The organism is Streptomyces sp. CA-251387 (genome assembly GCF_050936625.1).
Taxonomy (GTDB): Bacteria; Actinomycetota; Actinomycetes; order Streptomycetales; family Streptomycetaceae; genus Streptomyces.
Genome location: NZ_JBNJMJ010000001.1, coordinates 2,109,425 through 2,165,674, shown reverse-complemented (window position 1 = coordinate 2,165,674; position 56,250 = coordinate 2,109,425). Strand labels below are relative to the sequence as shown.

At 70.4% G+C, this 56,250-nt stretch carries 51 protein-coding genes and 7 pseudogenes (2 of these 58 only partly in view); 35 read left to right on the top strand and 23 right to left on the bottom strand.

Annotated features, from left to right (window positions below; all coding sequences use genetic code 11):
- On the bottom strand, positions 1-946 hold the 5' portion of the coding sequence (locus ACQEV2_RS09610; protein ID WP_433038615.1) for an MFS transporter. Its footprint begins 290 nt before the window's first position; 946 of the gene's 1,236 nt are visible here — the first part of the coding sequence; its start codon is at positions 944-946; its stop codon lies off the left edge, out of view.
- A 61-nt stretch (positions 947-1,007) separates the two neighbouring features.
- Between ACQEV2_RS09610 and ACQEV2_RS09605 the strand changes: the two genes are divergently transcribed.
- The 20 genes and pseudogenes from ACQEV2_RS09605 (at position 1,008) to ACQEV2_RS09510 (ending at position 19,290) form a co-directional block, all read left to right on the top strand.
- Entirely contained in the window at positions 1,008-1,265 is a 258-nt protein-coding gene (locus ACQEV2_RS09605; RefSeq protein WP_433038611.1) for a VOC family protein, read from the top strand.
- 97 nt (positions 1,266-1,362) lie between these two features.
- On the top strand, positions 1,363-1,824 hold the full coding sequence (locus tag ACQEV2_RS09600; RefSeq protein WP_433038609.1) for a DUF6010 family protein: 462 nt from the start codon (positions 1,363-1,365) through the stop codon (positions 1,822-1,824).
- 58 nt (positions 1,825-1,882) lie between these two features.
- On the top strand, positions 1,883-2,482 hold the full coding sequence (locus ACQEV2_RS09595) for a TIGR03086 family metal-binding protein (protein WP_433038607.1): 600 nt from the start codon (positions 1,883-1,885) through the stop codon (positions 2,480-2,482).
- Between the two features lie 48 nt (positions 2,483-2,530).
- The gene (locus ACQEV2_RS09590) at positions 2,531-3,178 is read left to right on the top strand and encodes a dihydrofolate reductase family protein (RefSeq protein ID WP_433038605.1); all 648 of its coding nucleotides are present in this window, start codon (positions 2,531-2,533) and stop codon (positions 3,176-3,178) included.
- A 54-nt stretch (positions 3,179-3,232) separates the two neighbouring features.
- A pseudogene (locus tag ACQEV2_RS09585) lies at positions 3,233-3,860 on the top strand (MBL fold metallo-hydrolase).
- A 190-nt stretch (positions 3,861-4,050) separates the two neighbouring features.
- Positions 4,051-4,719, top strand: a complete 669-nt coding sequence (locus ACQEV2_RS09580) for a GntR family transcriptional regulator (RefSeq protein ID WP_433038602.1) — start codon at positions 4,051-4,053, stop codon at positions 4,717-4,719.
- The gene (locus ACQEV2_RS09575) at positions 4,716-5,624 is read left to right on the top strand and encodes a dihydrodipicolinate synthase family protein (protein WP_433038600.1); all 909 of its coding nucleotides are present in this window, start codon (positions 4,716-4,718) and stop codon (positions 5,622-5,624) included. Before ACQEV2_RS09580 ends, ACQEV2_RS09575 begins: the two co-directional genes overlap by 4 nt.
- Positions 5,625-5,755: 131 nt before the next feature.
- Positions 5,756-7,395, top strand: a pseudogene (gene araD, locus ACQEV2_RS09570) (L-arabinonate dehydratase).
- Positions 7,396-7,552: 157 nt separating this feature from the next.
- A complete protein-coding gene (locus tag ACQEV2_RS09565; protein WP_433038597.1) occupies positions 7,553-8,488 on the top strand; it encodes a carbohydrate ABC transporter permease in 936 nt (311 codons plus the stop codon).
- Complete coding sequence (locus tag ACQEV2_RS09560) at positions 8,485-9,381, top strand: carbohydrate ABC transporter permease (RefSeq protein ID WP_433038595.1); 897 nt, start codon at positions 8,485-8,487, stop codon at positions 9,379-9,381. The genes ACQEV2_RS09565 and ACQEV2_RS09560 overlap by 4 nt, the downstream gene beginning before the upstream one ends.
- An 11-nt stretch (positions 9,382-9,392) precedes the next feature.
- Complete coding sequence (locus ACQEV2_RS09555; RefSeq protein WP_433054309.1) at positions 9,393-10,682, top strand: pectate lyase family protein; 1,290 nt, start codon at positions 9,393-9,395, stop codon at positions 10,680-10,682.
- Positions 10,679-11,848: a Gfo/Idh/MocA family protein gene (locus tag ACQEV2_RS09550; protein ID WP_433038592.1), complete on the top strand. Its 1,170-nt coding sequence runs from the start codon at positions 10,679-10,681 to the stop codon at positions 11,846-11,848. The genes ACQEV2_RS09555 and ACQEV2_RS09550 overlap by 4 nt, the downstream gene beginning before the upstream one ends.
- Positions 11,848-12,693, top strand: a complete 846-nt coding sequence (locus ACQEV2_RS09545) for a PmoA family protein (protein ID WP_433038590.1) — start codon at positions 11,848-11,850, stop codon at positions 12,691-12,693. The genes ACQEV2_RS09550 and ACQEV2_RS09545 overlap by 1 nt, the downstream gene beginning before the upstream one ends.
- A pseudogene (locus tag ACQEV2_RS09540) lies at positions 12,690-12,983 on the top strand (family 43 glycosylhydrolase); the annotation flags it as partial. The gene ACQEV2_RS09545 and the pseudogene ACQEV2_RS09540, both read left to right, overlap by 4 nt.
- Positions 12,973-13,335, top strand: a pseudogene (locus ACQEV2_RS09535) (pectinesterase family protein); the annotation flags it as partial. The pseudogenes ACQEV2_RS09540 and ACQEV2_RS09535, both read left to right, overlap by 11 nt.
- Positions 13,336-13,395: 60 nt before the next feature.
- Positions 13,396-14,754, top strand: a complete 1,359-nt coding sequence (locus ACQEV2_RS09530; protein ID WP_433038587.1) for an ABC transporter substrate-binding protein — start codon at positions 13,396-13,398, stop codon at positions 14,752-14,754.
- Positions 14,755-14,862: 108 nt separating this feature from the next.
- Positions 14,863-15,657: a rhamnogalacturonan acetylesterase gene (locus ACQEV2_RS09525; RefSeq protein ID WP_433054306.1), complete on the top strand. Its 795-nt coding sequence runs from the start codon at positions 14,863-14,865 to the stop codon at positions 15,655-15,657.
- A 38-nt stretch (positions 15,658-15,695) separates the two neighbouring features.
- On the top strand, positions 15,696-17,006 hold the full coding sequence (locus ACQEV2_RS09520) for a pectate lyase family protein (RefSeq protein ID WP_433038585.1): 1,311 nt from the start codon (positions 15,696-15,698) through the stop codon (positions 17,004-17,006).
- A 103-nt stretch (positions 17,007-17,109) separates the two neighbouring features.
- Positions 17,110-18,247, top strand: a pseudogene (locus ACQEV2_RS09515) (pectinesterase family protein).
- 2 nt (positions 18,248-18,249) lie between these two features.
- Positions 18,250-19,290: a pectinesterase family protein gene (locus ACQEV2_RS09510; RefSeq protein ID WP_433038582.1), complete on the top strand. Its 1,041-nt coding sequence runs from the start codon at positions 18,250-18,252 to the stop codon at positions 19,288-19,290.
- Between the two features lie 87 nt (positions 19,291-19,377).
- Here the strand turns inward: ACQEV2_RS09510 and ACQEV2_RS09505 are convergent, their stop codons facing one another.
- Positions 19,378-19,590, bottom strand: coding sequence for a hypothetical protein (locus ACQEV2_RS09505; RefSeq protein WP_433055234.1), 213 nt, complete (start codon positions 19,588-19,590; stop codon positions 19,378-19,380).
- Between the two features lie 6 nt (positions 19,591-19,596).
- Here ACQEV2_RS09505 and ACQEV2_RS09500 point away from each other — a divergent pair, with 6 nt between their 5' ends.
- The gene (locus ACQEV2_RS09500; RefSeq protein WP_433054303.1) at positions 19,597-20,382 is read left to right on the top strand and encodes an HAD family acid phosphatase; all 786 of its coding nucleotides are present in this window, start codon (positions 19,597-19,599) and stop codon (positions 20,380-20,382) included.
- Between the two features lie 7 nt (positions 20,383-20,389).
- On the opposite strand, the gene ACQEV2_RS09495 is transcribed toward ACQEV2_RS09500, so the two are convergent.
- Positions 20,390-22,588 (bottom strand): family 43 glycosylhydrolase, encoded by a 2,199-nt coding sequence (locus ACQEV2_RS09495; RefSeq protein ID WP_433038580.1) that lies wholly within the window; start codon positions 22,586-22,588, stop codon positions 20,390-20,392.
- 237 nt (positions 22,589-22,825) lie between these two features.
- Here ACQEV2_RS09495 and ACQEV2_RS09490 point away from each other — a divergent pair, with 237 nt between their 5' ends.
- Positions 22,826-23,980, top strand: coding sequence for a right-handed parallel beta-helix repeat-containing protein (locus tag ACQEV2_RS09490; RefSeq protein ID WP_433038578.1), 1,155 nt, complete (start codon positions 22,826-22,828; stop codon positions 23,978-23,980).
- Between the two features lie 293 nt (positions 23,981-24,273).
- Here ACQEV2_RS09490 and ACQEV2_RS09485 read toward each other — a convergent pair.
- From ACQEV2_RS09485 to ACQEV2_RS09475, 3 genes and pseudogenes are all read right to left on the bottom strand, one after another.
- Positions 24,274-24,965: pseudogene (locus ACQEV2_RS09485) on the bottom strand (pectate lyase).
- A gap of 86 nt (positions 24,966-25,051) precedes the next feature.
- The gene (locus ACQEV2_RS09480; RefSeq protein ID WP_433038575.1) at positions 25,052-25,897 is read right to left on the bottom strand and encodes a hypothetical protein; all 846 of its coding nucleotides are present in this window, start codon (positions 25,895-25,897) and stop codon (positions 25,052-25,054) included.
- Complete coding sequence (locus tag ACQEV2_RS09475) at positions 25,894-26,463, bottom strand: SigE family RNA polymerase sigma factor (protein WP_433038573.1); 570 nt, start codon at positions 26,461-26,463, stop codon at positions 25,894-25,896. Before ACQEV2_RS09475 ends, ACQEV2_RS09480 begins: the two co-directional genes overlap by 4 nt.
- A gap of 249 nt (positions 26,464-26,712) precedes the next feature.
- Here ACQEV2_RS09475 and ACQEV2_RS09470 point away from each other — a divergent pair, with 249 nt between their 5' ends.
- The gene (locus ACQEV2_RS09470) at positions 26,713-28,164 is read left to right on the top strand and encodes an NCS2 family permease (protein WP_433038571.1); all 1,452 of its coding nucleotides are present in this window, start codon (positions 26,713-26,715) and stop codon (positions 28,162-28,164) included.
- Between the two features lie 2 nt (positions 28,165-28,166).
- Here the strand turns inward: ACQEV2_RS09470 and ACQEV2_RS09465 are convergent, their stop codons facing one another.
- The 5 genes from ACQEV2_RS09465 to ACQEV2_RS09445 form a co-directional block, all read right to left on the bottom strand.
- Complete coding sequence (locus ACQEV2_RS09465) at positions 28,167-29,612, bottom strand: peptidoglycan D,D-transpeptidase FtsI family protein (RefSeq protein ID WP_433038569.1); 1,446 nt, start codon at positions 29,610-29,612, stop codon at positions 28,167-28,169.
- A gap of 55 nt (positions 29,613-29,667) precedes the next feature.
- Entirely contained in the window at positions 29,668-30,318 is a 651-nt protein-coding gene (locus ACQEV2_RS09460) for a response regulator transcription factor (protein WP_433038567.1), read from the bottom strand.
- A complete protein-coding gene (locus ACQEV2_RS09455) occupies positions 30,315-31,589 on the bottom strand; it encodes a sensor histidine kinase (protein ID WP_433038565.1) in 1,275 nt (424 codons plus the stop codon). Before ACQEV2_RS09455 ends, ACQEV2_RS09460 begins: the two co-directional genes overlap by 4 nt.
- A complete protein-coding gene (locus ACQEV2_RS09450) occupies positions 31,565-32,569 on the bottom strand; it encodes a hypothetical protein (protein WP_433038562.1) in 1,005 nt (334 codons plus the stop codon). The genes ACQEV2_RS09455 and ACQEV2_RS09450 overlap by 25 nt, the downstream gene beginning before the upstream one ends.
- Positions 32,570-32,672: 103 nt before the next feature.
- Positions 32,673-33,446 carry an IclR family transcriptional regulator gene (locus tag ACQEV2_RS09445; protein ID WP_004002235.1) on the bottom strand — a complete coding sequence of 258 codons (774 nt, stop codon included), beginning with the start codon at positions 33,444-33,446 and terminating at the stop codon, positions 32,673-32,675.
- 133 nt (positions 33,447-33,579) lie between these two features.
- Between ACQEV2_RS09445 and ACQEV2_RS09440 the strand changes: the two genes are divergently transcribed.
- Positions 33,580-35,109 carry an aldehyde dehydrogenase (NADP(+)) gene (locus tag ACQEV2_RS09440; RefSeq protein ID WP_433038559.1) on the top strand — a complete coding sequence of 510 codons (1,530 nt, stop codon included), beginning with the start codon at positions 33,580-33,582 and terminating at the stop codon, positions 35,107-35,109.
- Between the two features lie 46 nt (positions 35,110-35,155).
- Positions 35,156-35,764 (top strand): DUF1349 domain-containing protein, encoded by a 609-nt coding sequence (locus tag ACQEV2_RS09435; protein WP_433038556.1) that lies wholly within the window; start codon positions 35,156-35,158, stop codon positions 35,762-35,764.
- On the opposite strand, the gene ACQEV2_RS09430 is transcribed toward ACQEV2_RS09435, so the two are convergent.
- The gene (locus tag ACQEV2_RS09430) at positions 35,724-37,130 is read right to left on the bottom strand and encodes an MFS transporter (RefSeq protein WP_433038554.1); all 1,407 of its coding nucleotides are present in this window, start codon (positions 37,128-37,130) and stop codon (positions 35,724-35,726) included. The two genes, ACQEV2_RS09435 and ACQEV2_RS09430, sit on opposite strands and share 41 nt — an antisense overlap.
- A 70-nt stretch (positions 37,131-37,200) precedes the next feature.
- Here ACQEV2_RS09430 and ACQEV2_RS09425 point away from each other — a divergent pair, with 70 nt between their 5' ends.
- The 6 genes from ACQEV2_RS09425 (at position 37,201) to ACQEV2_RS09400 (ending at position 42,430) form a co-directional block, all read left to right on the top strand.
- Positions 37,201-38,196 carry a GlxA family transcriptional regulator gene (locus ACQEV2_RS09425; RefSeq protein ID WP_433038552.1) on the top strand — a complete coding sequence of 332 codons (996 nt, stop codon included), beginning with the start codon at positions 37,201-37,203 and terminating at the stop codon, positions 38,194-38,196.
- Positions 38,193-38,696: an N-acetyltransferase family protein gene (locus tag ACQEV2_RS09420; RefSeq protein WP_433038549.1), complete on the top strand. Its 504-nt coding sequence runs from the start codon at positions 38,193-38,195 to the stop codon at positions 38,694-38,696. Before ACQEV2_RS09425 ends, ACQEV2_RS09420 begins: the two co-directional genes overlap by 4 nt.
- A 76-nt stretch (positions 38,697-38,772) precedes the next feature.
- Positions 38,773-39,507: a DsbA family oxidoreductase gene (locus ACQEV2_RS09415; RefSeq protein WP_433038546.1), complete on the top strand. Its 735-nt coding sequence runs from the start codon at positions 38,773-38,775 to the stop codon at positions 39,505-39,507.
- Between the two features lie 115 nt (positions 39,508-39,622).
- Entirely contained in the window at positions 39,623-40,675 is a 1,053-nt protein-coding gene (locus ACQEV2_RS09410; RefSeq protein ID WP_433038543.1) for an aminotransferase class V-fold PLP-dependent enzyme, read from the top strand.
- A 62-nt stretch (positions 40,676-40,737) separates the two neighbouring features.
- The gene (locus ACQEV2_RS09405; RefSeq protein ID WP_433038541.1) at positions 40,738-41,355 is read left to right on the top strand and encodes an RNA polymerase sigma factor; all 618 of its coding nucleotides are present in this window, start codon (positions 40,738-40,740) and stop codon (positions 41,353-41,355) included.
- A 55-nt stretch (positions 41,356-41,410) separates the two neighbouring features.
- Positions 41,411-42,430, top strand: coding sequence for a maleylpyruvate isomerase family mycothiol-dependent enzyme (locus tag ACQEV2_RS09400; protein WP_433038538.1), 1,020 nt, complete (start codon positions 41,411-41,413; stop codon positions 42,428-42,430).
- A 19-nt stretch (positions 42,431-42,449) separates the two neighbouring features.
- On the opposite strand, the gene thpD is transcribed toward ACQEV2_RS09400, so the two are convergent.
- The 6 genes and pseudogenes from thpD to ACQEV2_RS09370 all read right to left on the bottom strand — a co-directional run bounded on the left by thpD (position 42,450) and on the right by ACQEV2_RS09370 (position 47,447).
- Positions 42,450-43,352, bottom strand: coding sequence for an ectoine hydroxylase (gene thpD / locus ACQEV2_RS09395; RefSeq protein WP_433038536.1), 903 nt, complete (start codon positions 43,350-43,352; stop codon positions 42,450-42,452).
- A gap of 7 nt (positions 43,353-43,359) precedes the next feature.
- Positions 43,360-43,764, bottom strand: a complete 405-nt coding sequence (locus ACQEV2_RS09390; protein ID WP_433038534.1) for an ectoine synthase — start codon at positions 43,762-43,764, stop codon at positions 43,360-43,362.
- 66 nt (positions 43,765-43,830) lie between these two features.
- On the bottom strand, positions 43,831-45,102 hold the full coding sequence (gene ectB, locus ACQEV2_RS09385) for a diaminobutyrate--2-oxoglutarate transaminase (protein WP_433038531.1): 1,272 nt from the start codon (positions 45,100-45,102) through the stop codon (positions 43,831-43,833).
- 53 nt (positions 45,103-45,155) lie between these two features.
- Positions 45,156-45,662 (bottom strand): diaminobutyrate acetyltransferase, encoded by a 507-nt coding sequence (ectA, locus tag ACQEV2_RS09380; RefSeq protein WP_433038529.1) that lies wholly within the window; start codon positions 45,660-45,662, stop codon positions 45,156-45,158.
- A 306-nt stretch (positions 45,663-45,968) separates the two neighbouring features.
- Positions 45,969-46,109 (bottom strand): annotated as a pseudogene (locus tag ACQEV2_RS09375) (DUF664 domain-containing protein); the annotation flags it as partial.
- A gap of 237 nt (positions 46,110-46,346) precedes the next feature.
- Complete coding sequence (locus tag ACQEV2_RS09370) at positions 46,347-47,447, bottom strand: pyridoxal-phosphate-dependent aminotransferase family protein (protein ID WP_433038527.1); 1,101 nt, start codon at positions 47,445-47,447, stop codon at positions 46,347-46,349.
- 197 nt (positions 47,448-47,644) lie between these two features.
- On the opposite strand from ACQEV2_RS09370, the gene ACQEV2_RS09365 reads away from it, so the two are divergent.
- From ACQEV2_RS09365 to ACQEV2_RS09350, 4 genes are read left to right on the top strand one after another with little or no spacing between them, the layout of a single operon-like run.
- Complete coding sequence (locus ACQEV2_RS09365; RefSeq protein ID WP_433038525.1) at positions 47,645-48,493, top strand: transporter substrate-binding domain-containing protein; 849 nt, start codon at positions 47,645-47,647, stop codon at positions 48,491-48,493.
- The gene (locus tag ACQEV2_RS09360) at positions 48,490-49,323 is read left to right on the top strand and encodes an amino acid ABC transporter permease (protein ID WP_433038523.1); all 834 of its coding nucleotides are present in this window, start codon (positions 48,490-48,492) and stop codon (positions 49,321-49,323) included. The genes ACQEV2_RS09365 and ACQEV2_RS09360 overlap by 4 nt, the downstream gene beginning before the upstream one ends.
- The gene (locus ACQEV2_RS09355) at positions 49,320-50,123 is read left to right on the top strand and encodes an amino acid ABC transporter ATP-binding protein (RefSeq protein WP_433038521.1); all 804 of its coding nucleotides are present in this window, start codon (positions 49,320-49,322) and stop codon (positions 50,121-50,123) included. Before ACQEV2_RS09360 ends, ACQEV2_RS09355 begins: the two co-directional genes overlap by 4 nt.
- A gap of 21 nt (positions 50,124-50,144) precedes the next feature.
- Entirely contained in the window at positions 50,145-51,236 is a 1,092-nt protein-coding gene (locus ACQEV2_RS09350) for an amidohydrolase family protein (RefSeq protein ID WP_433038519.1), read from the top strand.
- A 155-nt stretch (positions 51,237-51,391) separates the two neighbouring features.
- Here the strand turns inward: ACQEV2_RS09350 and cobC are convergent, their stop codons facing one another.
- The 5 genes in view from cobC to cbiE are tightly spaced (each overlapping or abutting the next) and all read right to left on the bottom strand, a layout consistent with a single transcriptional unit that may run on beyond the window.
- Positions 51,392-52,453, bottom strand: coding sequence for an Rv2231c family pyridoxal phosphate-dependent protein CobC (cobC, locus tag ACQEV2_RS09345; protein ID WP_433038517.1), 1,062 nt, complete (start codon positions 52,451-52,453; stop codon positions 51,392-51,394).
- Complete coding sequence (locus ACQEV2_RS09340; RefSeq protein WP_433038515.1) at positions 52,443-53,378, bottom strand: sirohydrochlorin chelatase; 936 nt, start codon at positions 53,376-53,378, stop codon at positions 52,443-52,445. Before ACQEV2_RS09340 ends, cobC begins: the two co-directional genes overlap by 11 nt.
- Entirely contained in the window at positions 53,375-53,965 is a 591-nt protein-coding gene (locus tag ACQEV2_RS09335) for a precorrin-8X methylmutase (protein ID WP_433038513.1), read from the bottom strand. Before ACQEV2_RS09335 ends, ACQEV2_RS09340 begins: the two co-directional genes overlap by 4 nt.
- The gene (gene cobJ / locus ACQEV2_RS09330) at positions 53,962-55,662 is read right to left on the bottom strand and encodes a precorrin-3B C(17)-methyltransferase (protein WP_433038510.1); all 1,701 of its coding nucleotides are present in this window, start codon (positions 55,660-55,662) and stop codon (positions 53,962-53,964) included. The genes ACQEV2_RS09335 and cobJ overlap by 4 nt, the downstream gene beginning before the upstream one ends.
- Positions 55,659-56,250, bottom strand: the final stretch of a protein-coding gene (gene cbiE / locus ACQEV2_RS09325; protein ID WP_433038508.1) for a precorrin-6y C5,15-methyltransferase (decarboxylating) subunit CbiE. Its footprint extends 662 nt past the window's final position; only the last 592 of its 1,254 coding nucleotides appear in the window; the start codon falls outside the window, past its right edge; the stop codon is at positions 55,659-55,661. Before cbiE ends, cobJ begins: the two co-directional genes overlap by 4 nt.

Sequence of the window (56,250 nt, the reverse complement as noted above, 5' to 3'; positions counted from 1 at the left end):
CCGCGCTGCAGGCCAGGGCCACCGGGTCCGACGGGATCGCCCGCAGGCCCGCCGCGGCCGCCGTCAGGGCGATGCCGTACGCGGCGAAACGGCGTTCGCCGAGGCGGCGCAGGGCCGGCCCGGACAGCAGCCCGATCGCCACGGACCCCGCGCCCTGGACGGCGTACAGCACACCGGCGTACGCGGGCGTGTGCCCGAGGCCGTCGATGACGGCGTACGCCATCGCCCCGTTGAGACCGGCGAACAGCATGGTGGTGCCGCCGGCCAGGACGAGCGGGCGCAGCCGCGGGTGCGACCACAGATGGCGGGCTCCCTCGGCGGTCTGCGCCCGCCAACCGCCGCCCCGCACCTCGGGTTTGCTCTCGCAGACCCGGAGGCAGGCGTACAGGCCGGTCGCGACCACGAACGTCACGGCGTCGAGCAGGGCGACGCCCGCACCGCCGTACGCCGCGTAGACGCCCGCGCCGGCCAGTGGGGCGAGGAGCTTCATGCCCTCGGTGGCCGTCATGCGCAGCCCGTTGAAGTCCCCGAGCAGGGACGGCTGGACGGCGGTGGCGACGAGGGCGGACTCGGCGGCGTCGTGCACCACGCCTGCCGCGCCGTAGACGAACAGGACGGCGAAGAGGAGCCAGACGCCGTCCGGGGAATCGACGGTGACGAGGGTGAGCAGGAGGGCGGCCAGCAGGAGGTTCGCGCCGATCAGCAGTGGTTTGCGGCGCGTGCGGTCGGCGAGCGTGCCGAGGAGGGGGCCGGCCAGGGTGGGCGCCCACATGGCGAGCATGCACAGCGCGGCCAGGCCGTCGGAGCCGGTGAGGTCCTTGACCCAGACGCCGGATGCCAGCCACAACGCCGACGTGCCGAAGCCGGAGACCACGACTCCGGTGAGGTAGAGGCGGGCGTTGCGGTCGCGCAGGAGGGGCCATGCCGCGGTCCATGTCGTCGTCATGCCTGGCCATCGTGGAGCTAAGGAGGGCGGGCGCGGATCGGGAAGGTGCTCTAGGAATGAGATGCGGCTGCACTCGGGGCGGGGCGGGACCGACGCCGGCGGCGTCCTCAGTCACTTCGTCATCAAGGTGGAGTCGATGGACGCCACCCTCGCGGAGCTCGCCGCCCGGGGTATCGACGCCGAGGCGCCCGTCTCGCCGTACGGTTCGGACGACTTCCGGACTGCGTGGATCACGGATCCGGACGGCAACCGGATCGAACTCGTCCAGTGGCCGGCCGGCCATCCCGACGGCCTCAGTGCGGCCGACTGGCAGGACTGAGGCGGGTCAACGGCGGCAAGCGGCTCGGCGGGAATCCGTCGGAAGCTGTCGGCAATGCCTCTGGGGCGGCTGAGGTGCCGGTCCTAGCGTCGGGATCATGACTTACGCGCTTCCCGTACTCGTCGGGCTTGTCTACGTCCTCCTCATGTGCCTCGTGCGTGAACCGCACCGGCGCCGCCTCAACGCCCTCATGGTGGGCGGAGCGGGCGCCGCCTACCTGAGTGGTGGGGGGCTCGGCGGGTGGGAGTTCGCGTTCACCGCGCTCGCCACCTATGTCGCCTACCGGGGCCTGGACTCGTGGGCCTTCATCGGCGTCGGCTGGCTGCTGCACACCGGCTGGGACGTCGTGCACCACCTCAAGGGCAACCCGATCATCCCGTTCGCCCGTGACTCCTCCCTGGGGTGCGCGATCTGCGACCCGGTGATTGCCTTGTGGTGCCTGGCCGGCGGCAGGACGCCGCGCGAACTGGTCCGGGTGGTGCGCGCCGGGCGGCTCGGGAGTGCCGGGCGCGGCGCGAGTGCCGCGCGGGTCGAGGTCGTGCAGACCGGCGCGCGATGAGTTTCCGGGCCGGGGGCAGTCCACCCTCCATGACCCCGGGAACCGCAAGGAGCACCCGATGACCGACACGACCACCCTCGACCTCCGACCGCAGGCCCGCATCGTGGCCCACCTCGCGGAAGGCGTGACCGACGACCAGCTCTCGGCGCCGACGCCCTGCCCGGGCATGGCGGTGCGCAACCTGCTGGGGCACCTGCTCGGTCTGGCCGTCGCCTTCCGTGATGCCGGCCGCAAGGACCTGGGCCCCACGACCGACACCGACCCCGACGCCGTCCTCCCGGACATCGGCCCCGGCTGGCGCGAGGAGCTGCCCAAGGTCCTGGCGGAACTGGCCGAGGCATGGCGCGACCCGGCCGCCTGGACCGGCGAGACCCGCGCGGGCGGCGTGCCACTGACGGGTGCGGAGGCGGGCGTCGTCGCGGTGGACGAGCTGGTGATCCACGGCTGGGACCTGGCCCGCTCGACCGGCCAGGGCTACGAGCCCGACCCGCCTGCCCTGCAGCTGTCGTACGGCATGCTCCTCGCAGCCGCCGACGACCCGAGCAGGGGAGGCGGCATCTTCGGCCCGGTCGTCCCCGTCCCGGACGACGCTCCGCTGCTCGACCGGGCGGTGGGGTTGAGCGGGCGGGATCCGCAGTGGCGCCCGTCGGCCGTATAGGCCCACCTTCACAAGCCGCAACCAACGCGAAGAAGGGAAACACCAGCCATGTCACTAGCCCGCGTCCACAACTTCTCCATCTCGCTCGACGGCTTCGGCACCGGTGAGGGTCTGAGCCATGACGCGCCGTTCGGCCACGCCGGCGAAAGGCTGCACGAGTGGATGTTCGCCACCCGGTGGTGGCACGAGATGGTCGGCAAGTCAGGCGGGACCGGCGGCCTCGACGACGCCTTCGCGCGACAGTTCGCGCCCGGGATCGGCGCCGAGATCATGGGCGCAGGGAAGTTCGGCTTCCCCGGTTGGCACGAGGACCCGGAGTGGAAGGGGTGGTGGGGGCCCAACCCGCCGTTCCACACACCGACCTTCGTCCTCACCCATCGTGTGCGCCCGTCGATCGAGATGGAGGGCGGCACGACGTTCCACTTCCTCGACACCTCGCCCGCCAAGGCGCTGGAGACGGCCCGCGAGGCCGCGGGCGGCCAGGACGTGCGCATCGGCGGGGGTGTCACCGTGCTCCGCGACTTCCTTGCCGCCGGGCTCATCGACCACCTGCACGTGGTGGTGGTCCCGATCCTGCTGGGCCGAGGCGTACGCCTCTGGGACGGACTGGAGGACGTCCAGAAGGATTACGAGGTCGAGGCGACCTCCTCGCCCAGCGGAGTCACGCACGTGACGTTCACCCGTGCGGGGCTCTGAGGGCGCCGAGGTCGAGGAACGCCCGAGGGCCGGACAGTACGTACGCTTCCCTCCATGCCCCTCACCCTCACCGTCCTCGGCACGGCCTCCCCGCACCCTGCCCCCGGCCGCCCCTGCTCCGGCTATCTGGTGCGCGGCGGCGGGGCCGAGGTGTGGGTGGACGCCGGGACCGGGACTTTCGCGGAGTTGCAGCGGCATACGGATCCGGCGCTTGTAGCTCCGCTGGGTGACCGGGGGTAACCGCCGTAGGACTGCTGGCCGTCCCCGAGTGCGGGCCCGTCGTGGCTGGTCGCGCAGTTCCCCGCGCCCCTAGGTGAGCTGCAGCGACCGCACCCACATTGCACCGCCACCCACGACACTGAGACCTGCGAACAGTGCACCGACCGCCAGAGCCCGTCCTCGCGTACCCGGGGACCGAAGGCCCTGTCCCGCCCTCACCGAACTCGCCCGCGACGCCGACCTGTTCCTGTGCGAGGCCGACATCCATGAGCATCGCGATGGCGAACAGGTGCACCTGACGCCCGAGGACGCCGGAACCGCCGCCCGCGAGGCGGGCGTACGGGAGCTCGTCGTCACGCATGCCGGGCCCACGCTCACCCCGGAGGCGGCGGCCTCCCGCGCCGCCGCGGTCTTCGGCGGGCCCACCGTCGCCGCGCGCGAAGGTCACCTCCTGCGTTTCTGAGGCAACCTCAAGTTCCTTTGTCAGAAGCATTGACGAAACATGCGCCCCCTCCTACCTTCATCGCGTCGTACTTCGTACGTCATATATGAGACGCGATACGCGAGATCCCCTACCTGAGATCCCCTACCTGAGATCCCCTACGCGAGATCCCCTACGCGAGATCCATCTCGCGAAGATCCGAGAGGCGCGCATGACCTCTGTGCCCACGCCGATCCCCTCCCGCACGCAGTACGTGCTGGAGGAGATCAAACGCCGCATCCTCACCGGGCAGTTGACGCCCGGTCAGGCCCTGGTCGAGACCGAGCTCGCCGCACAGTTCGGGGTGTCGAAGACCCCGGTGCGCGAGGCGCTCAAGACGCTGGCCGGGACCGGGCTGGTCATGATGAGCCAGTACAAGGGCGTCACGGTGCGCATGGTGGACGCGGACATGGCGCGCGAGGTGTACGACGTACGGCTGCTGCTGGAACCCGAGGCGCTGAAGCGGGCCGTGCGGCGTGGGGCCTCGCTCGATGCGGCGCGGGACGCCCTGACCCGCGCCGACGCCGCCACCGACACCGCCGAACGGTCGCTCGCCAACCGGGAGTTCCACCGCGCCCTCTACCTGCCCTGCGGCAACCCGCTGCTCGGCCGGATGCTCGACGAGGTCCGCGACCAGGCCGCCCTCGTCTCCGCCGTCGCCTGGGCCGCCTCGCCCTCCTGGGAGCGGGAGGCCGGCGAGCACCGGGAGATCCTGCGGCTCGCGCTCGAAGGGGACGCCGACGGCGCCGCGCGTGCCCTGCACGCCCACATCGCGTCGTTCGTCGAGCGGGCCTTCCCCGAGGCGGGTTCCGAGGTCCAGGGAGAGGACGGTCCGGCATGACAACGACGTTCGAGACCCAGCGGACGGCCCTGGCCGACGTGGTGGCGATCCCGGTGACCCCGTTCGCCGAGGACGGCACCGTCGACCAGGCCGCCCACCGGGCCCTGCTGCGTCGTCTCCTCGACGGGGGCATCACCACCCTCACCCCCAACGGCAACACCGGTGAGTTCTACGCCCTCACACCCGAAGAGCGTCGCCTCGTCACCGAGTTGACCATCGACGAGGCCAGGGAGCGCGCTGTCATCCTCGTCGGCGTCGGGCATGACATTCCCACCGCCATCGCCACCGCCCGGCACGCCCGCGAGCTCGGCGCCGAGATGGTGATGGTCCACCAGCCCGTCCACCCGTACGTCTCCCAGAGCGGCTGGGTCGACTACCACCGCGCCATCGCCGAGGCCGTGCCCGAGCTCGGCGTCGTCCCGTACATCCGCAACGCCCAGCTCAGCGGCGCACGCCTCGCCGAACTCGCCGACGACTGCCCGAACGTCATCGGCGTGAAGTACGCCGTGCCGGACGCCGCCAAGTTCGCCGCCTTCGCCCGTGACGCCGGCCTGGAGCGCTTCGTGTGGGTCGCCGGGCTCGCCGAGCCGTACGCCCCCTCATACTTCTCCGCGGGCGCCACCGGCTTCACCTCCGGACTCGTGAACGTCGCCCCGTCCGTTTCGCTGAACATGATCGAAGCGCTTCGATCCGGGGACTACCCGGGCGCAATGAAGGTCTGGGAGCAGATCCGCCGCTTCGAGGAGCTGCGCGCCGCGAACGGCTCCGCCAACAACGTCACCGTCGTCAAGGAGGCCCTAGCCTCTCTCGGCCTGTGCCGCCGCGACGTCCGCCCGCCGAGCCGGCACCTGCCCGAGGCCGAGCGCGCCGAGGTCGCCGCGATAGCCGCCGGGTGGTCGATATGACCGACAGGATCGACAGAATCGACAGGGGCGACAGGGGCGACAGGGCTGCACGAAAGCGTCCCGAGGAACTCAGAAGCCATCAGTGGTACGGCACCGAGGGTCAGCTGCGCACCTGGTCGCACAACGCCCGCATGCGCCAGCTGGGATACGAGGCGGAGGAGTACCGGGGCCGCCCGGTGATCGCCGTCCTCAACACCTGGTCCGACATCAACCCCTGCCACGTCCATCTGCGTGAGCGTGCCGAGGCGGTCAAGCGGGGGGTGTGGCAGGCCGGGGCTTCCCGCTCGAGTTTCCGGTCTCCACCCTCTCGGAGACGTACCAGAAGCCGACCCCGATGCTCTACCGCAACCTCCTCGCGATGGAGACGGAGGAGCTGCTGCGGTCGTATCCGATCGACGCGGCGGTGCTGCTCGGCGGCTGCGACAAGTCGACGCCCGCGCTGCTGATGGGCGCGGCCTCGGCCGACGTACCGTCGGTCTTCGTGCCCGCGGGGCCGATGCTGCCGGGGCACTGGCGCGGTGAGACCCTCGGGTCCGGCACCGACATGTGGAAGTACTGGGACGAGCACCGCGCGGGCAACCTGACGGACTGCGAACTGCGGGAGCTGCAGGGCGGGTTGGCGCGTTCCCCCGGCCACTGCATGACCATGGGGACCGCGTCCACGATGACCGCGGCGGCGGAAGCCCTCGGTATGACACTGCCGGGCGCCTCCTCGATCCCGGCCGTCGACTCCGGGCACGAGCGGATGGCCGCCGCCTCCGGGCGCCGGGTCGTGGAGCTCGCCTGGACGGGGCTTGAGCCGTCCATGATCCTCACCCGCGAGGCCTTCGAGGACGCCGTCACCACGGTGCTCGGGCTCGGCGGCTCCACCAACGCGGTCATCCATCTGATCGCGATGGCCGGCCGCGCGGGCATCAAGCTCACCCTCGACGACTTCGACCGCATCGCCCGTACCGTGCCGGTGCTCGCGAACGTCCGGCCCGGCGGTCGGACGTACCTCATGGAGGACTTCTACTTCGCCGGCGGCCTGCCCGCCTTCCTCTCGCGGATCACCGACCTGCTGCACCTGGACCGGCCGACGGTCAACGGCACCTTGGCCGAGCAGATCGAGGGCGCCGTCGTCCACAACGACGACGTCATCCGCCCCCGCGACAACCCGGTCGCCGGCGAGGGCGGGGTCGCCGTGCTGCGCGGCAACCTCTGCCCGGACGGCGCCGTCATCAAGCACATCGCCGCCGAGCGGCACCTGCTCAAGCACACGGGACCGGCCGTCGTCTTCGACGACTACAAGACCATGCAGCGCACCATCAACGACCCGTCGCTGAACATCACCGCGGACAGCGTGCTGGTGCTGCGCAACGCCGGGCCCAAGGGCGGCCCGGGCATGCCCGAGTACGGCATGCTGCCGCTGCCCGACCATCTGCTGAAACAGGGCGTACGGGACATGGTGCGGATCTCCGACGCCCGGATGAGCGGCACGAGTTACGGCACGTGCGTGCTGCACATCGCGCCCGAGTCGTACGTCGGCGGCCCGCTGGCCCTCGTACGCACCGGGGACACGATCACCCTGGACGTCGAGGCGCGCATCCTCCAACTCAACGTGGCCGACGACGAGTTGGAGCGCCGCCGAGCCGAGTGGACCGCACCGCCCACCCGCTACGAGCGCGGCTACGGCGCCCTCTACAACGAACAGATCACCCAGGCCGACACCGGCTGCGACTTCGAGTTCCTGGCCCGCCCGGGCAAGTCCCCAGCCCCCTACGCAGGCTGACACCAACGCCGCAAAGGGGCGCGGGGAACTGCGCGACAAGCCACACGCACCCGCAGCCGCCACAAGACCGCAAGAGGCACCCACGCACAGCGAGAAAGCGCTTCCCGCACCACAAAAGCAAGCCTCACGCACGACGTACCAAGAACGGAGACCAGTCATGGCCCAAGCCGCAGCCGTGGCGAAACCGCCCGCGCCACCCCGGCGGCGCCGTGCCTCCGCCACGCCGCGCAGGCTCCCGTATCTGCTGATCGCCCCGGCGGCCCTGCTCATGCTGGGCTTCATCGCCTACCCGGTCATCAGCGTCTTCTACTACAGCCTGCAGGAGTACAACCCCACCAAGCCGTGGCGCAACGGCTTCGCGGGCTTCGACAACTTCGTCCACGCCTTCACCGAGGACCCGCTGTTCTGGGACACGCTGGTCTTCAGCGCCAAGTGGGTGTTCGTCGAGGTCGGGCTGCAGCTGCTGTTCGGGCTCGCGCTCGCGCTGATCGTCAACCAGACCTTCGTGGGCCGGGCACTGGGCCGCGCCCTGGTGTTCTCGCCGTGGGCCGTCTCCGGCGTGCTGACCTCGGCGATCTGGGTGCTGCTCTACAACTCCCAGACCGGCATCACCCGTTACCTCGCGGACGTGGGCATCGGCTCCTACGGCACCAGCTGGCTGTCGGACACCTCCACCGTGTTCCCGGCGGCGATCGTCGCCGACCTGTGGCGGGGCGTGCCGTTCTTCGCGATCCTCATCCTCGCCGACCTCCAGTCCGCCTCGAAGGACCTGTACGAGGCCGCCGAGGTCGACGGGGCCAGCTGTATCAAGCAGTTCTGGCACATCACCCTGCCCCATCTGAAGGACGCCATCGTCCTGTCCACGCTGCTGCGCGCGGTGTGGGAGTTCAACAACGTCGACCTGCTCTACACCCTCACCGGTGGCGGGCCGGCCGGCGAGACCACGACGCTCCCGCTCTACATCGCCACCATCAGCGTCGACGCACACAACTTCGGCTACGCGTCCGCCCTGACCACGGTCGCGTTCGTGATCCTGCTCTTCTGCTCGATGGTCTATCTGCGGCTGAGCAAGTTCGGAGGTGAGGACAAGTGAGCGTCAAGGAAGCCACCAAGGCCGCGCCCGCCCCTGTGCGTGCCGCCCCCGAACCGCCGCGTCCGTCGAAGAAGAACCGTTCCTGGGACGAGGTTCCGCGCTGGCAGATCTACCTCCCGCTGTCGATCTACCTGGTCTTCACCCTCATCCCCTTCTACTGGATCCTGCTCTTCTCGCTCCGCCCGGCCGGTTCGATCTCGCTCGTGCCCTGGCCGATCACCTTCGACCATTTCGAGAAGGTCTGGACGGAGCGGAGCTTCGGCACCTACTTCCAGAACAGCGTGCTGGTCGGTGTCGTCACCCTGCTGATGACGACCCTCGTCGCCCTGGCCGGCGGATACGCCCTCGCCCGCTTCAACTTCAAGATCAAGCGCGCGTTCATGCTCGCCCTGCTCTGCTCCCAGTTCGTGCCGGGCGCGCTGCTCCTGGTGCCGCTGTTCGAGATCTTCGCCGAACTCCGGATGATCAACTCGCTGGGCAGCGTCATCATCGCGGAGACGGTCTTCCAGTTGCCGCTGTCGATGATCCTGATCAGCAACTTCATCAAGAACGTGCCGTACTCCCTGGAGGAGGCGGCCTGGGTCGACGGCTGCAACCGGATGACGGCCTTCAGGATCGTCGTCCTGCCACTGCTGCGGCCCGGTCTGATCGCCGTCGGCTCCTTCGCCTTCGTGCACTCCTGGAACCACTTCCTGTTCGCCCTGATGTTCCTCAACAACCAGGAGAAGCAGACCATCCCGGTCGGCCTCAACACCCTGATGGGCGCGGACAGCGTCGACCTGGGCGCACTCGCCGCGGGCGGCATCATCGCGGCCGTACCGGTGGTGATCGTGTTCGCCTTCATCCAGAAGTGGCTGATCACGGGCTTCAGTGCGGGGGCGGTGAAGGGGTGAGACTCCGTCGGATCACCGCGCTCACGGCTCTGTTGGGACTGCTGTGCGTCCCGGCTCACGCCGACGACACCCGCGACATCAGCCGCGACACCCTCGCCCCGAACGACGGCTGGGCGGCGGCCGACGGTGGTACCACGGGGGGTTCCACCGCCGACGACGCCCACGTCTTCACCGTACGCAACCGGAGTGAGCTGGTCCGCGCCCTCGACGGCGGCAGCGCCACCCCGAAGATCATCAGGATCGCCGGGACCATCGACGCCAACACCGACGACGACGGCGACCACCTGGACTGTGCCGACTACGCCACCGGCGGCTACAGCACCAGGAAGTACCTGGCCGCCTACGACCCCCGCACCTGGGGCTCCGCCAAGCCCAGCGGCCCGCTGGAGGAGGCCCGCCAGGCCTCGGCGGCCCGGCAGGCCGAGCGGGTCGAGCTGCCCGTCGGCCCCAACACCACGATCGTCGGACTCGGCGACTCCGAGAACCCAGCCGTCCTCAAGGGCGCCAGCCTCCAGCTCAGGGGCGCCGACAACGTCATCGTCCGCAACCTCGAACTCCGCGACGCCTACGACTGCTTCCCCGTCTGGCAGCCCAACACCGGCGGCCTCGGCGACTGGAAGACCGCGTACGACAACATCTGGCTGCGCGGCGCCACCCACGTCTGGATCGACCGCGTGACCCTGAGCGACCAGGGCCACCCGGACGAGAAGGAACCCACCTACTTCGGCCGCAACTACCTCCGCCACGACGGCCTGCTGGACATCACCAACGCCTCCGACCTGGTCACCGTCTCCTGGAGCCGCTTCGCCGGCCACGACAAGGCGATGCTCATCGGCAACGGCGACACGGCGACCGGCGACCGCGGCAGACTCCGGGTCACCCTGCACCACAACGAGTTCGAGTCCGTCGTCCAGCGCGCCCCGCGCGTCCGCTTCGGGCAGGTGCACCTCTACAACAACCGGTACGTCGTCCCGGACGACGCCCACGACTACCGCTACTCCCTCGGCGTGTCGACCGAGTCGGCGATGCACGCCGAGAACAACGCCTTCCACACCCCCGGCCACATCGAGGCCGCCGACCTGGTCAAGAGCTGGAACGGCACCGCCCTCCACCAGTCCGGCACCCTCTTCAACGGCTACCCGGTCGATCTGCTCGCGATCCACAACGCCTACAACTCCGGCAGCGAGCGCGATCTCACGGCCGACGTCGGCTGGACACCTACCCTGCACACAAAGATCGACAGCGCCGAGGCGGCCGACCGGGCGGTGGCACGCGGCGCGGGCGCAGGGAGGATCCCATGAGCACTGCCGTACCCATCGTCCTCGCGGGCGCGCGCGGCCACGGCCGCTGGCACCTGGACAACATCCGCCGGCTCCAGGACAAGGGGATCGTGCGGCTGGCGGGGATCTGCGAGCTGACTCCGCTGAGCGAGGAGGAGCTCCCCGAGGGGCTCGTCCTGCCCTCGGGCGCCCCTGAGCAGTCCGCCGACTTCGGTGCCCTGCTCGACTCCACCGGCGCCCGGATCGCGGTGATCTGCACGCCGATCCCGACCCACACCGACCTGGCGCTGACGGCGGCCCGGCGTGGCGTGCACATCCTGCTGGAGAAGCCGCCCGCCCCGTCGTACGCCGAGTTCCGGCGCATGGCCGACGGGGTCGCCGAGGCCGGCGTCGCCTGCCAGATCGGCTTCCAGTCGCTCGGCTCGCACGCCGTGCCCGCGATCCGGACGCTGATGGCCGAGGGCGCGATCGGCGAGATCACCGGGATCGGCGGGGCCGGTGCCTGGGCGCGGGCCGAGGCGTACTACCGGCGGGCGCCCTGGGCGGGCAGGCGCAGGCTGAACGGCGTCGACGTGATCGACGGGGTGCTCACCAACCCGCTCGCGCACGCCGTCGCCACCGGCCTGGCCCTCAATGGCTCCCTCCGCGCCGAGGACGTCACCCACATCCAGACCGAGCTCTACCGCGCCAACGACATCGAGTCCGACGACACCTCCTGTGTCCGCGTCACCACCGAGCAGGGCCGCCCGGTCGTCGTCGCCGCGACCCTGTGCGCCGAGGACCCCGACGAGCCGTACGTCGTCGTCCACGGCGACCGCGGCCGGATCACCTTCTGGTACAAGCAGGACCGCGTCCTGCTCCAGCGCGCGAACCACGGCCCCGAGGAGTACGAGTACGGCCGTACCGACCTGCTGGAGAACCTGGTCGAGCACCTCACCGACGGCACCGACCTGCTGGTCACGCCCGAGGCGACCGGCGCCTTCATGAAGGTCGTCGAGGTGATCCGGCGGGCCCCCGACCCCGCCCCGCTGCCCGACGGGGCCTGGCAGCTGCTCCCCGACGAGCAGCGCCGGGTCGTACCCGGCATCGACGGCCTGGTCGCGGCCGCCGCCGACGCCCTCGCCCTCTACTCCGAGCTGGGCGCCCCCTGGGCGCTCCCGGCGAGAACGAAAGAGGTGAGCACCTGATGACCCCCCACGACACCGCGGTACTGCGCGTCGCGGGCCGCCCGGTCGGCCGGTACGTCACCCGGCCCGAACTGCCGGCCCGGCTCTCCCCACGCCCGTACCTGCACCCCGTCACCACCCTGGCCGGCACGGCGGTCACCGAGCTCAGTCCGGCCGACCACACACACCACCTCGGCGTCGGTGTCGCCGTTCCCGACGTCGGGGGGTCCAACTTCTGGGGCGGGCGCACCTTCGTCCGCGACCAGGGCCCGACCGAGCTGGACAACCACGGCGCCCAGCGGCACACCGACTTCCAGCTCCGCGACCCCGACGGCTTCGTCGAGGAACTGCGCTGGGTGGCGGCAGGGACGGAGCTGCTGCGCGAGCGCCGTACGGTCGCGGCCACCGAACTCACCGAGTTCGCCTGGGCGCTGGACTTCACCTTCTCGCTGACCAACGTCACCTCCGGCCCGCTGTCGATCGGCAGCCCGGCGACGAACGGCCGCCCCGGCGCCGCGTACGGCGGCTTCTTCTGGCGGGCCCGCAAAGAGGCGTCGGCGCCGGACGTGTTCACCGTCGACCGCGAGGGCGAGGAACAGGTCCACGGCACCCGTGCGACCTGGGTGGCTCTCGCGGGCTCCACCTGGACCCTGATCTTCGCCGGGGCCACCGAACAGACCCGCCGGGACCCGTGGTTCGTGCGCGCCACGGAGTACCCCGGCGTCGGATCCTCCCTCGCATCCGAGGACCGGCTGCCGATCCCGCCCGGCGAGACCGCCGTACGCCGCATCGTCACCGTCGTCGCCGACGGCCGCGTCAGCCGGCTCGAAGCGGCGTCGCTGGTCCGCAAGGCGGTGAGCCCGTGACGACCGAGACCGGGACCTACACGAACCCGATCCTCAACGCCGACTGGTCCGACCCGGACGTCGTCCGCGTCGGCGACGACTTCTACCTCACCGCCTCCAGCTTCGGCCGTGCCCCGGGCCTTCCCCTGCTGCACTCCCGGGACTTGGTCAACTGGACCCTGGTCGGGCACGCCGTCGAACGCCTCGAACCGGCCGAGGAGTTCGCTGCTCCCCGGCACGACTGCGGCATCTGGGCCCCGTCGATCCGCCACCACGACGACCGCTTCTGGATCTTCTGGGGCGACCCCGACCTGGAGCGGGAATCCGTACGGCTTCTTGATCACGAAGTCGAGGATCGTCAGCGACGCGCCCGACGGGACCTTCCACCTCGGGCGGCCCTGGCACCCGGGCGGTGAGCCGGCGGCGGTCGCGCAGGTGCTGATCCGGGAGACCGAACTGCCCGCCGCGATCAAGTCCGCGCCGTGGACCGACATGAGCGGGTTCTCGTGGAAGGACGCTCGGTTCGCGGAGTACCGGAACCACGGGCCGGGGGCCGCGATCACCGCGGATCGTCCGCAGATGAGTGACGAGGACGCCCGGTCCCACAGCGTCGCCGACTACCTCAAGGGCACGGACGGCTGGATGCCGCACGCCCACCACTGACCCCCCACAACTTCATATCTCCGTTTGATCCAGGTGTGATCCAGAAGAGAGAGCCGACCAATGAAGATCAGCAATCGCAGGAGCAGCACAGGCGGGCGCCGCACGTCGGCCGCCGTCGCCCTGAGCGCCGTGCTCGCCCTGACCGCCACCGCCTGCGGTGACGACGGCAGCGGCGGCGCCGGCGGCGACAAGGGCGCCGAGGGCAGCGGCACGGGGAAGATCGTCTTCTGGGACAACAACGGCGGTGTCCGCACCGACATCTGGAAGGAGATCATCGCCGACTTCGAGAAGGCGAACCCGGACATCAAGGTCGAGTACGTCGGGATTCCGTCCACCGACTACCAGTCCAAGGTGGACACCGCCATCCAGGGCGGCGGACTGCCGGACGTCGGGGGCGTCGGCGCGGCGATGCTCGCGGGTTTCGCCGCGCAGGGCGCGCTGGAACCGCTCGACGACCGGCTCGGCAAGTCGTCGCTGAACAGCAAGCTCAACGAGGACATGGTCGCTTCACTGAAGGCCGCGAGCGGTGGTGACGGCAAGCTGTACTCGATTCCGACCTCCGCGAACAACGGTGTGCTGTACTACCGCACCGATCTGTTCAAGAAGGCCGGGCTGGACGAGCCGACGACCTGGCACAAGTTCTACGAGGCCGCGGACAAGCTCACCAACGCCAAGAAGAACGAGTTCGGTTACACCATCCGCGGTGGTGCCGGATCCATCGCCCAGGCGCTGGACGCGATGTACGGGCAGTCCGGGATCACGTCCTTCTGGAACGGTGACAAGACCACGGTCAACGATCCGAAGAACGTGGCCGCGCTGGAGAAGTACGCCGCGCTCTACAAGAAGGTCACTCCGGCCGCCGACCTCAACAACGACTTCACCAAGATGGTCGCCCAGTGGGATTCCGGCACGATCGGGATGCTGAACCACAACCTGGGGTCGTACCAGGACCATGTGAAGGCGCTGGGCACGGACAAGTTCCGGGGGATTCCTCAGCCGGTCGGCTCCGACGGGAAGCGGGTTCAGGTCTCCAACCCCGTGGACGGCATCGGGCTGTTCAAGAGCTCCAAGAACAAGGAGGCCACCTGGAAGTTCATCGAGTTCGCCACCTCGCACGAGGAGAACTCGAAGTTCAACGAGTCGGCGGGGCAGGTGCCGGCGAACAACGACGCGGCCAAGGATGCGTGGATTTCGAAGGCCGAGCCGACGAAGTTGGCTGCCGCCGCGTTGACGGATGGGTCGACGACGATTGTGCAGTTGCCGTATTACCTGCCCGACTGGAACACGATCTCCAAGGCCGACAACGAGCCGAACTTCCAGAAGCTCCTCAATGGCGACCTGAGTGCCAAGGAATTCCTGGACACCATGGCCGATCAGCTGAACGAGGCTCAGGCCGAGTGGAAGCAACGGAACGGCTAAGAGCTCGGTCGCTTCGCTGCGCGGCCGGCTGCGGGTTGTTTGTGGCTGGTCGCGCAGTTCCCCGCGCCCCTGAGGGGGTGTCACTTCCCCCTGCTGAAAGGCACCCTTGTGTCTCTTACTCGCAGACAGGTCGGTTTGGCGGCCGTTGCCGCCGTTCCTCTCGCCCTCGCGGGCACCGGTACCGCCCAGGCAGCGCAGCGCCGTCGCACTCTCTATATCGCCGGTGATTCCACGGCCGCCCAGAAATACGCCGACGCCGCCCCTGAGACCGGGTGGGGAATGGCGCTCCCCTTCTTTCTGCACAAGGACCGGCCCGTTTCCAATCATGCGGTGAACGGGCGTAGTTCCAAGAGCTTTGTCGATGAAGGGCGGCTTGACGTCATGCTCCAGACCATCCGGCCCGGGGATATTCTTCTCGTCCAGTTCGCCCACAACGACGAGAAGGTCGCCGACCCCACTCGGTACACCGAGCCCTGGACGACGTACCAGGACTATCTGCGGCTGTACATCGACGGCGCCCGTGCCCGTGGCGCGCGGCCGGTGCTGGCCACTTCCGTGGAGCGGCGGAAGTTCGACGGGAGCGGCAACGCCGTGCCGACCCACGGCGACTATCCGGCGGCGATGCGCGCGCTCGCCCGGGAGGAGCGCGTCACGCTGCTCGACATCCAGGCGCTGTCGCTGGCGTTGTGGCAGCGGCTGGGGGTCGAGGAGACGAAGAAGTACTTCGACTGGACCGCCACCGAGCAGGACAACACCCACTTCAACCCGCCCGGCGCGATCGCCGTGGCGCGTCTTGTGGCGCAGGAGCTGCTGCGCACGCGGGTGCTCGGCCCGCAGGACGTGCGTCGGCTGGACGAGGAGATCCCGGAGTCCTGGATCACCTGGCCGCAGGCTGCCGCGTAAGACCAACCTCCTCAGACTGCAGAAAAGAGAGCCGCACAATGAACGCACAAATGTGGCATGGGCATGCCATAAGAAGGGCCGCTGTTCTGATCGGCTGCACCGCGCTCGTCCTCGGCCTCACCGGCACCGCAGCGGAGGCCCGCTCCCGTGACCTCGGGCGTGAGGTTCTCGGCGGGGCTGACGGCTGGGGCTCGGAGGGCTCCGGCACGACCGGTGGCTCGGCCGCCGACGCCGCGCACGTCTACACCGTGACTACGTGGGCGGAGGTCAAGGCCGCCCTCAGGGACGGCGGCAGTGCGCCCAAGATCATCAAGGTCAAGGGTGTGATCGACGCCGTCTCGGAGGGGTGTGACGCCTTCGCCGTCGAGGGCTACGACTTCCAGCAGTACCTCAAGGACTACGACCCGGCCGTCTGGGGCCACGACAACCCGGTCAGTGGTGAGCAGGAGGACCTGCGGGCCGCCTCCGCCGCCAACCAGGACAAGGAGATCAAGGCCAGCGTCCCTGCCAACACCACCATCGTCGGCGTTGGCAAGGCGTCCGGGATCCGCGGCGGCAGCCTCCAGATCAAGGCCGTGGACAACGTCATCGTCCGCAATCTGACGCTCGAAGCACCCATCGATTGCTTCCCGCAGTGGGACCCCACCGACGACAACAAGACCGGCGCCTGGAACTCCGAGTACGACGGTGTCGTGGTGTACGGCTCCACGCATGTGTGGGTCGACCACAACGCGCTCACCGACGGGCGTTACCCCGACAGCTCCCTGCCGTCGTACTTCGGCAAGGTCTTCCAGCAGCACGACGGGCTCCTCGACATCGTGCGCGGCGCGAACCACGTCACCGTGTCCTGGAACGACTTCGAGGACCACGACAAGACCATGCTGATCGGCAACAGCGACAGCGCCGGCTCCACCGACAGCGGCAAGCTCAAGGTCACCCTCCACCACAACCTCTTCCGGGGCATCGTGGAGCGGGCGCCGCGCGTGCGGTTCGGCCAGGTGGACTCGTACAACAACCACTTCGTCGTGACCGGCGACCAGTCGTACGCCTACACCTTCGGCGTCGGCAAGGAGTCCCAGCTGTACGCCACCGACAACGCCTTCTCGCTGCCGTCCGGTGTCAGCGCCGCCAAGACGCTGAAGAAGTGGAACGAGTCGCCGCTGACCGCCGCCAACAACTACGTCAACGGCAAGCTGACCGACCTCATCGCCGTCCACAACGCGGAGATCCCCGGCGAGACCCTCCAGTCGGGCGCCGGATGGACGCCGACCCTGCGCACCAAGGTCGACCCGCCCCAGGCGATCCCCGGGATCGTCGACCACTGCGCGGGCGCCGGACACCTGCGCTGACCGACCTGCACCGGGCCGGGGCGCCGAGCCCCGGCCCCACCACCCCCCACGGCGAGGAAGTACCCCGACACCCCGAAGAGCCGCACCGCGAAGGAGCACCCGCATGCCCTCGCCCCACCGCCGACTCCCCCTGTCCAGAAGGGGATTCCTGACGGCGGGCGCCTCCGTTGGCGCCGCGCTCGCCCTCTCGCCGGTCCCCGCGCGGGCCGCCGGCCACGCCAGGACCTGTCCCTTCGGCCGCTACGGATCACCGGCCGCCCGCCTGACCCCGCGGACCCTGTACGTCGACCCCGCCGGCCAGGGCGACTTCACCACCGTCCAGGCCGCCGTCACCGCAGCGAGCGGCAGCGGCTGGACGCTGGTCCTCGCGCCGGGAACGTACCGCGAGACGGTCGCCGTCGACGTGACGCGTACGGAGATGATGTGGCTCGGCGCCAGCGGTGACCCGCGCGACGTCGTCATCTTCTACGACAACGCCGCCGGCACCCCCAAGCCCGGCGGCGGCACCTACGGCACCACCGGCTCCGCCGCCACCCTCGTCCAGGCCGACGGCTTCACCGCCCGCGCCATCACCTTCGCCAACGACTGGCTGCGCGCCGACCACCCCGGCATCAGCGGCACGCAGGCCGTCGCCCTCAAGGTGCAGGGCGACCGGTCCGCGTTCCACCACTGCCGGTTCCTCGGCCACCAGGACACCCTGTACGCCGACTCCATGGCCCTCGGCGTCTTCGCCCGCCAGTACTTCTCGCACTGCTACGCGGAGGGCGACGTCGACTTCGTCTTCGGGCGGGCCACGGCCGTGTACGAGCACTGCCACTTCCGGACCCTGACCCGGACCGACCTGGCGTCCGCTCCCTACGGCTTCGTCTTCGCACCCTCGACGGCCGCCGCCAACCCGCGCGGCTACCTGGTGACCCGGAGCCGTATCACCAGCGAGGCCCCGGACGCCTACTACAAGCTGGCCCGCCCCTGGGTGCCCAGCTCCGATCCCACCGCCCGCCCGTCGCTCACCGTCCGGGAGACCTGGCTGGGCCCCGGCATCGACGCCGTCGCGCCCTACACCAACATGTCGGACAGCTTCCCGTGGCAGAACCCAGCGCTTCACCGAGTACCGCAACACCGGCCCCGGCGCGGTCGTCACCGTCCCCGAGAACCGGCCCCAACTCGCCGCCGAGCAGGCGGAGTCGGTGACCCGTGAGGCGTACCTGGGTGACTGGCAGCCGTGGAAGGAGGCGTGCTGACCATGCGTAGGCGCGCTTTTCTCGCGGCTGGGACGGGCCTGGTCGTCGCCGGGGCCACCCCCGCCTTCGCCGCCGGGTCCCGCCGTGTCCTGCACGTCCGCCCCGGCGACTCCGTCCAGGCGGCCGTGGACGCGGTGGACGGGCCCGGCTGGACGATCGTCCTGCACCCGGGGACGTATCGCGAGGTCGTGAAAGTCCCCGCCGAGAGGGCCGAGTTGACACTGCGCGGCGCCACCCGTGACCCGCGCGACGCCGTGATCGTGTACGACAACGCCAACGGCACCCCCAAGCCCGACGGTTCGGGCACCTACGGCACCGCGGGCTCCGCCACCTTCACCTCGGCCGCACCCGGACAGACGGTCCGCGATCTGACCCTCGCCAACGACTGGCTGCGCGCCGACCACGCCGACATCACCGGCACACAGGCCGTGGCGGCGTACGTCACCGGTGACCGGTCGTCCTTCGAGAACGTCCGGTTCCTCGCCCACCAGGACACCCTCTTCGTCGACACGACCGCGCTGGACGCCTTCGACCGGCAGTACTTCCACCACTCCTTCTCCTCCCCGGTCACCGTCGAGCACACCTGGGCCTTCGGCAACGGCAAGAACCGCTGGGGCGACTCCGCCTTCGCGGGCGACGGCAACGGCTACAAGCTCGGCGGCGACGGGGAGACCGTGGCGCACCTCGTGAACAACTCCGCCGCCTGGGACAACGCCGGCAACGGCTTCACCGAGAACAGCAACAAGGGCGCCATCGTCATCAACCGGACGACCGCCTACGCCAACGCCAAGTGGGGCTACTGCTTCGCCACGGGCGCGGCCCGGCTCGGCAAGAACCTCGCCGTGAGCAATGGCAGCGGCCTGGTCAGCAAGGGCTCGTCGGTGGTCTCGTCCGGCAACAACTGGGACTCCGGGATCGCCACCCCGGCCTTCCGGTCCACGGACGCCTCGACCACCTACAACGCCCGCCAGTCCGACGGCTCCCTGCCTGCGACGACCTTCCTGACCACGGGGAGCACGACCATCGGGGCGACGATGGACTGAGCTGTCGTGTGACGGCCTGTGACAGACGAAGCGGGCCGGAGGATCGCGTCCTCCGGCCCGCTTCACGGGGCAGCCGTGTGCCTGCCGTCAGTCCCGGCGGATCAGCTCGGGGTCGATGCGGCGGCCGACCAGAGGGAGGGTGCCGATGATCGCTACGGCGAGGACGCCGAGGGCGGAGACCAGCAGTACAGGCACGCCCGCGCCGTCCCAGAAGATCTCGCCGCCGCCCGTGACCAGATAGGCGGTCTCGGCCAGCTTGCCCGCGACGAGGGCCAGCAGCAGGCCGATCGCGAGCGGCATAAACCACTGCGTATCGCGGCCGTCACCGCCGCCTGCGCCGTCGCCGGTGCCGCCCTGTACGGTGCCGGCGCGGCCACGGCCGGACAGTCGACCGCGAACAGCACCAACGAGCCCTACAACATAGGGCTGCTGGTCAAGGACATGGACAGTTACTACGGCACCACCCTCGACACGAACGGTGTCTACCAGGCGTCCGCGGACAGCCCGTACGCCAAGGACCTGGCGAAGATCGACAAGGACGCCCGGAAGTACATCGACAAGGCGGCCCGCAAGGCGCTGCACAAGGGCGAGAAGCCGGCCGTCGTCTTCGACATCGACGACACGCTGCTGCTCAGCCTCGACTACGAGAAGAAGACCAACTACACGTACAACGGCACTACTTGGGCCGAGTATGTGAACAAGGCCGATCGCCCGGCCGTCTTCGGCAGCCCCGAGCTCGTGCGGTACGCCGAGAAGAAGGGCGTCGAGGTCTTCTACAACTCCGGTCTGAGCGAGGCCCAGCGCTCCGCCGCCGTCGAGAACCTGAAGAAGGTCGGCGCCGATGTGAACCTCGACGCCGACCACATGTTCCTCAAGGACAAGGCGAACCCGCCGGCCTATCTGGGCGAGTGCGCCACGCCGGGCACCTGGACGTGCACGACCGTGCAGTACAAGTCCGGCACCCGGCAGCACATCGAGGACGGCCTCGGGTACGAGATCATCGCCACCTTCGGCGACCAGTACAGCGACCTCGAGGGCGGCTTCGCGGACCGGACGTACAAGCTGCCGAACCCGACGTACTTCGTGAGCTGAGCGAGCGTCACCGCCGCACCGGCTTGATCCCCTCCAGGCTGGGAACCACCGGCTTGATCGAACCGTCCGCCGCGAACTCCAGGCGGTCGATCGTGGTTTCCCGGTGCATGCCGTCGCCGCCCGGCTTCCCGGGTCCGTTCAGTGCGAACCGGTGGTAGACGATGTACCAGTCGTCCGTGCCGGGCACGTTCACCACGGAATGGTGGCCGGTGGCGAGGATGCCGTACTCGGGACGCTTGGACAGGATCGTCCCCTTCTTGGTCCAGGGGCCGAGCGGGGACGGTCCCGTCGCGTACGCCACGTGGTAGTTCTCGCTGCGGGTGTCGTCCTCGGACCACATGAAGTAGTACGTGCCGTTCCGCTTGATCACGAAGGAGCCCTCGCGGAAGTTGTCCGGGGTGATGTCCCGTACCTGCGAGGCGTCGTACGACACCATGTCGTCGTTCAGCGGGACCACGTACCCGTGACCGTTGCCCCAGTAGAGGTACGACGTGCCGTCGTCGTCCGTGAAGACCGCCGGGTCGATCATCTGGCCTTGGAGCGAACCGACCTTCGCCACCAGCGGCTTGCCCAGCGCGTCCTTGAACGGGCCCGCCGGGGAGTCGGCCACCGCCACGCCGATCTGCTGCTCGGCGCAGAAGTAGAAGTAGTACTTGCCGTCGCGCTCGGCGATCGCCGGGGCCCAGGCGTACTTGTCGGCCCAGCTCACGTCCGGCCCCAGGCCCAGGATCACCCCGTGGTCCTTCCAGTGGACCAGGTCCTTGGACGAGTACGCCTTGAAGTTCGTCCCGCTCCAGCCCTGGAGGCCGTCCGTCGTCGGGAAGATCCAGTACTCGCCGTTCAGGTAGTGCACATCCGGGTCGGCGTTGAGGCCCGGCAGGACGGGACTGCCGGTCCGTACCGCCTCGACCGTCCAGGTGCGCCGCGTGCCGTCCGCCGCCGTCACCGTGTACGTCTGCGGCTTGCGGAAGTCGCGGCGAGTACCGGACCTCGGGCTCACCTTCGCCCCTTCACCCACCCACAACCTCGGGGCCAGCCGCGTGAGGTCGGCGTCCGGCCGCATCGGCAGGACGACCTTCGACGCGCTCTCGGTGACGATCGCGTACCCCTTCTGGTCCTTCGCCGTCGCGTCCACGACCGAGGTGGGGCTCGCGGGATACGCGGCGAGCAGCCGGTCGTACTCCGCCTGCGTCACCGGGATCACCGTGCCGTGCCGGGGGCTGGCCGGCAACTGGTAGTTGGTGGAGGGGGTCCACTTGCCGGAGTCGAGGTCGGTGGTCTCGAAGGGGATGTAGCCGCGGCCGCCGTATTCGTCGATGAACAGGTACCACTTGTCCTCGGTGTTCGACTTGAACACCGTCGGGCCCTCACCCCGGTCCATCGCGCCGCTGCCGATGCAGTCCGCCACGAAGTCGTACTTCGTCGAGGTCAGCGACGTCGACTTCTCCCCGGTGATGAACTTCGCGCAGGGGCTGGAGGAGGCCGGGTCCCGCTCGTCCTTGGTGTAGCGGTAGTACGTGCCCTTGTGTTCGACGACCGTCGAGTCGATGACCGAGTAGCCGGGGTCGTTCCAGACCTTCGGCTCGCTGAAGGTGCGGAAGTCCTTCGTGGTCGCGTACAGCATCTTGTTGTACGTCGATCCCGTGTGGTCGGGGTCGTCGGCGGCGTACAGCTTCGACGCCCAGAAGACGACGTACTCACCGAGGCCGGCGTCCCAGTAGGCCTCGGGCGCCCAGGTGTTGCCCGCGTTGTCGGGGGAGACCAACACCTGCCGCTGGTCGGTCCAGTGGACCAGATCGGTGGACTCCCAGACCATGATCGACTTGCTGCCGTGCCGCTGGACGTGGTCCCAGCTGCCGCTGCTGTTCCGGTACATCCGCAGGTCCGTGGCGATCATGTAGAACTTGTCGCCCTCGGGGGAGCGGATCACGAACGGGTCGCGCAGCCCCTTCTCGCCGATCGTGGAGGTGAGGACCGGCTTGCCGGCGTTCAGCTCGCGCCAGTGGAGCGGGTCGTTGCCGCGGCTGAGGGCGTAGCGGATCTGCTCGCCGTCGGCGGTGCCCTCGCCGGTGAAGTAGGCGAAGAGGTAGCCGGCGTACTTCGGCTGGTTCACGGGTGGTGCTCCTGAGTGGGCGGAACCGGGTGGGGCGGTGAGGAGGGCGAGAAGCAGCGAGAGACAGGCGACGAGGAGGATGCGTGGGCGCATGTCAGTCCTGTGTGAGTGTGGGGGTTCCTGTTGGGTGATGTGCGCCTTCGGAGTCTCGCCAGCGGGAATCAGCACGTCAATCGGTGGGTGCGGGATGAGCGTCGGCGAAAGTTTCGCTTGTTTTCGGTGAGGTGCGGCAACCTTCGCGGCCATGGCGGCGACCGGATGGCAGAAGCGGGCCGGGGCGGCCCCTCCGGCCCGCTTCGTCCGCCCAGGGACCCAGGAGAGGAAGACCCCGTGCGTCTGAGCACCGGCCGTCACCGCAGGACCCGTACTCTCTCCATCGCCGCGGCGATCGCCGTCGCCTCGGGAGCGGGCGGCGTCCACCTCGGCCTCTCCGACGGCGGTGCCGAGGCCGCCTCGACGACGGTCACCGTGTCCAGCACCGCTCAGCTGGAGTCGGCCGTCAAGAACGCCGCCGCGGGTACGACGATCCAGGTGCGCGGCGGCACCTACCGGCCGACGGCCACCCTCAAGTCCACGGCGAACGGCACGAGTTCGGCGCGGATCACGCTGCAGGCGTACGGCAGCGAGAAGGTGAGGATCGACGGGTCCGAGCTGCCCGACGGCTCCTGGCTGGCCGGCATCTACGGCGACTACTGGACCGTGCGGAACCTCACCTTCGTCAACTCCCCGGCGCAGGGCTTCGTCGCCACGTCGTCTGTGGGCGGCGTCTTCAAGAACCTGGTCACCGCCGACAACGGCGACTCGGGGTTCACGCTGCGCGGCGACGGTACGACGAACAACCTCGTGCAGAACCTGGACAGTTACGGCAACTACGACCCCCCTGGACACGGCCAGAACGCCGACGGGATCGCCATCAAGTTCGGCTCCGGGACGGGCAACGTCGTCGACGGTGCGCGTCTGTACAACAATTCGGATGACGGGATCGACCTCTGGCAGTTCTCCACGGCCGTCACCATCAAGAACTCGTGGGCCTTCGGCAACGGCAGGAACCGGTGGGGCGACTCCGCCTTCGAAGGCAACGGCAACGGCTTCAAGCTGGGCGGCGGCGGGGCCTCGGTGGCCCACAAGGCGCAGAACAACGCCGCCTGGGACAACACCCTGCACGGCTTCACCGAGAACTCCAACACCGGCGCGATCGTCCTGTACCGCAACACGGCTTACTCCAACGCCGAGTCGGGGTTCTACTTCGCCACCGGTAAGGCGAAGCTCGCCCGCAACCTTGCCGTGAGCAACAAGAAGGGCCCGTCCAAGCTGGGGTCGTCGACGGTTTCCGCGGCGAACAACTGGGACAGCGGGGTGTCCACCCCTTCCTTCAAGTCCACGGACGCCACAACGGCGTACGGCGCCCGCGAGGCGGACGGCACGCTGCCGGCGACGACGTTCCTGACGACGGGCTCCACCGCCATCGGCTCCACGATGAACTAGCTCTCAGGCACAAGACGAACGCCCCGCCGATCGTCATCGGCGGGGCGTTCTTGTCGCCGGCCCGAGGGGGGCTCCAGCCGGCGCTGCTGACCGAGGGGGGCTCAGGTCAGCAGGTCCAGGGAATCTTCAGGACGTTGTACTGGGTCGTGTCCGTCTCCACGCACTACTTCCGTCTTCCACGCACTACTAGGGACGTAGAACGTGAACATGTGGTTGTTTCCGCGGTACGAAACCGTGGGGGGCGGTGTGCGTGCTCACAGGCCGTGCTCCGAGGGAGGTCATTGAACGTTCACTCACTGGTACGTGATGTCAGATGACGAGAACTTGCAGGAGGTTCCGTCCGGACCGGTGCCGAGTTCCTTCGGTTCCTTGCCGCTGCTGTTGCCCTGGAAGCGGGTGCAGGTCTTGATCTTCTTGCCGCTGTCGCCGTGGACGCGGATCTTGCGCAGGGCGGCCGTGTCGCCGTAGTTGGAGTTGATGCCGACGATCGACTTGCCGGGCGCGGTGACGTCCACGTCGTTGATGATGACCGTGCGCTTGTACTGCGTCGAGCAGTTGCCGCAGGAGCGCACCAGCTTGCCGAAGTTCTCCACCTGGAACTTGGAGACGACCAGCTTCCCGGCGCCGTTGAACTGCAGCACCTTGTCGTCGGCGTTCTTCGCGCCACCGCCGTACACCGTGTACACGGCCGACGACGACTTGCCCTTGAACGTCGCGGCGTCCTCGCCGACGTCCAGCCACCATACGTTCTGCAGCGTGCAGGAGCCGAGGCAGTGGACGCCGTCCGCGGCCGGGGTGCCGATGATCATGTTCTTCAGGACCGCGCCGTCGGCCAGGAGGCGGCCGCGCCGGCCGAGGACAGTAACGACGTGGTGGTGACGATCGCCGCACCGGTGATGCCGAGTGCGGAGACCCCGGCGATCACCGCCCGCCGCTTGGTGACCTTGCGACGGTGACGGACGCGCTGTCCAGACTGTGCTGTCATGAACCGTTTCCTTGCGTGGAGGGGGATCCTTGCGTCTCCTGGTCGCCACGCGTGTGGAAAGGGTTGCCGGTCCGGAAGGATTTTCTTTACGAGTCCCCGTCGGACGTCGAGTCGTCGTCACCGTCGTGCGACGCGAAGTCGCCCGCGACGGACAGCTGCTCGCCGCCCGCCGTGGCCGTCATCGCATAGCTGTCGTCCTTGGCGTCCCGGCCGCCGCGCTCATGGTCGTACTGCCCCGCGAACACCCACTCGCCCGGACGGACCGTACGGCCCTCCTTGAGCACCCAGGTGTAGACGACGAAGCCGTCCTTCTCCTCGACCGTCAGCGTGAAGTCGTCCTCCGGCAGTGAGCGCCAGGCGCCGGTCGAGGTGACCCCGCCGGTCTGGGCGACCTTCAACCGCACGGTGAGCGCGGTGAGTTGCTCGCTCGTCCTGAGGGTCAGATTGCTCTGCGCCCAGAAGTCGTTGCTGTGCGGGTCCACCGAGCCGTCCGACCACAGCGGGCCGTCCTCCTCGCCCTTGGCGGCGGGCGGCCGTGCCGGGGCGGTCGGCTGCGCCGGCGCCCCGGTCGTCTCGCGGGACTCCGGTGTGTCCTTGGGGGTCGGGGCGGGCGGAACCGGGGCGCGGCTCGTCGCGTCCGGCGACGGGGTGGGGGTCGGCGACGTGGCCACCGTCTGCTGCGGGGTGTCCTCCTTCACGGCGGACGCCACCGCGTAGCCGCCGACTGCGAGGACACCGGCCACCGCGGCCGTGGCGGTCGCCACCCGGAACCAGCCGTAGACCGGCGGACGGGTCGCCCGGTGGTCGGGGCGGGTCTGTTCGGCCATGCCGCGCTCGATACGCGCCAGGATCCGCTCGCGGTGAGGCTCGTGCGCCTCGGCCGCCTCGTGCAGCTTGGCGCGCAGTTCGTCGTGCACGTCCCGCCGCATCATCGGTTCCTTCCTCCGGCGTTCCCGGTGCGGGCCATCGCCGCCGCGTGCACCTTGAGCGGAGCGCCCTGCGTCCCGAGCAACCGCTGCAGCTCGGCCATCCCCTTCGAGGTCTGGCTCTTCACCGTACCGACCGAGACGCCGAGGGCGAGCGCGGTGTCCTTCTCGGAGAGGTCGAAGGCGTGCCGCAGCACCACACAGGCGCGTTTGCGGAACGGAAGTCTACGCAACGCCTCCTGGACGTCGACGACACCCGCGACGTCCGGGTTCTCGGCCTTCTCCTCACGCTGCGACCAGAACAGGGCGATCCGCCGCCGTTCCCGGACCGCGCTGCGGATCCTGGTGCGGGCCAGGTTGGCCACGACCCCGCGCGCGTACGCCACCGGATGGTCTGCCGCGCGCACCCGGTCCCAGCGGTGCCACAGCGCCAGCAGCGCGTCCGCCGCCAGATCGTCGGCGGCGTCCGCCTCGCCCGTCAGCAGATGGGCCAGGCGCGACAGTTCGGCGTAGTGGCGCTCGAAGAAGGCGTGGAACTCCACGGAGGCGGCGTCGTCGACGACTGTGCCCACGGGCGACCCCTCCTGCCTGTGCGTGTCATGTGAATGACATGTGCTTGTCCGGAGATCATCCGGGCGAGATGCGGAAGCGTAGCAGCGATCGAGTGCTTGGTTCGTACGAGGCTCCGAACATCGTGTGGCAGGCCGTACGTTGAGCGGCGCTGATTCCGTAACACGGAGAAAACCTGAAACGGGTTCAACGCGGGAACAATCCAGCCAGCATCCGCACACCGATCAATCAGGCACCAAGGAGCAACCGTCATGTCCGAGTCCCAGAAGGTGGCCGACCGGTCAGATGCCACGCCACCGGGCGTGAACAGCGTCGACCGGTTCTTCAAGATCTCCGAACGAGGGTCCACCTTCGCCCGTGAGATACGCGGCGGCTTCGCCACGTTCTTCACGATGGCCTACATCCTTGTCCTGAACCCCATCATCCTCGGCAGCGCGAAGGACAAGTTCGGCCACCAGTTGGATGCCGTCCAACTCACCACCGCCACCGCCCTGGTGGCCGCGGTCATGACGATCATCATGGGCGTCGGCGGCAACCTGCCGCTCGCCCTCGCCGCGGGCCTCGGCCTGAACGCCGTCGTCGCCTTCCAGATCGCCCCGCTGATGTCCTGGGACGACGCGATGGGCCTGGTCGTCCTCGAAGGCCTGCTGATCTGCGTGCTCGTGGTCACCGGTCTGCGCGAGGCCGTCATGCACGCCATCCCGCAACCGCTCAAGCAGGCGATCAGCGTCGGCATCGGCCTGTTCATCGCCTTCATCGGCTTCGTCGACGCCGGATTCGTCAGCCGCATCCCGGACGCCGCGAACACCACCGTCCCGGTTCAGCTGGGCGGCACCGGCCAGCTCACCGGGTGGCCGATTCTCGTCTTCTGCCTCGGAGTTCTGCTGACGATCGCGCTGCTCGCGCGCAAGGTCAAGGGCGCCATCCTCATCAGCATCGTCACCATGACGGTCGTCGCGATGATCATCAACTCGATCGCCGACATCAAGGCCTGGGGGCTCACCACGCCGGCCTGGCCCGACAAGGTGGTCGACACCCCCGACTTCGGACTCATCGGCGACTTCAGCCTGTTCGGCGCGTTCGGTGAGACCACTGCCATCACCGTCGTCCTGCTGATCTTCACGCTGGTCCTGTCCGACTTCTTCGACACGATGGGCACAGTCGTCGGCATCAGCGCGGAGGCCGGTCTCCTCGACGATCAGGGCAAGGTGCCGAACCTGGGCCGCGTGCTGCTGATCGACGGTGCGGCGGCGGTCGCGGGTGGCGCGTCGTCGTCTTCTTCCGCCACGTCCTACATCGAATCGGCGGCGGGGGTCGGTGAGGGCTCGCGTACGGGCTTCTCGAACCTGGTCACCGGTGGTCTGTTCGGCCTGGCGTTGTTCCTGACGCCGCTGCTGACGATCGTCCCGCTGCAGGCTGCCGCCCCGGCCCTGGTCGCCGTCGGCTTCCTGATGATGACCCAGGTCAAGCACATCGACTGGGACAAGTACGAGATCGCCATCCCCGCGTTCCTGACCATCGCCGTGATGCCGTTCACGTACTCCATCACCAACGGCATCGGGGCCGGGTTCCTCGCCTACGTCGTGATCAAGACGGTGCTGGGGAAGGCGAAGGACATCCACTGGCTGCTGTGGGGGACCTCGGTGCTGTTCCTGGTGTACTTCGCGATCGACCCGATCGAGCAGGTATTGGGCGTCAAGTAGCCCTAGTTCTCGAGTGCCGCCTCCATGACCTTCCGGGCCACGGGGGCGGCCAGTCCATTGCCGCTGACCTCCGACCGCGCCGCGTCCGACTGCTCGACCACCACCGCGACCGCGACCTCCTTGTCGCCGGCCTTCGCATACGACGTGAACCAGGCGTACGGCGTCTTGCTGTTGTTCTCGCCGTGCTGGGCCGTGCCCGTCTTGCCGCCCACGGTCGCGCCCGGGATCTGGGCGTTCGTGCCCGTGCCCTTCTCGACGACCGTCCGCATCGCCGACTGGAGCTGCTCGGCCGTGTCGGAACTGACGATCTCCTCGGTGCCGGCGTTGTCGTCGTAGTTCTCCAGGACGTTTCCGCCGCCGTCGGTGATCTGCGACACCATATGCGGCGAGACCAGCTTGCCGCCGTTGGCTATGGCGGCCGACACCATGGCCATCTGCAACGGGGTCGCGGTGACGTCGAACTGGCCGATGCCGGACAGCGCGGTCTGCGCCTTGTCCATGTCCGTCGGGTACACGCTCTCGTACGCCCGCACCGGCACGTCCTGCTCGTCGTCGTTGAAGCCGAACTTCTCCGCCATCGCCCTGACCTTGTCCTGGCCCAGGTCGACGGCCATCTTCCCGAAGACGTTGTTGCACGAGTACTGCAGGGCCACCCGGATCGAGGCGTTCTCACAAGGGGCGGACGGGTTCTCGTTCGTCAGCTTGCTGCTCGACTGGGGCAGGGGGTACGGGTCCGGGCTGACCGTCTTCTCGTCCACCGAGGAGACGAGACCGTCCTCCAGCGCGGCAGCGGCGACGACCAGCTTGAACGTCGAACCCGGCGGCAGCGGCTGGCGCAGCGCGCGGTTCGTCAGCGGCTTGTCGGCGTCCTTGGTCAGCTGCTTCCAGGCGGCCGAGTCGCCCGTCGTGATCTTCGACGGGTCGTACGACGGAGTGGAGACGACCGCCAGGATCTTCCCGGTGGCGGGGTCGATCGCGACGGCGGCGCCCTTCTTGTCGCCGAGCGCGTCGTACGCCGCCTTCTGTACGTCCGGGTCGATCGTCGTGATCACATTGCCGGGCTCGGACCGCTTGTTGGTGACGGTGTCCAGCACGCTCTTCAGACGGTTGTCGGTGCCGTCGAGCAAGTCCTGGTAGATGCCCTCGAGCTGGGTGGCGCCGAACGCCTGTGAGCTGTACCCGGTGACGGCCGCGTACAGCGAGCCGTCCTTGTACGTCCGCTTGTACGCGAGGTCGCCGCTCGTCGTGCGCGCCGAGCCGGTGACCGCCTCGCCGCCCACGACGATGTTGCCGAGCGGCTCGCTGTACAGCGCGATCGTGTTCCGCCGGTTGTCCTTGTCGTCCGCTAGGGCCTGGCCGTCGTAGAACTGCACCCACGTCGCCCTGACCAGCAGAGCGAACACGAGCAGCAGCGCGAAGACGGACGCCCGCCTGATCGTCTTGTTCATCCCACTCGGGAGGACGATCGGGATGGGGGCAATCGTTCCCTTGCGCCCCGTTTTCTCATCGAGCGTTCATGAAGCCCGCCTCGTAGGCGGCGATCACCGCCTGCGTGCGGTCCCGGGTGCCCGTCTTCGCCAGGACCGCCGCCACATGCGACTTCACGGTGGCCGGACCCACGTCCATCCGCCGTGCGATCTCCGCGTTGGTCAGGCCCTGCGCCATCAGCCGCAGCACCTCGCTCTCGCGGCATGTGAGCCTCGCCACCCAGGGCGGCGGCGCGGGGTGAGCGCGCGCGTGCTCGGCCGCGAGGCTGCGGACCGCCGACGGGAACAGCAGGGTGTCGGTGTGCGAGACCAGCCGTACGGCCTGGACCAGCGCGTCGGCCTCCGCCCGCTTCAGCAGGAACCCGGCGGCTCCGGCGCGCAGGGCGTCGTACACGTACGAGTCGTTCTCGAAGGTCGTGACGACGACGATCCGGGGCGGGTCGGCGAGCGTGGCGAGGATCTGCTCGGTGGCCCGGATCCCGTCGATCTCGGGCATGCGGACGTCCATGAGGACGACCTCCGGTCTGCGGTCCCGCACGACCGCCACGGCCTCGGCCCCGGTGGCCGCCTCGCCGACCACCTCCATGTCCGCCTCGGCGGAGAGGATGGCGCGCAGGGCGGTGCGGACCATGCGTTCGTCGTCGGCGAGGACGATCCGGATCGTCATGCGGGTCCCTTCATGGGCAGTCGTACGTGCAGCCGCCACGTCCCCTGTGTGGCGCCGGCCTGCGTCGTCCCGCCCAGCAGCCGCGCCCGGTCGGCGATGCCCCGCAGGCCGTGGCCGCCGCCGGGCCGGCACTCGGGGGCGCAGGCGACGGGATTCTCGACGGTGATCTCCAGGTGCCCGTCGGCCACCGCGGTCCGCAGCCGCACGGTCACCCCGTCGCCGGCGTGCTTGAGGGCGTTGCTCAGCCCTTCCTGCACGATGCGGTAGGCCTCGCGGGAGACGACGGGCGGCAGGGCGTCGGGGTCGGCCGTGAGCGTGGCCTGCACCCGCAGCCCACTCGCGCGGGTGCGGCGCAGCAGTCCGTCGAGGTCGGCGGCGAGGGTGGGCGCCGGGGCCGTACCGGGAGCGTCGCCGTCTCTCAACACGCCCAGGACGGTGTCGAGTTCGCCGATCGTGCGCCGGGTGGTGTCCTCGATCGCGGCGAGGGCCTCGCGGACGAACTCCGGGTCGGTGTCCAGCACCCGGCGGGCCGCGCTCGCCTGGAGGGTGACGGCGCTGAGGGCATGGCCCACGGAGTCGTGCAGTTCGCGTGCGAGCCGGTTGCGCACGGCGAGGTCGGCGGCGCGCGCCTCGGCCGCCGCGAGCCGGTCCTCGGGTGTGGGCCCGAGCAACGCGGGCGCCCAGCGGGAGAGGAAGGCCCCGGAGCCGGCCGCGCACACCGCGAGCGCGATGAGGATCGCCACGCCCGCGACCGGCCCGAGCGCGAACACCCAGGTGTGGTCGAGGGCGGACGGCAGTTCGAGCCAGCCGCGGTTCACCAGGGCGACGACGGGCAGGGCGACGAGGAACGCGGCGAACGGCGGCACCGCCAGCGACATCCCGGAGATGATCCCGCCGACCCCGAGATGCAGCGTGAACCAGGCCGCCGTACGCCCCTTCGCATCCCGCGTCCGGGCCGGCCCGTAGGCCAGCCGGTCCCGGTCGACCCCGCACAGCCACCTGACGGCGCCGGCCTCCAGCGGCCGGGTCAGCGGGAACAGCACGGCGGTGACCGCGGCGAGGGGCAACCCGACGGCGAAGGAGAGGAGTTGGAGAGGCAGGTCGTTGAAGACGTACCGGGAGTCGGTGGCGGGGCCGACGACGAGCTGGCCGACGAAGACGTACGGCATGGCGAGCGCGCCGCCGATGATCAGATGGAGCCATCGGCGGCGCGCCTGCCGGCCGAACAGGAACCGGGCGAACTCGCTCACGCCGTACGAGGTTTCCGGCATGCGGCGCGCTCCGCGAGGAAGTGGACGCCGAGGCAGGCGACGAGGATGCCGACGATCATCTCGCCAGCGTAGGCCAGGTTCATCAGCTGTGTCGGGGCGTCGGCCACCTCGGTGAGCGAGGCCAGCGACAGCCAGCCCGCCCAGCAGACCGTGGCCGCGGAGCCGACCCAGGCGAGGGCGAGGGGAAGCCTGACGGGCAGGGCCCGGCCGCGCCGGAAGGCGAGGAGGACGCCGCCGGTGACGGCCATGGCGAGGAACACGGCGGACAGGACCTCCATGACGTAGAAGTCACTGGTCCGGTCGGCGATCCGGATGTCGTTGAGCCCGGCGGTGCTGCCGCACGCCCACAGCACATGGGCGGTCAGCGGCAGCAGGGCGAGTACGGCGGCCGCGACGGCGACCGCCCGCTGGGCCGCACCGATGACGCCGACCGGAAGCTCCCAGACGCGCCCCTCCCACAGCCGGCCCCAGCGGTCGCGGGCGTACAGCACGAACAGGGCGCCGAGGGTGAGGCCCTGCACGATGAACCCGGTGTAGACGACCCCGAAGACCCAGGCGTCGAGGAACGGATCCCCGCGGTCGTCCGTGGTGTCCGTGGTGCCCCCGAGCGCGCTGACGATCAACTGGATCGGAAACCCGGCCATGAGCGGCGCGAGCAGCCCCGTGGCCACCCACGCGGGGAAGGCCAGCAGCCACGCGGGCAGCCGCAGCCCCCACGGCCGGGTCAGCACCAGCGCGAGCACGATCACGGTCCCGTCCATGAGGACGGTGATGCCGTTGGCGACGATCATGCTGCCCCGGTGCTCCAGCAGCGAGCTGCCGTCCGGGATCCCGATGCGGCTCCCCGCGATCCAGGCGATCTTGAGCGCGAGATACGGCACGCAGGAGACGACGGCGACGGCCCTCAGCGCGCGGCGGGACCGGCTGGGGCCGATGGCGCCTTCGTCGGTCTCCGGGTCGGGAGCGAGTGTCTGCGTCATACGTCCACGCTCCCGCGAGGAGCCGGACGAGCACGTCCTGCACGGCGACGATCCGTCTCCGCCGCATGGGGGAGACCGATCGTCTCGCTGGGGGAGACCGAGCTCAGAGCCTGCGCGTCGCCAGCGTCAGCCGGTCCCGTGCGTCGAACAGGGCGTCCTTCACCATCTGTTCGTGGGCCGGTGTCAGCCGGGCCACCGGGACCGAGCAGCTGATCGCGTCGCGGGCCGGGGTGCGGTACGGGATGGCCACGCCGAAGCAGCGCAGGCCCAGGGTGTTCTCCTCGCGGTCGACGGCGAAGCCCTGCTCGCGGACCTGGTGGAGCTCCTCGATGAGCTTCTCCCGGTCGGTGATCGTGTTCTCGGTCAGCGCGGGGAGCGTCTCCGGGAGCATCTTGCGGACCTGCTCGTCGGTGTAGGTGCTCAGCAGCGCCTTGCCGAGGGAGGTCGAGTGCGCGGGCAGACGGCGGCCGACCCGGGTGAAGGGGCGCAGGTAGTGCTGGGACTGGCGGGTGGCGAGGTAGACGACGTTCGTGCCGTCCAGGCGGGCCAGGTGGATGGTCTCGGTCGTGTCGTCCGACAGCCGGTCCAGCGTGGGGCGGGCCGCCGCGACCACCTCGTCGCCGTCGATGTACGACGTGCCGACCAGCAGCGCCCGTACGCCGATGCCGTACCGCGTGCCCGTCGCGTCCGTCTCCACCCAGCCCAGCTCGACGAGCGTGCGCAGCAACATGTAGAGGCTGGACTTGGGGTAGCCGACGGCCTCCTGGACCGACGCCAGGGAGTGCATACCGGGGCGTCCGGCGAAGTATTCGAGCAGTTCAACCGTCCGTACCGCGGACTTGACCTGCGCCCCGCCGCCCGTCTCGCCAGCCGACATCGCCCTTGACCCCTTCGTTCGACGGGAAATAGTCTCCGACAGCATATTCATCATCAGAGACAGCGTTCAGTATATCGAACGACCCTGGTGAATGACCCCGTACTGCGGCATGACATGTGTGGAGGGACCCGCGGTGGCAGCAGCACCAGTCTGGAGTGTCGACCCCCGAACCGGGAAGCAGCGTGAACAGGTTGCGGTGGAGGCCACAGCCCAGGAGGTGGACGCCGCCGTCCGCGCCGCGCACGAGGCGCGCGGCTCCCTCGCCGACCGCGCGGTCCGCTCGGCCTTCCTGCGCACCGCCGCCGACAAGCTCCAGGCCGCCAAGGACCAGCTCGTCGAGGCCGCCGACGCCGAGACCGCGCTCGGCCCGGTCCGCCTCACCGGCGAACTCGCCCGCACCTGCTACCAGCTGAGGGCCTTCGCGGACATCGTCGACGAGGGCGCCTTCCTGGACGTCGTCATCAACCACCCCGACGACACCGCGACCCCGCCGATCCCGGACCTGCGCCGCTACAAGGTGCCCCTCGGCGTCGTCGCCGTCTACTCGGCCTCCAACTTTCCCTTCGCCTTCTCCGTCGCCGGCGGCGACACCGCGAGCGCGCTGGCCGCGGGCTGCCCGGTCGTCGTCAAGGCCCACCCCGACCACCCGGGCCTGTCCGAGCTGGTCGCCCACGTGCTGCGTACGGCCGCCGCCGCGCACGGCATCCCGGCCGGCGTCGTGGGTCTCGTCCATGGCTTCGAGGCCGGCATCGAGCTGATCAAGCACCCGCTGGTCGCCGCCGCGGGCTTCACCGGTTCCGTGAAGGGCGGTCGCGCGCTGTTCGACGCGGCGGCGGCGCGTCCGGTGCCGATCCCGTTCCACGGCGAGCTGGGGTCGCTGAACCCCGTCGTGATCACCGAGGCCGCGGCGGCCGAGCGGGCCGAGGCGATCGGCACCGGGCTCGCGGGCTCGATGACGCTGGGCGTCGGGCAGTTCTGTGTGAAGCCGGGGCTGGTGCTGGTGCCGTCCGGTGCGGCCGGTGACGGGCTGGTGAAGTCGCTGACCGACGCCGTGAGCGACAGCGAGGCGGGCGTCCTGCTGGACCACCGGATGCGGGACAACTTCATCGCCGGGGTCGCCGAGCGCGCGGAGCTGCCGGACGTGGAGTCTCCGGTGACGCCCGGGGCGGGCGGTGAGCACACCGTCAGTGCCGGGTTCCTGACGGTCGCGGCGAGCAAGCTGGCGCAGGAGGGGGCGTACGACCTGCTCCTGGAGGAGTGCTTCGGGCCGGTCACGGTGGTGGTCCGCTACGACGACGAGTCCGAGGCCCAGCAGGTCCTCTCCCGGCTCCCCGGCAACCTCACCGCCACCGTTCACCTCTCGGCCGAGGAGGCGGCCGGTGAGGGACGCGGCGCGGAGATCCTGGCGGAACTGACGCCGCTGGCCGGTCGCGTCCTGGTCAACGGGTGGCCGACAGGTGTCGCGGTGGCTCCGGCCCAGCACCACGGCGGCCCGTACCCGGCGACGACCTCGACGTCCACCTCGGTCGGCGGTACGGCCATCGAGCGCTGGCTGCGGCCGGTGGCGTACCAGGGTGCCCCCGAGGCGCTGCTGCCGCCCGAGCTCCGGGACGACAACCCGCTCGGCCTGCCCCGCCGCTTCAACGGGCGCCTCGAACACTGAACGACTAAGGGCCACACGGCGGAGGGGAAACTGCAAAACTCTGGGGATGGACGTGGAACTTCCTGAACTGCCTTTTCTCCTCCGCACCTACGGCCCCGACGGCCACTGGTCCTACGACGACGGCATCCTCTCCGGATGGGCCGGCCCCCGGCAGGACCGGTTCGTGCCGCCCACCGGGGAGGCCCTGGACCCCGCCTCCGACGCGCCGCGGCTCCTCGGCGCTCCCGAAGGCGACTTCCAGCTGATAGCCCGCGTCACCGTCGGGTTCGCCGCCGCCTTCGATGCCGGAGTGCTCTACGTCCATGTCGGGGAGCGGGCCTGGGCCAAGCTCTGCCTGGAGTACTCGCCGGATGTGCCGACCGTCTGCACGGTGGTCACGCGAGGCCACTCCGACGACGCCAACTCCTTCACCGTGGAGGGGAGTTCGGTCTGGCTGCGGGTGAGCCGGACCGGGCGGGCCTTCGCCTTCCACGCCTCCCGGGACGGTGAGCGCTGGACCTTCGTCCGGCTCTTCACGCTGGGGGACGAGAAGGAGACGGACGCCGCCTTGGTCGGCTTCATGACGCAGTCGCCGATGGGGGAGGGCTGTGTCGTGACCTACGACCACCTCGAGTTCAGGACCGACTGGCCGAAGGACCTGCGAGACGGAAGCTGAGCAGGCCCGTCAGCGCGAGCAGGGCCGCGCTGATCCCCACGCTCAGCCGCATCCCCGCCACGAAACCGTCGGAGACCAGCGCCCCGAACACGGCGATGCCCAGCGCCCCGGCCATCTGCCGCGCGGCGTTGAGGACGCCTGCCGCCAGGCCCGCCCGTTCGGCGGGTACGGCGTCCATCATCGCCGCGGTCAGCGGCGGCACCGTCAGGGCGCAGCCCAGCGCCATGGGGACGAGGAGCAGGGCCACCACGACAGCGGGCGTGCCGGTGTCGACGTACAGCGTCACGAGCAGTCCTGCGACGGCCAGGCCCTGCCCCACCAGCATGGGCAGCCGCGCGCCGTAGCGGCCCGCGAGCTTGCCCGCCACCACGTTCGTCACCGCGATCAGGCCCGTCATCGGCAGGAACATCAGCCCGGCCTGCAGTGCGGAACGGCCCTGCACCTGCTGGAAGAAGAGCGAGAAGACGAACACCATGCTGTAGAAGGCCACGCTCACCGCCGCCCCCGCCGCGACCGTCACCGCGACGGTCCGGTTGCGGAAGAGGCCGAGCGGGACGACCGGGTGCGGCCGGCGTGCCTCGATCCGGAGGAACGCCACGGCGGCTGCCACAGCCACCCCCAGCGCCGCCCAGCCCGCCGTCCCGCCCTCGATCACCGCGAAGGTGAGGGCCGTGAGCGCCACCACCGCCGTCACCTGGCCGGGCAGGTCCAGCGGTGCCGGACGGCGCTCGGAGCGCGGCGCCCGGACCAGCAGCGCGAGGATCAGCGCACCGATCGGGAGGTTGACGAAGAAGATCCCCCGCCAGTCCCAGGCCGTGGTCAGCGCACCGCCCGCCACCGGACCCAGCGCCACCGCCACCGAACCGCCCGCCGCCCACACGGCCACCGCACGGGCCCGCCGCGCCGGATCGGCGTACGCCTGCCGCACCAGCGCCAGCGAGGCCGGCAGCACCACGGCCGCCGCCACGCCCTGCACCACCCGTGCGCCGATCAGCGCGGGCAGGTTCGGCGCCAGGCCGCAGGCCGCCGAGGCGAGCGTGAAGACGGCGGCGCCCAGGGCGTACGCACGGCTCGCCCCCGCCCGGTCCGAGAAGGCCCCCGTGGACAGCATCAGCGCGGCGAAGGCCAGGGTGTAGGCGTCCACCACCCACTGCAGGCCGGACATTCCGCTGCCGAAGGACGAGCCGATCGCGGGCAGGGCCACGTTCACCACGGACGCGTCGAGGCAGACCAGCGCGAAACCGAGGAGACCGGCGGTGAGGGTCAGGGCGGGGGAGGCCTTCTGGGGTTCCTTGGGCTTGCCATGCTCCAACTCGCCCTGGTCATGAGGGAGTTGCGTGCTGGCGCGTGTCTCGTTCGTCGACATGCCTCCATGCTGCGGATCTCCGCCGCCCTACAGTAGTGGCCGCAATGCCATGCACCCGGAGGTTCTGGCCATGCCCCAGCCGCGCGCCCCGCACCGCATCGCCGTCGTCGCACCCTCGCCCGTGTCGATGTTCAACCTCGCCATCCCGGAGATGCTGTTCGGCAAGGTCGAGGTGGACGGGCGGCCCGGCTACGAGGTGGTCATCTGCGCGGCCGAGCCGGGACCGGTGCCCACCAGCGGCGGGCTCGACCTGTACGTACGGCTCGGACTCGACGCCGTACGGGAGGCGGACACCGTGCTCGTCGCGGGGACCGGGGAGCCCTTCGAGCCGGAGTCGCGGATCGTGACCGCCGTCCGTGAGGCGGCCGACGACGGCAAGCGGATCGCGTCGCTGTGCACGGGCGCCTTCCAGCTCGCCGAGGCCGGCCTGCTGCACGGACGCCGGGCCACGACGTACTGGGCGCACGCCGAGGAACTGCGCCGCCGCTACCCGCACGTCGACCTGCGCGGCGATGTGCTGTACGTGCAGGACGGGCCGTACGTGACCTCCTCCGGCTACGCCGCCGGCATCGATCTGTGCCTGCACATCATCCGCACCGACTACGGCGCCGCCGTCGCCAACGAGGTCGCCCGGCTCGCCCTCGTCGCGCCCGTACGGCCGGGCGGCCAGACCCAGTTCACCCAGACCCCGCTGCCGCCCGAGCGCGGAAATGCCTGCGCCGACACCCGCGGCTGGGCCATGCGCAACCTCGACAAGCCGCTCACCCTCACCGACCTGGCTCGCCACGCCGGCGTCAGCGTCCGCACCCTCACCCGCCGCTTCCACGCCGAGAGCGGGGTGAGCCCCTTGCAGTGGCTGCTCCACCAGCGCATCGAGCGCGCCAAGGAACTGCTGGAGACCACCGCCCTGCCCATGGACCAGGTGGCCCGCGCCTGCGGGCTGGGCACGGCCGACTCGCTGCGCGGGCACGTGGTCCGGCGTACGGGGCTGACGCCGAGCGCGTACCGGGCGCAGTTCAGCCGGCTCGGAACCGGGGCGCCGGAGGCCACGTCCTCCGTTGCATGATCAGTGACCGAGTGACCAGAAGCCGGGTGATCCGTACCGTCCTGTCCGCCGAGACGGAGGCGGTCGCCGCGCTGCACGCGCGTGCCCGGGCGACGTACTACCCGGACGGGATCCCGGACGACGGCACCGACTGGTCCGCCGCCTGGCGCGCCGCCATCGAGCGGCCCGACGGCCATGTGCTGTGCGTGGTCGAGCAGGGCCGGATCCTCGGTGTCGCGTCCTTCCGCACACCCGAGGGCGCCCCCGCCGGCACGGTCAAGCTGTTCCAGTTCCACGTCGACCCCGACCACTGGGGCAGAGGCATCGGTACGGCCCTGCACGCGGAATGCGTGGAGCAGTGGCGGGCCGACGGCAAGCGCACGGCCGTGCTCGACGTGCACGTGGACAACCGGCGTGCGCAGACCTTCTACGCCGGCCGGGGCTGGCGTCCGGATCCGGACAACCCGCCCGCCGAGGGCGACCACCACCTGTTCCAGTGCTTCTCCGTGGCCGGGGAATGAACACGGCTGCTTGAACGTTCACGTACGAGATCGGAGAGAGCCTCCGTATCCGTACGACCTGGAGAGAGCCACAGACATGCGCGTCGAGATCTGGAGCGACATCGCCTGCCCCTGGTGCTACGTGGGCAAGGCCCGCTTCGAGAAGGCGCTCGAGGCCTTCCCGCACCGCGACCAGGTCGAGGTGGTGCACCGCTCGTTCGAGCTGGACCCGGGGCGCGCCAAGGGCGACATCCAGCCCGTGATCACCATGCTCACCAGGAAGTACGGCATGAGCGAGGCGCATGCCCAGGCCGGTGAGGAGAACCTCGGCGCGCAGGCCGCCGCCGAGGGCCTGGAGTACCGCACGAAGGGCCGCGACCACGGCAACACCTTCGACATGCACCGCCTGCTCCATCTCGCCAAGGAGCACGGCAGGCAGGACGAGCTGATCCAGATCCTCTACCGGGCGAACTTCGCCGAGGAGCGGTCCGTGTTCTCCGAGGGCGACGAGCGGCTCGTGGAACTGGCCGTCGAGGCCGGGCTCGACGCCGACGACGTCCGCAAGGTCCTCGCCGACCCGTCCGCCTACGCCGACGACGTCCGCGCCGACGAGCGCGAGGCCGCCCAGCTCGGCGCGACCGGCGTGCCGTTCTTCGTCCTCGACCGCAAGTACGGCGTCTCCGGCGCCCAGCCCGCCGAGGTCTTCGAGCAGGCGCTGACGCAGGCGTGGGGCGAGCGCTCGCCGCTGACGCTCATCGACGGCGGGGCCGCCGCCGCATCCGGGGACGCGGACGCGTGCGGGCCCGACGGGTGCGCGGTGCCGCAGCGCTGAGCCGCTGAACCGCTGAACGAACATGCAGGTCGAGGGCGATCTATAAGCGTTCCTTAGCGAAACCACGTAAAGATTCGCAATGGACCAATAGGTGTTGAGGGCCCACAGTGGAGCCATGGAGACCTTCGAGAGCCTCGTCCGCGCCGAGTTCGCCCCGAAGAACGTCTATCTCAACACCGCGAGCAACGGTCTGCTGCCGGCCCGCACCGTGACCGCCGTGCAGGGGGCCGTCCGGATGCGGGCCGACGGCACACCGCTGGGCCCGCTGTACGAGGACGTGGAGGCCGTGCGCGCCTCGTTCGCCCGGCTGGCCGGCGTGCCGGTCGAGCGGGTCGCGACCGGGGCCTCGGTCGCCGAGTACGGCGGGCTGATCGCCGCGTCGCTGCCCGCCGGGGCCGAAGTCCTCACCGCGGAGGGCGACTTCGCGTCCCTCGTGAACCCCTTCCACATGCGCGGCGACCTCAAGGTGCGCGCCGTCCCGCTGGAGCGCCTCGCCGAGTCGGTCCGCCCGGACACCGCCCTGGTCGCGGTCAGCGCCGCACAGTCCGCCGACGGCCGGGTCGCCGACCTGCCCGCGGTGCGCGAGGCGGCCCGGACGCACGGGGCGCGCACCTACGTCGACGCCTCCCAGTCGGCCGGATGGCTGCCGCTGGAGGCCGGTGCGTACGACTTCCTCGCCGCTGTCGGCTTCAAGTGGCTCATGGGCCCGCACGGTGCCGCGTTCTGCGTCGTCCCGGAGGACTTCGGCGGGCTGACGCCGCTGCTCGCCGGCTGGGTCGCCGGAGAGATCCCCTGGGACAGCTGCTACGGCCCCGTCGAGGACCTCGCCCACTCCGCACGGCGCTTCGACATCAGCCCCAGCCTCTTCACGTACGCCGGGCTGCGCACCTCCCTGGAGCTGATCGAGGAGCTCGGCGTGGCCGCGATCCAGGCCCACGACCTCGCCCTCGCCGACCGCTTCCGGTCCGGCCTCGCCGCCCTCGGCCAGGAGCCGGTGCCCTCACCCGGCTCGGCCATCGTGTCCGTGCCCGGGCTCGGGCACCGCCAGCCCGAGCTGAGCGCGGCCGGCATCGAGGTGTCCAACCGCGCGGGCAATCTGCGCGCGGCCTTCCACCTCTACAACACCCCTGAGGATGTCGATCGGTTGCTGGACGTCCTGTCCTCCTGAACGACCGGCTCTCCTGAACCACTGGCGCGGGCCTCGCGAGGACGCTAGGAAAGGCACCAGGGGTGGTGGTGCCGGTGGAGTCCACGGACGGCACGTCCGTACAGCTGCCTGCCGACGCGGAGATACACCGGCGGCTGGTCTACGGCGACGAGTCCGCGCTCGCCGAGGTGTACGCGGCGTACGGCGGGCTGGTGCGCCGGGTCGCCGTGCGGGTCACCCGCTCCGCGGCCGCCGCCGAGGACGTGGCGCAGGAGGTCTTCGCCCAGCTGTGGAGCAGGCCGTACGCCTTCGAGCCGGGCCGTGGCTCGCTGCGCACCTGGCTGTCCGTGCTCGCCCACCGGCGGGCCGTGGACTGGGTCCGCAGCGAGGCCCGGCACCGCAAGGACGCCGGGGCCGACGACTCGGCGCTCCAGGCCATCCCCGACGCCGGTCCCGGCCCCGACGAGACGGTCGTCGACCGGGAGCGCTCCCTCCTGCTGCACACCGCCCTCGCCGAACTCCCGCAGCCGCAACGGGAGGTCGTGCACCTCGCCTACTTCGCCGGCCGCACCTACCGGCAGGCCGCCGTCGAGCTGGGCATCCCCGAGGGCACGGCCAAGACCCGGCTGCGCACCGCCCTGCGCACCTTGGCGCAGTCTTTGGCCGACCCGCCGGATCCGGCGCTCGAAAGGGGCGCATGATGGCGAGAGGGGTACGGGCAGGGAACAGGCACGGGACACGGGGAGGAGGTGCGCGGTGACCGGCGAACACGAGACGGTACGTGACCTGCTGGCCGCCTGGGCCTTCGGCGCCCTCGATCCGGCCGACGGGGGGACGGTCCCGGCGCACCTTGCCGAGTGCGGGAACTGCGCGGCGGAGGCGGAACGGCTGCGGGAGATGGTACGGCTGCTGGACGGGCCGGCGCCGCCCGGCATTCCTGAGCGGCCCGCCACCGACGTGCTGTCCTTCGCCCTGCGCGAGCGGCCCGCCGCGCCGCGGGTCACCGCGCACGCCGCGCCCTATGCCGCCGCCGTCGCCGGGCTGAAGGCGCTGCTGCCCGAGGTGTACGGCCGGTGGGGGTACGACCGCTGGAGCGTCCCGGTCGTGCACGACTGGAACGTGCACGCGACCCTCGCCCATCTCCTCGCCGCCGACGAGCACCTGGCCGTACTGCTCGGCATCGAGGCGCAGGTGCCGCCCTCGCGGATCGAGGACGGCACGGGCTGGGAGGCCGCCTGGAACCGGCGCACGGCCGACGTGATCGTCCACGAGCGGCGCCGGAGTCCCGAGAAGACGGTCGCCGCCTGGTCCGCGCAGGCGAACTCCCTGCTCGCCTCGCCCGAGGCCCACGACCCCGAACTGGCCGCACGGGCCGTGACCTTGACGGGGCTGCGGCTGCCCATCGCCGACCATTTCCTGGCGCGCGCCTTCGAGACGTGGATCCACACCGACGACATCGGCCGCGCCCTCGGCCTCGCCGTCCCGCCGCCGCCGCAGGAGCACCTGGCGCAGCTGGTCCGCCTCGCCGTCCGCATCCTCGGCCTCGCCCTCGGACCCACCGCGCCCCCGGTGCTGTTCTCGGTCACCGGGGGCGAGCAGTGGGTACTGGGCTCCGCGGACGAGCCCGTCCGGGCCGAACTCACCCTCGATCCCGTCGACTTCTGCCTGCTGGTCGGCGGGCGGTACGCCCCGCAGACGGTGCCGAGGGCCGAAACGGGCGACGCGGCCGCCGTACGGAACGTACTGGAGCGGGCCGCGTCGCTGTCGTGGCTGTGAGGGTCACCTCACGTGAGGCTCACTTCACGGGGGTGAAGTCCCTCGCGCCGATGAACTCCGGCCGCCGTACCGGAGCCGCGAAGGGCTCGACCGCCGCGTTCTCCACGCTGTTGAACACGATGAACACGTTGCTGCGCGGGAACGGGGTGATGTTGTCCCCGGAGCCGTGCATGCAGTTGCAGTCGAACCAGGTCGCCGAACCGGCCTTGCCCGTGAAGAGCTTGATGCCGTACTCGCTCGCCATCGCGGTCAGTGCCTCGTCCGAGGGCGTGCCCGCGTCCTGCATCTGGAGGGACTTCTTGTAGTTGTCCTTCGGCGTGGCCCCCGCACACCCGAGGAAGGTCTTGTGCGAGCCGGGCATGATCATGAGCCCGCCGTTGGTGTCGTAGTTCTCGGTCAGCGCGATCGAGACGGACACCGTCCGCATGTTCGGCAGACCGTCCTCGGCGTGCCAGGTCTCGAAGTCGGAGTGCCAGTAGAAGCCGCTCGCCCCGAAGCCCGGCTTGACGTTGATCCGCGACTGGTGGACGTACACGTCCGAGCCGAGGATCTGCCGCGCCCGCCCGACGACCCGCTCGTCGCGCACGAGCGAGGCGAACACCTTGCTGATCTTGTGCACTTCGAAGACGGACCGGATCTCCTTGGACTTCGGCTCGATGATCGAGCGCTCGTCCGCGCGGATCTCCGGGTCGGTGACCAGCCGCTCCAGCTCCTGCCGGTAGACGGCGACCTCGTCGTCGGTGATGAGCTGGTCGACGGCGAGGAAACCGTCGCGCTCGTACGACTGCAGGTCCGTGGCCGTGATCGGGCCCGGGGTGTCGGGGGCGCCCCACACGACGGGGTCCTGACGCGGGGTCGACACCTCGGTGGCGCCGCGGCTGGGGTAGAGATCGGTGACGTGTGCGGTCATGGCAGTGGTCATGGGTTTCTCACACCTCCTCGGGCTCGGTGAGCAGCGGGTACACGCCGTTCTCGTCGTGGTCCTCCCGGCCGGTCACGGGCGGGTTGAAGACACAGATGCAGCGGAAGTCCTCCTTGATCCGCAGCGTGTGCCTCTCATGGCCGTCCAGGAGGTACATGGTCCCGGGCGTGATCGTGTGCGTCCGCCCGGTCTCGTGGTCGGTCAGCTCGGCCTCGCCCTCGACGCAGACGACGGCCTCGATGTGGTTCGCATACCACATCGACGTCTCCGTACCCGCGTACAGGATCGTCTCGTGCAGGGAGAAGCCGACCTTCTCCTTGGCGAGGACGATGCGTTTGCTCTCCCAGGTGCCGGACGCCGATTTCACATGGCGCTCGGTGCCTTCGATGTCCTTGAACGAACGGACGATCACGGTGCTGCGATGCCTCCTAGGTGGTGGGTGTGCTCGGTCGGTGAGGGGGTCTTTGAGATGTGCCGGTCAGGCGGTCTCACGGGTGGCGCGGGCGAGGATGCTGAGCCCCTCGTCGAGCTCGTCCGGGGTGACGGTGAGGGCGGGGAGCAGCTTGACGACCTCGCTCTCCGGGCCGGACGTCTCGATGAGCAGCCCGAGCTCGAAGGCGCGCTGGGCGATGCGCCCGGCCCGCTCCTTGTCGTGGAACTCCATGCCCCACACCAGCCCGCGGCCCCGGTACTCCTTCACGTCGGCGAGGTTCTCCTCGCAGATGGCGATCAGCCCCTGCTCGACCTGCTCGCCGCGCGCCCGGGTCTGCTTCTCCATCGCGCTGCCGTCGGCCCAGTACATCTCGAGGGCGGCGGCCGCGGTGACGAAGGCGGGGTTGTTGCCGCGGAAGGTGCCGTTGTGCTCGCCCGGCTCCCATATGTCCAGCTCGGGCTTGAACAGGCACAGCGACATGGGCAGTCCGTAGCCGCTGATGGACTTGGACACGGTGACGATGTCGGGGGTGATGCCCGCCTCCTCGAAGGAGAAGAAGGCACCCGCCCGCCCGCAGCCCATCTGGATGTCGTCGACGATCAGCAGCATGTCCTGCCGCTCGCACAGCTCGGCGAGCGCGCGCAGCCACTCGGGACGCGCGACATTGATGCCGCCCTCGCCCTGCACGGTCTCGACGATCACCGCGGCGGGCTTGTTGAGCCCGGAGCCCTGGTCCTCCAGCAGCCGCTCGAACCACAGGAAGTCCGGGACGGTGCCGTCGAAGTAGTTGTCGAACGGCATGGGCGTGCCGTGCACCAGCGGGATCCCGGCGCCGGCGCGCTTGAAGGCGTTGCCGGTGACGGCGAGGGAGCCGAGGGACATGCCGTGGAAGGCGTTGGTGAAGGACACGATGGCCTCGCGCCCCTTCACCTTCCGGGCCAGCTTCAGAGCCGACTCGACGGCGTTGGTGCCGGTCGGGCCCGGGAACATGACCTTGTACGGCAGGTCGCGCGGCCGCAGCACCAGGTCCTGGAAGGTCTGCAGGAAGGTGCGCTTGGCGCTGGTGGACATGTCGAGCCCGTGCGTGACGCCGTCCCGCTCCAGGTAGTCGATCAACGCCCGTTTCAGGACCGGGTTGTTGTGCCCGTAGTTCAGCGAGCCGGCCCCGGCGAAGAAGTCCAGATACTCGTGGCCGTCCTCGTCGTACATGCGGCTGCCTCGCGCACGGTCGAAGACGGTGGGCCAGCCGCGGCAGTAGCTGCGCACCTCGGACTCCAGGGTCTCGAAGACGCTGAGGTCGGGCTGGGTGATGGTCACGACGAATCGCTCCTCGTTGCGTGGGGGGAGGTCGGTGGGGAGGTCGCAGGTGGTCACAGGGAGAGGGGACCGATGCGGTACAGGACTTCGGGGTCGTGGGGACCGTCCGGGAACACGCTCGTGGGGAACAGCACCTCGCGCTCCAGGGCGGCGCCGTGCCGCTCGGCGAAGGAGCGGAACAGCCGCTCGGAGGCGGTGTTGCCGGGCGTGATGGTGGTCTCGACGCTCGTGACGCCGTACGCGCCGGAGACCCGCGCCACGAGCCCGTCGAGCAGTGCGGCGGCGATGCCGCGTCCGCGGTGGGCGTCGTCCACGGCCACCTGCCAGACGAGCAGGGTGTGCGGGCGGTCCGGCCGTACGTACCCGGTGACGAAGCCGACCGGCTCCCCGCGTTCGTCACGCGCGACGGCCGACGTGCCGGCGAAGTCGCGGCACCACAGCAGATAGCTGTACGACGAGTTGAGGTCGAGGGCCTTGGAGTCTCTGGCAATCCGCCACAGCGCGGCCCCGTCGGCCACCGCCGGACGGTCGATTTGCAGGTCTGCTTGTGCGGCAGTCATGCGAATTGAATTTACCGAGGGAAATTCGAAATTGCATGGCCGTGAGGGGTTACGTGTGAGGTCCGAATGTGTTATCACGCGGGCGTGAGCACCTCGGCGACAGGGCTCCTATTCGCCCCTTCTGTCCGGTTAATACCGCACAAAACGGGCACGATGTGGAACGCGTCACAGCCATGTAACTCTCACGAGATCTGCCCGAATTACGCCGGTTGGTGTTCGCGAAATCTTTGCGTTTAGGTTCGGGGAAAGCGGGCAGAAGAAGAGGGGAAACTGCCTTCGAAAAGAATTCCAGGAATTACGCTGAATTCAGGCTCCGGTAACACCGTCGATACGCTCTCGCAGAATGTCGGCGTGGCCGTTGTGCCGCGCGTACTCCTCGATCATGTGAATGAACACCCAGCGCAGACTGACCTCGACACCGGCCATCGGCCCGTCCGTGATCCGCCCCACACCCCCTGAAGGGGCCTCGTCCCCAAACGCCGGACGGGCTGAATGCAGCTGACCAGGGTCGAGAGGTGGCCCCCCGCCGGGGTCTGGGGCGGAGGCCCAGGGGCTTTCGAGGCCGGCCTCTTGGCCGACCGAGTCGGGTGGTGGGTGGGCAAATGTCCGGAGCCCCCTGGCGGGGTGGAAGGGGCGGAGCCCCTTCGGGATGGGACGGGTAGGGGCGGCGGGGGCGAGGAACCGCTAGCGCCAGCCCGCGGTCACCGCCCGCAGCGCACCCTCCACGTCCACGTCCAGCCCCTTCTCCGTCAGCGCAGCCCCCAGCGCCGCCACACATCCCCGCACCGCGTCCGGCGTCGCATCCACCCCGTAGTGATTGACCCGGATCATCTCCTTGGCCAACGCCCCACCCCCCGCGGCCAACGGCAACCCGGGATCGACCTCCAGCGCCCGAGCCACCACCTCCGACGCCACCACCCCCGCCGGCACCCGAAGCGTCGTAGCGACAGGAGCGGCCTCCGCAGCGTCGTACACGTACGGCTCCAGGCCCCCACCCAGCGCCGACGCCCCGGAGCGAGTCGACAGCGCAGCGGCCCGGTGACGGGCCATCACCGCATCGAGCCCGTCCTCCTCGATCCGCTCCACACAGGCCTCCAGCGCCAGCATCTCCAACTGCGCCGGCGCATGCAGCAGGGCCTTGCGCCCGCCGTCGATCCACCGTTCCTTCCAGTCGAGGAGCGAGAGATACGACCGCCGCGGCGCCCCCGGATTCGCCGCCATCCGCGCCCACGCCCGCTCGCTCACCGACACCGCCGACACCCCGGCCGGCCCGCCCATCGCCTTCTGCGCCCCGATCACGCACAGGTCCACGCCCCACGCGTCCGGCAACACCGGCTCGGCCCCGATGGACGCCACCGCGTCCAGGTAGAACAGTGCCCCGTGCTCCCGTACGACCTCGCCGATCTCCGCGACGGGGTTCGTGTTGCCGGTGGCCGCCTCCGCGTGCACCAGGGACACGAAGTCGATCTCCGGATGCTCGGCGAAGGCCTGACGGATCTGGTCCGCCGTGACCGCCGTATGGAAGGGCACCGCCAGATCGATCACGGTCGCGCCGCAGTCACGCAGCCAGTCCCCGAAGGTCTGCCCGTACGGACCGGTGATCACGTTCAGCGCGGTCGTGCCGGGCCCGGCCGTCCCGCGGATCGCCCCTTCCAGCGGCAGCAGCGCCTCACCCTGCATGATCACGACGCCCTGCTGGGTCCCGAGCAACCGCGCCACCCGGTCCTCGATGGAAGCGAAGCGCTCCGCGGTCAGCGGGGCCAGATCCAGGAAGGGATGGGTCACGGCGGGAACTCTCTTCAACATCGCAGGGGCAGATCAACATCGCAGGGGCAGACGGTGTCGAGGGTAACCGCCGCCCCTGACCGGCCTCCGACTGCCGACTTCTTAGGCCGGACAGCCCTCCAGCCATCGGTTTGGTTTGAGGGCCTCAAACCTCTCCTTATAATCGGAACCCACAGTTCCCTGACAGGAGGCTCCGCGTGAAGACGACCCTCGGGCGCCGGACCCGCATTCTGGCCGCCACCACCGCGACGGCCGGGCTGGTGCTCGTGGCCGGCTGCACCTCCTCCGACGACAACGGAGGCAGCGGTACGAAGACGGCGGCCGGCGGCGTCGAGCTCGTCAAGGCGGGCCAGCTCACCACCTGCACCCACCTGCCGTACCCGCCCTTCCAGTCGGAGATCGACGGCAAGGTGCAGGGATTCGACGTGTCGCTGATCGACCTCGTCGCCAAGGACCTCGGCGTGCAGCAGGAGATCCTCGACACGCCCTTCGAGAACTTCAAGACCGGCGCCTTCCTCAACTCCGGCGAGTGCGACCTCGCCGCCGCCGGCATGACCATCACCGACGAGCGCAAGAAGAACGTCGACTTCTCGGACCCGTACTTCGACGCCACCCAGGCCGTCCTCGCCGACAGGAAGAGCGGCATCTCGTCCTTCGCTGACCTCAAGGGCAAGAAGGTCGGCGCCCAGGCGCAGACGACCGGCGAGGACTACGCCAAGAGCCAGGGACTGGACCCCGTCTCCTTCGAGTCCTCCGACGCCGTGCTCAACGGCCTGCGCACCGGCCAGGTCCAGGCGGTCGTCATCGACTACCCGGTCGTCCAGGGCTGGCTGAAGGACAAGGCCAACGCGGCCGCCTTCGAGATCGCCGACAACATCAACACCGGCGAGCAGTACGGCTTCACCGTCAAGAAGGGCAACACCAAGCTCCGCGAGGCCATCAACAAGGCGCTCGCCGACGCCAAGGCCGACGGCACGTACAAGAAGCTGTACGAGCAGTGGATCGGCCCGTACGACGAGTCCGCGGCGTCCCCGTCCGCCTCATGACCGCCACCGACATAGAAGTACAGCCGAAGAAGAAGGGTCTGACCCGGCGACAGAAGCGCGGCCTGTCGCGCGGCATCCAGTACGTCGTCTTCGTCGCGGCCGTGATCGCCTTCGCGTTCGCGGCCGACTGGGACCGGCTGCAGAACCAGTTCGCGCAGGAGGACATCGCGCGGCGGATGTTCCCGGACGTCATCACACTGGCGCTGAAGAACACGGTGCTCTACACCGTGTCCGGGTTCGTCTTCGCCCTCGTGCTCGGACTGGTGCTCGCGCTGATGCGCCTGTCGTCCGTCGGGCCGTACCGCTGGCTCGCCGGTGTCTACATCGAGATCTTCCGTGGTCTTCCCGCCCTGCTGATCTTCATCTTCATCGGCGTGGCGGTCCCGCTGGCCTTCCCGGGCACGGAGATCGTCGGCGGGACCTACGGCAAGGCCGCCCTCGCGCTCGGTCTGGTCGGTGCCGCGTACCTCGCGGAGACCTTCCGGGCCGGGATTCAGGCGGTGCCGAAGGGCCAGATGGAGGCGGCCCGTTCGCTCGGCTTCTCGCCCGCGCGGGCCATGATCTCGATCATCATCCCGCAGGCGTTCCGGATCATCCTCCCGCCGATGACGAACGAGTTCATCATCCTGTTCAAGGACTCCTCGCTCGTGCTGCTCCTCGGCGTCACCCTGGAAGAGCGCGAACTGTCCAAGTTCGGCCGCGACCTGGCCAGCACGACCGCCAACTCCACGCCGATCCTGGTCGCGGGCCTGTGCTATCTGCTGGTCACGATCCCGCTCGGCTTCGTCGTCCGCCGTATGGAGGCCAAGGCCCAGGAGGCCGTCAAGTGAGTACCAGCAGTACCAGGGCCGAGATCCAGGTCCGCGACCTGCACAAGTCCTTCGGCGACAACCAGGTGCTGCGCGGCATCGACCTGGAGATCGGACAGGGCGAGGTCGTCTGCGTCATCGGCCCGTCCGGCTCCGGCAAGTCGACGCTCCTGCGCTGTGTGAACCTGCTCGAGGAACCCACCAAGGGCCAGGTCTTCGTCGGCGGCACCGAGCTCACCGACCCGGACGTCGACATCGACGCCGTACGCCGCCGTATCGGGATGGTCTTCCAGCAGTTCAACCTGTTCCCGCACCTCACGGTGACCGAGAACCTCACCCTGCCGCAGCGCCGGGTCCTCAGGCGTGACAAGGCCACGGCCGCCAAGGTCGCCGCCGAGAACCTGGAGCGGGTCGGCCTGGCGGAGAAGGCGACGGCGTACCCGTCGTCCCTCTCCGGCGGCCAGCAGCAGCGCGTCGCCATCGCCCGCGCGCTCGCCATGGGCCCCCAGGTGATGCTGTTCGACGAGCCGACGTCCGCGCTGGACCCGGAGCTGGTCGGTGACGTACTGGCCGTCATGCGCATGCTCGCCGACGAGGGCATGACGATGATGGTCGTCACCCACGAGATGACCTTCGCGCGCGAGGTCGCCGACCGGGTCGTCTTCATGGACGGCGGCGTGATCGTCGAGGACGGCACCCCCGACCAGGTCATCGGCAACCCCCAGCACGAGCGCACGCGCCACTTCCTCTCCCGCCTCCTCGACCCGGCGATGGCGGAGGTGGAGGAGGAGACCTCGGACCAGGTGGGCAAGGGCGAGTAGCCGGTCACTAGGGTGCAGTACATGAGCGAACGCGCGGTGCTGCACGTGAAGGGCCGGGTCCTGGCCGGCCCCGACGACGTCCGGGACGAGCTGTGGGTCGTCGACGGCCGGATCTCCTACGACCGCCCCGCCGGCGCCCGTGACGTCCGTACCGTCGAGGGCTGGGCCCTGCCCGGCCTCGTCGACGCGCACTGCCATGTGGGCCTCGGCGCGCACGGCCCGGTCGACGACGACATCGCGGAGAAGCAGGCGCTGACCGACCGTGACGCGGGCGCCCTGCTGATCCGCGACGCCGGTTCGCCCTCCGACACCCGCTGGGTCGACGACCGCGAGGACCTGCCGAAGATCATCAGGGCCGGCCGGCACATCGCCCGCACCCGCCGCTACATCCGCGGCTACGCGCACGAGATCGAACCGGACGACCTCGTCGCCTATGTCGCCCAGGAGGCCCGGCGCGGCGACGGCTGGGTCAAGCTGGTCGGCGACTGGATCGACCGCGACCTCGGGGACCTCGCGCCCAGCTGGCCGCGCGAGGCGGTCGAGGCGGCCATCGCCGAGGCCCACCGCCTGGGCGCCCGGGTCACCGCGCACTGTTTCTCCGAGGACTCGCTCCAGGACCTGGTCGAATCGGGCATCGACTGCATCGAACACGCCACGGGCCTGACGCAGGACCTGATCCCGCTGTTCGCCGAGCGCGGGGTGGCGATCGTCCCCACCCTCGTGAACATCGCGACCTTCCCGAAGTTGGCCGACGGCGGCGAGTCCAAGTTCCCCCGCTGGTCGGCCCACATGCGCCGCCTCCACGAGCGCCGCTACGACACCGTCCGCTCCGCCTACGACGCCGGTATCCCCGTCTACGTCGGCACCGACGCGGGCGGCCACCTGCCGCACGGCCTGGTGGCGGCCGAGGTGGCGGAACTGGTCACCGCCGGCATCCCACCGGTCGAGGCCCTCGCGGCGACCACCTGGGCGGCCCGGGCGTGGCTGGGCCGACCCGGCCTGGAGGAGGGGGCTGCGGCGGACCTGGTGGTGTACGAGACGGATCCACGGGCCGACGTACGGGTGCTGGCGGCACCGCGGCGGGTCGTCCTGAACGGCAGCGTGGTCGGGTAGCCGACGGAGCATTGCCGGCGGAACACCCACCGGACCGCCCCGCATCCCCGGATCACGGACCACAGACCACAGACACGATCCGTGCAGCCTTGAACGGTGTCCGACGGCGGAGGTGCCCACGCGGTGGATCCGCGTACCGCCGCCATCCCCGCGTCTCAGCGACGTACCAGGTCCATCGCCCGGCCCAGCGCCCGCAGGAAGGCGCCGACCGTCCCCCGGTCCCGCACCGCCAGCCGCAGCCACTCCTCGTCCAGCCCGGGAAAGGTGTCCCCGCGCCGGACCGCGAACCCGAGGTCGCGCAGGTGCCGTCGCACGGCCGCCGCCTCCGGCAGTCGTACGAGGACGAAGGGACCCTCGGCGGGCTCGGCGACCCGGAGCCCGGCCGAGGCGAACTCGCCGAGGCCCGCGACGAGATGGGCCCGCTCGGCGGCGATGCGGTGGGCCGCGTGGGCCGCCTCCGCCAGGGCCCGCGGGGACACGCAGGCCTCCGCGGCGGCGAGCGCGGGCGTGGAGACCGGCCACAGGGGCTGGGCGCGCTCCAGGTCGGCGATGGTCTCCGGGGCGGCCAGGACGTAGCCGATCCGCAGCCCGGCCAGACCCCAGGTCTTGGTCAGGCTGCGGAGCACGACGAGACCCGGCACGTCCGTCCGGCCGGCCAGCGCCTCCCGTTCGCCCGGCACCGCGTCCATGAACGCCTCGTCCACCACCAAGGTCCTCCCGGGGCGGGCGAGTTCGGCGATGGACGCGGCCGGGTGCAGCACCGACGTCGGGTTGGTCGGGTTGCCGATCACCACCAGGTCGGCGTCCTCGGGGACGGCCGCCGGGTCGAGGCGGAAGCCGTCCGCCTCCCGCAGCAGCACCCGGTCGACCGTGTGGCCCGCGTCGCGCAGTGCCGCCTCCGGCTCCGTGAACTGCGGGTGCACGACGACCGGCCGGCGCACCTTCAGCGCCCGCGCCAGCAGGACGAACGCCTCCGCCGCCCCCGCCGTCAGCAGCACCCGCTCCACCGGCAGCCCGTGCCGCGCCGCCACCGCCGCCCGCGCGGCCCGCCCGTCCGGGTAGGCCGCGAGGGAGCCCAGCGACTCGGCGATCCGCTCCCGCAGCCAGGCCGGGGGCGTGTCCGCGCGGACGTTCACCGCGAGGTCGGTGAGCTTCGCCCCGTCGTCACGGACCTCGGCGTCCCCGTGGTGCCGCAGGTCGTGTGCCTCAGTGGGCATGGGAGTGGGTGCCATGGTGGTGTCCGTGGTGGTGATGACCGTGGTGGTGGCCGTCGTCGTCCGGGTGGAAGTGCGGCTGCTGCGGCATGCCGACCTTGTCCTCGAAGCCGGGCAGCGCGATGCGGTACACGCACGAGTCGCAGTTCATCCGCAGGTCGCCCTTCAGGGCCTCCTCGTACCGCTCCATCACCAGGTCGAGCAGCTCCGGCTCCGGACCGATGACGTCCGCCGAGCGCACGTCGACCTCCGGGTGGGCGGCCGCCCAGCCCTCGGTCTGCTGGCGGACCCGGTCCGGGAGGATGCCGGTGAAGAGGAAGTAGGGGAGGACGACGATCCGCCGTGCTCCGAGCTTCACACACCGGTCCAGGCCGCTCGGCACGTCCGGTGCCGCCAGCGACACGAACGCCGTCTCCACGCCCGCGTATCCGCGCCCTTCCCACAGCAGCCGCGCCGCCTTGTGGACCTCGGCGTTGGCGTCGGGGTCCGTGGAACCACGCCCGACCAGCAGCACGGTCACGTCGGCCCGGTCCCCCGGCGTGCGCCCCTCCGTGCCGAGCGCCTCGTCGAGGCGGCGCTCCAGGACGGACAGCAGCGACGGGTGCGGGCCCAGCGGGCGGCCGTAGGTGTACGAGATCCCGGGGTGCCGCTCCTTCTCGCGGGCCAGCGCGGCCGGGATGTCGCCCTTGGCGTGCCCGGCGGACACCAGCATCAGCGGTACGGCGGCGAACCGCCGTACGCCTCGCTCCACCAGCTCGGTGACGGCCTCGCCCAGCGGCGGCGGGGACAGCTCGATGAAGCCGCCCGCGACGGGCAGCTCGGGGTGGCGGCGCCCCAGCTCCCGTACGAAGTCGCGGAACGCCTCGGCCCCGGCGTCGTCCCGGGTGCCATGACCGGCGATGAGCAGGGCGGGCGGCGGGGTGGTCACAGTTTCTCCTCGGGATGGGAAGTGGGGTGGTACAGCAGGGCGTTGAGGGCTGCCGAGGCGACCGCCGAACCGCCCTTCTCGGACACGTTGCTCACGGCGGGCAGCCCGCTCTCGCGCAGGGCGGCCTTGGACTCGACCGCTCCGACGAAGCCGACGGGCAGACCGATGACGAGGGCCGGGTCGGCGTCCAGCGTCAGCAGCTCCTCCAGCGCGGTCGGCGCGTTGCCGATCACCCAGAGGGCGCCCGGCCCGACCTGCTCGTAGGCGAGCCGGATGCCATGGGCCGAACGGGTCAGCCCCGGCCCGGCCACGGCGTCCCTGAGCCGGCAGACGGTCTCGCGCCGGGTGATCCCGGCTCCGACCATCTCCACGTCCACGACGACGGGCGCCCCGGCGTGCAGGGCGGCGTGCGCCTTCGCCAACTCGCCCTCGTCCATGACGAGGTCGGTGGCGTAGTCGAGGTCGGCGGCGGAGTGGATGACCCGCTCCACCACGGCCCGGGTCAGCGGCGGGAAGTGCGAGGTGTCCAGGCGGGCACGCAGCCGCCGGTAGGACTCCTCCTCGATGGGATGGATCACGCGGTTCACTCGGCGCCCTCCTGCGGTGCCTGCCAGCGGTAGCCGCGCGGTGTCACCATGCGTCCCGCGATGTCCCGGGTCGCCGTGTTGCCCACGGTCACGACCGTCATCATGTCGACGGTCGCCGGGTCCAGGGCGCCCAGTGTCGTGAGCCGACTGGACTCGTCCGGCCGTGACGCGTTCCGTACGACACCGACCGGCGTCGTCGGCTCGCGGTGCTCGGAGAGGATCGCGAGGGCCTTGGGCAGCTGCCAGTCCCGGCCCCGGCTGCGCGGGTTGTAGAAGGTCACGACGATGTCCGCCTCGGCGGCGGCCCGCACCCGGCGCTCGATGACCTCCCACGGCGTATGGAGGTCGGAGAGGCTGATGGACACGTGGTCGTGGCCGAGCGGGGCGCCCAGGATCGCGGCGGCGGCGAGGGCCGCGGTCACGCCGGGGACGCCGATCACGTCGATGTCGTCGGACGCCTCGGCGAGCGCGGGGGAGGCCATGGCGTACACGCCCGCGTCCCCGCTGCCGATCAGCGCGACGGCCTGACCCTTGCGGGCCTCCGCCACCGCCGTACGAGCGCGCTCCTCCTCGGCGCCGAGCCCCGACTCCAGGATCCGGGTACCGGGCCGCAGCAGATCGCGGATCTGGTCGACGTACTGGTCGAGGCCGACGAGGACGGAGGCCCGCTCCAGCTCGGCCTTCGCCCGCGGGGTGAGCAGGTCTCGGGCACCCGGCCCGAGCCCGACCACCGCGAGCCGCCCGCGCCCCGGACGCCGTACGACGGCGCAGGTGGCCATCGCCGGCTGCCCGTCGGCGCGCTCCGACTTCCGCTTGGGCACGAGGAGTTCACCGCCGCTCACCAGGGCGGCGGCCTCGGCGACGGAGGGGGTGCCGACGGCGGCGAGGGGCGCGTCGGAGGGGTTGGGGACCGCTACGGCCGCCAGCTCATCCGCGGAGTGGGTGACGAGGGGGACGCCGAGGCGGGCGGCGGCCTCGACGACGCCGGGCTCGTCGGCCTTGGCGTCGACGGTGGCGAGTTCGGCGAGGGACTTGGGGGAGAGGCCCGCCTCGCCGAGCGCGCTCTCGATCAGCCCGAGGATCTCCTCGACAGGGGCGCCCTTGGAGGCACCGACACCCACGACGAGGGACGGCGGACGCAGCACGACCTCGCGCTCCGCGGGCTCGACCACCCGGTCCGTCAGCCGGATCGCGTACGACCCCTCGGCGCCGGCCCGGAGCGGCGGCAGCGGCCAGGCCATCTCGGCCTTCAGCGCCACCGGTTCGCCGTCCAGCATGGCCCGCGAGACGCCGGCGACATCGCCCTCCACCGGGAAGCCGAGCGTGTCCAGACCGGGCACGCCCACGGCATCCGTCGCCGTGGTCACGACGGGCTCGGCGCCCAGCAACTCCCCGACCTCCCGGGCGAGTTCATTGGCCCCGCCGCCATGCCCGCCGACCAGCGACACGGCGAACCGTCCGCCCTCGTCGACGCACACCACACCCGGGTCGCTCGCCTTGTCCGCCAGCAGCGGGGCGACCAGCCGTACGACCGCCCCCGTGGCCAGGAAGCACACCAGCTGCTCGCACTCGGCGAACGCCCGGCGCACGGCGTCCTTGAGGGGGCCGTCGTACACGCGCGTGCGGTCCGGCCACGCCGCGGCCAGCCGGTCCCGCGCCGCCGCCCCCGCCGCGGTGGCGGAAATGAGGCCGATCACTGGGCAACTCCTTCAGTACAGGCTTGAGGCCGCACGCCCCACAGCAGGAAAACGGGATTGGTCGCCGCGAGCCGGGTCACGTCCCCCGGCAGCGGCGCGAGCCGGGACGACTGCAACAGCACCCCGTCACAGGAGAACCCGGCTTCCGTCAGGGCCTCGCGCGCGGCCGGCACCCGGTCGAGGGCGGCCATGGCGACGACCACCGTGCGCCGGGCGCGCCGCGCGCAGGCGGTGACGACGGCGGGCAGTTCGCGTCCGCCGCCGCCGACGAACACGGCGTCGGGGTCGTCGGCGAGGTCCGTCAGCGCGTCCGGCGCCGGGCCGTGCACCACCTGCACGTCCACGCCGTGCGCGGCGGCGTTGGCGCGGATCCGCTCCACCCCGTCCGCCGCCTTCTCTACGGCCACCGCGGCCGCCCCGAGCCGGGCGCACTCCACGGCCACCGAGCCGGAGCCCGCGCCGACGTCCCACACCAGGTCGCCGAGCCGCGGCCCCAGCCGGGCCAGTGCCAGCGCCCGTACCTCGAACTTGGTGATCATCGAGTCGCGGTGCGCGAAGCCGGCCTCGTCCAGGGCCCATCCGGCGGGC

What these genes read in the sequence shown, in the direction of transcription:
- ACQEV2_RS09415 (WP_433038546.1), top strand. Translation starts at nt 38,773, where the DNA reads ATGCGCGTCGAGATCTGGAGCGACATCGCCTGCCCCTGGTGCTACGTG.
- ACQEV2_RS09455 (WP_433038565.1), bottom strand. Translation starts at nt 31,589, where the DNA reads ATGCCGGAAACCTCGTACGGCGTGAGCGAGTTCGCCCGGTTCCTGTTC.
- ACQEV2_RS09425 (WP_433038552.1), top strand. Translation starts at nt 37,201, where the DNA reads ATGCCCCAGCCGCGCGCCCCGCACCGCATCGCCGTCGTCGCACCCTCG.
- ACQEV2_RS09495 (WP_433038580.1), bottom strand. Translation starts at nt 22,588, where the DNA reads ATGCGCCCACGCATCCTCCTCGTCGCCTGTCTCTCGCTGCTTCTCGCC.
- ACQEV2_RS09590 (WP_433038605.1), top strand. Translation starts at nt 2,531, where the DNA reads ATGTCACTAGCCCGCGTCCACAACTTCTCCATCTCGCTCGACGGCTTC.
- ACQEV2_RS09565 (WP_433038597.1), top strand. Translation starts at nt 7,553, where the DNA reads ATGGCCCAAGCCGCAGCCGTGGCGAAACCGCCCGCGCCACCCCGGCGG.
- ACQEV2_RS09520 (WP_433038585.1), top strand. Translation starts at nt 15,696, where the DNA reads ATGAACGCACAAATGTGGCATGGGCATGCCATAAGAAGGGCCGCTGTT.
- ACQEV2_RS09435 (WP_433038556.1), top strand. Translation starts at nt 35,156, where the DNA reads ATGGACGTGGAACTTCCTGAACTGCCTTTTCTCCTCCGCACCTACGGC.
- ACQEV2_RS09430 (WP_433038554.1), bottom strand. Translation starts at nt 37,130, where the DNA reads ATGTCGACGAACGAGACACGCGCCAGCACGCAACTCCCTCATGACCAG.
- ACQEV2_RS09480 (WP_433038575.1), bottom strand. Translation starts at nt 25,897, where the DNA reads ATGATGCGGCGGGACGTGCACGACGAACTGCGCGCCAAGCTGCACGAG.
- ACQEV2_RS09510 (WP_433038582.1), top strand. Translation starts at nt 18,250, where the DNA reads ATGCGTAGGCGCGCTTTTCTCGCGGCTGGGACGGGCCTGGTCGTCGCC.
- ACQEV2_RS09530 (WP_433038587.1), top strand. Translation starts at nt 13,396, where the DNA reads ATGAAGATCAGCAATCGCAGGAGCAGCACAGGCGGGCGCCGCACGTCG.
- ACQEV2_RS09595 (WP_433038607.1), top strand. Translation starts at nt 1,883, where the DNA reads ATGACCGACACGACCACCCTCGACCTCCGACCGCAGGCCCGCATCGTG.
- ACQEV2_RS09450 (WP_433038562.1), bottom strand. Translation starts at nt 32,569, where the DNA reads ATGACGCAGACACTCGCTCCCGACCCGGAGACCGACGAAGGCGCCATC.
- ACQEV2_RS09550 (WP_433038592.1), top strand. Translation starts at nt 10,679, where the DNA reads ATGAGCACTGCCGTACCCATCGTCCTCGCGGGCGCGCGCGGCCACGGC.
- ACQEV2_RS09505 (WP_433055234.1), bottom strand. Translation starts at nt 19,590, where the DNA reads ATGCCGCTCGCGATCGGCCTGCTGCTGGCCCTCGTCGCGGGCAAGCTG.
- ACQEV2_RS09470 (WP_433038571.1), top strand. Translation starts at nt 26,713, where the DNA reads ATGTCCGAGTCCCAGAAGGTGGCCGACCGGTCAGATGCCACGCCACCG.
- ACQEV2_RS09410 (WP_433038543.1), top strand. Translation starts at nt 39,623, where the DNA reads ATGGAGACCTTCGAGAGCCTCGTCCGCGCCGAGTTCGCCCCGAAGAAC.
- ACQEV2_RS09545 (WP_433038590.1), top strand. Translation starts at nt 11,848, where the DNA reads ATGACCCCCCACGACACCGCGGTACTGCGCGTCGCGGGCCGCCCGGTC.
- ACQEV2_RS09420 (WP_433038549.1), top strand. Translation starts at nt 38,193, where the DNA reads ATGATCAGTGACCGAGTGACCAGAAGCCGGGTGATCCGTACCGTCCTG.
- ACQEV2_RS09445 (WP_004002235.1), bottom strand. Translation starts at nt 33,446, where the DNA reads ATGTCGGCTGGCGAGACGGGCGGCGGGGCGCAGGTCAAGTCCGCGGTA.
- cobC (WP_433038517.1), bottom strand. Translation starts at nt 52,453, where the DNA reads ATGCCCACTGAGGCACACGACCTGCGGCACCACGGGGACGCCGAGGTC.
- ACQEV2_RS09580 (WP_433038602.1), top strand. Translation starts at nt 4,051, where the DNA reads ATGACCTCTGTGCCCACGCCGATCCCCTCCCGCACGCAGTACGTGCTG.
- ACQEV2_RS09360 (WP_433038523.1), top strand. Translation starts at nt 48,490, where the DNA reads ATGACCGCCACCGACATAGAAGTACAGCCGAAGAAGAAGGGTCTGACC.
- thpD (WP_433038536.1), bottom strand. Translation starts at nt 43,352, where the DNA reads ATGACCACTGCCATGACCGCACACGTCACCGATCTCTACCCCAGCCGC.
- ACQEV2_RS09605 (WP_433038611.1), top strand. Translation starts at nt 1,008, where the DNA reads ATGCGGCTGCACTCGGGGCGGGGCGGGACCGACGCCGGCGGCGTCCTC.
- ectA (WP_433038529.1), bottom strand. Translation starts at nt 45,662, where the DNA reads ATGACTGCCGCACAAGCAGACCTGCAAATCGACCGTCCGGCGGTGGCC.
- ACQEV2_RS09465 (WP_433038569.1), bottom strand. Translation starts at nt 29,612, where the DNA reads ATGAACAAGACGATCAGGCGGGCGTCCGTCTTCGCGCTGCTGCTCGTG.
- ACQEV2_RS09575 (WP_433038600.1), top strand. Translation starts at nt 4,716, where the DNA reads ATGACAACGACGTTCGAGACCCAGCGGACGGCCCTGGCCGACGTGGTG.
- ACQEV2_RS09460 (WP_433038567.1), bottom strand. Translation starts at nt 30,318, where the DNA reads ATGACGATCCGGATCGTCCTCGCCGACGACGAACGCATGGTCCGCACC.
- ACQEV2_RS09600 (WP_433038609.1), top strand. Translation starts at nt 1,363, where the DNA reads ATGACTTACGCGCTTCCCGTACTCGTCGGGCTTGTCTACGTCCTCCTC.
- ACQEV2_RS09350 (WP_433038519.1), top strand. Translation starts at nt 50,145, where the DNA reads ATGAGCGAACGCGCGGTGCTGCACGTGAAGGGCCGGGTCCTGGCCGGC.